We start from the raw sequence: 56349 nt of genomic DNA on the forward strand, positions 1-56349 counted from the left end.
CCTACATCCCTAGTTGCTATCCCAGCAGGTGAGCATCATGAGTAACCACGAATCCTCAAGTGAATACGTCGACCCTGTACCAAGGACGGCCGGCAAGGGGCCTCTGATCATCGCAAGCCTGCTCTTGGCCGTGCCGGTGCTGTTCGTCGTGTTTGCCGTGATCAGCGCAGCCGTTCTGAACTTCAAGGCTCCTGTGAGCCCCGAGGACCTGAAACATGCCTCGTGGTTGGTAACTCCCCCAACAATCTCGTTCATTCTGTCCGGTGTCAGCGTCTTCGCGTTCGTCATAGGCGCCTTTCGCGCATTCGTGGGCAGTGCCTTCGGCCTGGTACTGATCATGGCTGGGATTGTGAGTGGTACCACTATCTTCCCGAGCGTCTCTTTCCGTAGCGCTGTTCTGGCAGGTGAGGCGAAGGTGGGCTGCTACGACTACACGAGCAGCGCCTGCACCAAGATGCTGGGCCTTCCCGACGCCGCGACTTCTGAGCAGTCGAGCAAAGTCGAAGGCAAGACATTGGTGGCGATCGAGCTGCTGGCGTTTGCCCGGGCTCCGTTCGATGTGTTCAAAGCGGATCAGCTCAACCAGATGCTTGATGCGCAGCGAACCGAGCTGAAGAAGCAGTTGGACGCGTACGCCGAGTAGTCAGCCAAGGGGGGCCGGAGTTGGCCACCCGATTCAAACCACGGCCTTCACCGAATGAGGGTGGAGCGCTTACAGCACTTTCTGGATGCGCTGAGCACCAGACATGAGGACGAGACATGAAAACTATTGGTGGAATGATTTTGGGGTGGTTTGCCGGGATGCAGACGAGCTCATCTCGGAGATGATCGTCATGATGGCACGAGCGTCTATGTACGTGATCCCTGGTGCCATGGCGGCTCTGTACACAATCCTCGCCTACAACGGCGTACGCGATGAGCACAAGTAAAACGAGCGCACTCTCGCAGGCTGATTCGAATACTGCGGAACACGGCGACGGGTCTCACGCCCCGCGAAAGCACAGAACAAAAGGGAGTAAGTGATGCAAAAACATGAGTTGGACGCAGTGGACGGTGTTGATCGAAGCTCGGTTTATCGGGTCCTGGGCGCAATGTGTTTGGCCGTCGGGTTCTTCTGCATCGGTCCCATGGTGATCGACCACGAGTTTGCGCGTAGTGCTCTCGACATGTCGTCGGGGCGGGCCGCTGTGCTGATGCTTTCGGCGGCCGGTGTCGTTTTCTTCCTGAGGGGAATGGCCGGCTTGGCTGTGCTCCTGCTCGGGTTCTTGGTCGCCGGCGCCGTATGTGAGCAGTACTACGCCCTGGATGCGGCTACGACAATGGGGGCGATCGGCTTTCCTTTCCTCATGGTTGGGATAGGCCTGTTCATCTTCAACCCAGCTCACTGAGCCCCGCACTATCCGCAAGGCCCGCTATCAAGGCGGGCTTTTTCGTTTGTGGGGGCAGCGCTCCCTATCTGGTGGAGCACATCGCTGTCGGAGGTCCAGGGCAGCACGGCTTGGCCGCTCACGAACAGTCGCGACAGCGACTAGACCAACCACACAAACGGACTATTCGGATCTCCGCTGCCAGGGCCTGCGGCCGGCATTAACGGTCCTCCCGTATCGTACGAGCCGCTGCTGGCGCATACCAACATCTGATATCGTATAGGTACGTGTGTAGAATCAAATTTGCCATTATGATGTGGATCAAGGGCGGCCCTCGGTATCCCAGGGCCTCATGTAGCGATCCTCAGCGGATCCAGGGGAGGGTGCATGGCCAAACAAGATGAGATGACGAATCGATCCATCGCGATCCTGATCAATCTGTCTGCGGGCTTGGATGAAGCCGGCATCGAGTGCGGCGATGAGCGCGTACCGCTCACCGCACACCTGCGCCTGGCCGCCGCCGCCGGCGCCGCCTCGTTATCCCAGCGAGCCAAGCGGTCGACGCCGTTCTCGAACCAGACGAATAGTCCGCATGTGAAGTTGGTCAAGACCGCAGCTAACTGGCTTGACCAGTTGAAGGTGGTCAAAGGGTTCCACGGGGACGTCTCGGCGGCCGAGTTTCTCGGTGTCAGCCAGACCCAGTTCTCCCGCTGGCGTACCGGCAAGGACCTCCTGGACAATTACCACGCCTGGCAGATCGCAGCAGCGTTGAATGTGAACCCGATGGTGGTGATCGGCAGCGTTGGTTTCCACCACTCACGCGACACGGATCGCACCAGGTGGTTGGCCATGCTCTCAACGGTCCTTGATTCGGAACTCCCTGCGGTACCTGCGCAGACGCCGGCGGCGCCAGCTCAGGCAGCTGAGCAGGTGCAACAGGCTCAGGCTCCAGCTCCTAGCAGTGCTGGGGGAAACACTGAGTCGACCGCCCAGGGCAGCAAATGGACAGAAGAGGAAGATCAGCGGCTCGTTGCGAGCTACCGTGACGGCTCCGCGATCGACGCCCTGGCCACGGCACATAGGCGCACCCCCAAGGCCATCTTGCTGCGACTCAGCAACACCCACCGCTTGATACCGGCTGAGCAGCTCTCGAGCTTGTGTGAGCTCTACGGCGTGAACCTGAAAAGTCCTGGGAACGGGCGCAAGACCGAACAGAAAAGGGGCTCTCCGCGGCAAAGAAGGGCGAAGGCCAAGGAACATGCCCCTACGGTGTTCCTTTGAGTGATCTGGTGACTGAGATCAGCTGCTGGCGCTAGGAGTACAAATGTACTCCTGTCGTGCAAGTGGCACTTTGGCAGACGGCCTGTTTTGACTCGACCAGATGTGCCACGCGGATCGCCAGCACAACTAACGATGGCACATTTCGAATGTCGCCAGCCCAGTGTTTACAGGCTTGAAATGGCGGTTCCGCAACCAACACTAGCGATGGCACATTTCGGCGCCATCGGGACAACTTCGAACAGAGGTGGCCATGAGCACAACCCAACTTCCAGAAGCACCGCCCCGGCGAACGCTGCTGCAGCGGCTTTTCGGCGCTGGACTGGGGCAGAACCTGATCTCGGTCTGGGTGACCGAGATCGGCAACTACGCCTTTGGCCAGGTGGTAACTGAGACGAAGGTGAAACTCGGTCGGTACACGGTGCTGCAGTGGAAGACATACAGAACGCCTGATCTTGATCGAGAAGAATAGGGGCTAGCGCTACAGCCGGCCTTTGAGCGGCACTGAAGATCCCCTTCCTGTTGGGTGTGCCTTGCTGGTCTGGGCTTCGTTATCGGCGGGTGTTTCCCATATCGAGTTGACCAGTTAACGCGATGGCGATGTCGGCCTCGCACCGATTCAATCCTGCCACTGGCAGAAGTCAGCCAACGGAGATCATGGATGCGCACAGCCAACGAAGAGGCTTCACCCAAACTGATGGCCAGGTCGATCGAGCTGATCACCGACCGAGACGAGAAGTTCTCTGCAGTCGTTACTAGCATGGGCAGCTACGGCAACAAGTCCTTCCAGGAGGCCTTCAAAGCAAAGTACCCCGAGGACTGGGCGACGATCGAACGAAGCTACTCGTTGCCCGGGCTCCACTACGGCGAGGAAGGACGGTTTGTCGATGGGGAATGGACCTTGATTTCGATCGAGCCGTCTTCGTTTGCACTGCTGGACGCGCAGTACTGCGACTACCTGCGGAACCCGCCCTTTTAGCGATCGATTGGCACGCACCGCACTCTAGCCTGGCGCTGCCCTGCCCCATGAACGCAATACCCACTCCGGCCATGCTTGGCCGGAGTTTTTTTGGCCCTTCTGAAGGTAGACGGCGGCGATCGTAGCTGTCGCCCCTGGGTCAAAAATTAAATTGTCGTATAGTTTAACAATTGTTGATAAAGGTTGTCCTATAGTTTAATTTCTGTGTCCGGTAAGTAAGCACACCAGATGAGCTCTCCAACCAATCCACCTGGCGGGCACCAGACAACTTTTCTAGGACGGCTGCATGCTGATTAAAAAAATCCTCACTCACTTCCACTTCTGCTGCGGCTTGGGCGGTGGTGCCAAAGGCTTCAACGAGGCGAAGCCCATCGTCGGCAACATGCAGGCTGAATGGGAGTGTCTGGGCGGCGTCGACGTTGATCCGGCCGGCCTTGCCGACTTCAAGCGTTTGACCGGTGTGGAGGGCACGCAGTTGGATCTCTTCACCCGCGAGCAGTACATCAGGTTCCACGGCAAGGAACCGCCAGCCGGATGGAGGGAAGCAACCACAGAAGACATCCGCCGTGCAGCACAGAACCGCCGGCCCGATACCGTCTTCATCAGCTCCCCGTGCAAGGGCGCCAGCGGACTGCTGTCGGAGAAGATGAGTGCCACCCCCAAGTACCAAGCCTTGAACGAGCTCACCCTGCGTTGCATCTGGCTGATGGCGGAGACCTGGCGCGACGACCCTGTGCCGATGCTGGTATTCGAGAACGTCCCGCGCCTGGCCAACCGCGGCCGGCACTTGCTGGACCAGATCGGCGCCCTGCTAAGCCACTATGGGTACGCAGTCGCCGAAACCACCCATGACTGTGGGGTGATCGGCGGCTTGGCTCAAAGCCGTAAGCGATTCCTGTTGGTGGCTCGCCATGTCGAGAAGGTCCCGCCGTTCCTGTACGAGCCTGAGAAGAAGAGCCTGCGCTCTGTAGGCGAAATCCTCAGCCGCATGCCTCTTGCCGGCGACATCGAGCGAGCCGGACCAATGCACCGAGTGCCAGCTCTGCAATGGAAAACCTGGGTCCGCCTGGCTTTGGTCGAGGCGGGGAAAGACTGGCGCAGTCTCAACAACCTGGCGATCCAAGATGGGTATCTGCGTGACTTGGTCATCGTCCCTGGATATCGAGCTGGATACATGGGGGTGCATGGCTGGAACGAAAGTATGGGCACGGTGGCTGGACGATCGAACCCAACGAACGGGGCGTTCTCGGTGGCTGACCCGCGTGCCAGGGCCGGCGCCTTGCAGTATCAGCAGTACGGTGTTCGCCGGTGGCAAGACACCAGCGGCGCCATCATTGGCGTCAAGAGCCCAGGGCAAGGCACGTTCAGTGTCGCTGATCCCCGAGCGGCCAAGATGCGCACAAATGGCAAACCCTACCTGCCTGGCGGGCACTACGGCGTGGTGCCGTTGCAGGGCGCCGCGGGCGGTCAGTATGACGACGGCCGGTGGGACATTGCCGACACCCAGCTCCCAGGCGCTGATGAGAAGCTCACCTGCATCATCGAGTCGCTCGACGGGACCTGGCACCGGCCCTTCACAACCTTAGAGCTGGCGGCGATCCAGAGCCTTGTTGAACCAGAGGAGCAGCTGGAATTGGACGGCTTGAGCGATCAGGCCTGGCGCGAACGAATCGGTAACGCAGTTCCACCGAAGGCAGCGAAAGCCATCGGTCATGTGATGGGCACTACGTTGCTGCTGGCCGCTCAAGGGGAGACTTTCATGCTGAGCAGCATGCCCATCTGGGTGCGGCCAGTCGCGGTTGGCCTGAGCGTATCTCAGCTGGCGGCACAATGATCATGATCGGCCCACGGCTCCGGGGTGACCGCGGCTTAGGCGCCAGCTCCGCTGGCGCATACCGGCTGAAGACCCTTTACAGACAGCCGATACAGTGCTGCCACTGATCGGCAAAACCGATGCCGGGTGCGCCTGGCATCATCACCACGACGTGAAGATCACGTCATCACGATGAGATGTAGAAAATGGATGACAGAAACAACGGCCTTCTGATCGAAGGCTTGGTGCAAGGCTCCTATGACCGCATGTTCGGTGCCGGTAAGGTGGAGGCTCGCCACCACCCGCTCACCAGCTGGTCTCAGGCAACCATCTCCGGGAGTCAAAGCAACTTCCAGGACACGCACCGCGATGTGAAGCGTACCGTCGAAGCATTGCAGAACACGCTTTACAAGGAAGGCGGCAACGATGAGCTGCTGACCGAGCTGTCTGCAGTCGAGGACCGTCTGACCAGCGCTACGACCGTCGATGAGCTGGGCACCGCGATCATCGAGTCGCGGCCAGTGCTTGACCAGGTGTTTGGCCGGTAAGGCCGGCGCTTGAAGCCCTGGACAGCGTTCAGGGCTTCTCACTGATCGGCGCACGCATCAGTCACCTCACATGATGGACCGACGTCTTCCCCTGGTGCTGTCCTTGCTAGCTGAACGCTCGATACTCCAAGGCAGCTTCATGCGAAACCTCCTAAAATAGTTGTCGTATAGTTCAATTTTTATTGATTAAGATTGTCCTATAGTTTAATGTTGTGGCTCAGTCATTCATCGGACCCGCTGCCCGCCATGAGCCGCTTCAAATTCCTCGGAATCAACGACGACAAATCTCACTGTGAATGCTGCGGCAAGCAGGGCCTCAAGCGCGTGGTCTGGATTGAGGACTGCGAGACCAACGAGATTCGCCACTTCGGCACAACCTGCGCCATAGCGCCGGCGAAGGGGTTCACGCTCGATCTTGAGATCAAGGCGGAGATGCGCCGGCTGGATGAGGTGCAAAAGTCTCGGTTTGCCCGGGCGTACCAAGCTTACCGGCAAAAGGGCGGGCGTTGCGTGGTCAACCCGGACAAGCCCGGTTACTTCATTCACGCAGATCCAGATCTATGGAAGGACTGCCTGGCGGCGGCGTAGGGGAGAGATCATGACCAACACTGAACGCTTGATTGAAGGGTACAAGCAGTGCAAGGCCCAAGGGACCACTATGCGCTTCGCAACTGGCCGCTACACCGGCAATGGCACTTCTGTTGTCGAGGCGCTGCGCCGTCGCGGCTATACCGTGAACCGGCTGCGCAGCTCGTACTACGAAGTAGCAAACGGCCCAGCCTGATCACACCGGCCCAGCTCGCTGGTCAGCTACTAACGATTGCCCTAGAGGGCCACCATGATCGAAACCGTCACTGTCGCCGCCGATTGGTCGGTTCAGGGTATGGGCGCCAGCTACAAGGGCACTCACACCTTCGGCTTGAACGTTGAGCGAGACGAGTCAACCGAGGACATCGAGATCCGCGCACGAGCTCGTGCCCGGCACCAGGTTGCTGATGGCGACTGCTGGCCAGTCCGGGCTGTTCAGATAAGCAGTCTGCTGGTTACCCGCGATCAAGCTCCCCTCCCGGCCGATTAGACCGCCGACGTCCGCACCACTGTGCCCAGTCTCTGAGCTGGGTCGCGCCGATAGAAAGACAATCATCAATGACCTGCTGGCGCAGTTGCCGCCAGAGGTCGCACGCCTGCAGGAGGCAAAGCATGACCATCACAAAGATCACCGAATGCCCGGAGTGCGGTAGCAAGTCGCTGAGTTGGCAGACGCACAACAAGAACATCAGCGATGCTCAGCACGGGCGACTGCGCGCCGGCGACATTCGCTGCGAGCTGGTTCTGGGCTGTGATGCATGCTCGGAAACCCTGGCCATCATGAGCGCCGACCAGGTAGCGGCATGGCTCACAGAACAAGGACAGGAACAGGTTATTCAGCACCAGGGCAGCGATGCCATCCCAACGCCCGCCAGTGCTGGCGAGGTTGAAGAGTCGCTGCTGTGGCTTGACGACTTTGTTGCGCGCTGCAATGGAGATGACCGCGGCTCCTGCGCCGCTGTCGAGACTCTGCGCGTTGCCCTTTCCGCCAAGGTGCAGGCCAAGAAGGTCAGCGCCGTTGCCTTGCGTGAGGCGATGGAGAACCTCGCGATCAGCGCTTCTGTGGCCGACCACCCACCCGTATTCCTGCCAGCGTCCGTGCGCCAGCATCCGCTTGTGATGCTGGGCGGTGTGTGCGTGCGGGTTACATACTCCGGACTGAAGTGGTACCACGAGCAGCTGGTCAATGACCGCTGGGAGGCGCTGGCCGTGGATGAGTTCGAGGCGCTGCTGGTCGAAGCGCTGGCCAAGGCATGAGCATGCCCGCTGATCACTGATCTCTCGCGGTGCCGAATGCCCAATGTAGCCACTGGCCGCCGGTGATGGTCTCCGGACCGAACTGGGGTCAGGTGGGCATGCAAAAATAGGCACATGTGCCTACTCCTACTCTAGGCACATGTGCCTATTGGCGGATTTCTGATCACAGGCCACTCATTAAGATGGAGAGCCTCTAAATGGCTGCCACCCCGCGCAAACCTCGCAACAAACCGACTCAGCTGCAGACCGGCATTCTCCTCGCGGCTGCGGATCTCTCTCGCTACATCTACGACAGGGCCGATGCCGCAGCGCTGCTGAAGCGGCAGGGGCTAGCCGATGCAAACTGCTCGGCCCTAGACGAAATGGACAAAGAGCAGCTGCGGATCCTACGCGATGATTATGGGCTCGCCAGTCTGCGCGGTTTGGATTGAGGACCGCCTCGTTCTGTCGTAGGTACGATGATCTAAGCCGCAGGACCTCACCCGGCTATCGAGCGGCACTGAGGCGATAGAAGAGGCTCGAAAGTCAATGGATGACCAGGACAACAGTCCACCAGAGTGGGCTGATCGTCAACATGCGACCGCTGATGGTGGCGTGGCGATCACCGCAACCAGCGGGAGGCGGCACTACCAAGTAGATTGGGCTGCAGTAGGGCGTGCGCGATGGTACGACTGCAAGCTTGGAAAAATGCCTGATGCGAAGCTGGCGCGACTGATCGGCATACACCTCGATCGAATTCGTCAACAGCACGTGACCATGGCCGAGGAATCGGCCGGCTTCAGCCAGGCCGTCTACTGCCGATATCCACTTCTCCAACAGATAATTTCAAAACCGGACCTTCGCGTGCTGCTACTCATCGCCAAACTCAAACGCTCCCTGACCCCGCGCCAGTACATCCGCCTGCTCGACACTCACGATCTGGGCAAGAAGGTATCCAACCGCCTCATGGCTAAAGTGGGCATCCGCACCGAAGGCAAGGTCGTCATTCGGCCGCCGTTCTATTTCGAGCGGGGGAACCTGGAGCTGGGTGAGGGCGCCTTCATCAACAGCGGCTGCGTGTTCCTGGACCAGGCGCCCATTCGCATTGGTCGATTCGCCATGCTCGGCCCGCAGGTGCGGCTTTGCACCACCAGCCACGACGTTCATCCAGAGCGGCGCAAGAGCAACGACTTCACAGCACCGATCACGGTAAGCGACAACGCCTGGATTGGCGCCGGGTGTGTGGTGCTGCCTGGTGTCAGCATTGGGCACAACAGTGTGGTTGCCGCTAACAGTGTGGTCACCGAGGATGTTCTGCCGAATGCGCTATATGCGGGTTCGCCGGCACGCTTCAAGAAGTGGCTCGTTGTTCCAGAAGAAGCTTGAGAGGAGAGGGTTTCCCATGCTGGGCAAGCCTTCCTTTGGGCGCCCTATCGCGTCCTGATGGCTGAGCCAGGTAGTCGTCCCCCATACCCTTTACTCCCTTGCCCCTCGATCGCCCAGCTTTAAGTCCATGCCGGGCGCTATCCGCCGCCGCCGCCGTGGTTCCGCTGATTCAGCATAAAAGTTAGCGTATAGGACAACTTATGGTTGCCATAGGTTGTCCTATGGTTTAATCTTTTTCTCTGTAGTTATCTACCAGGACAAATCGAATGCGTACCTTCAAAGGGTCCATCAAGACTGACGTTCAGGGCTCCGATGTGGAGTTCGAGTTTGAGGTCGAGGACAACGCCACCCAGGCTGAAATCGAATCCGAAGCCAAGCAGGCTGCCTTCGAGCACGTGGATTGGATTTACGAGGAAGTGAAGGGCGAATAAGCCGCTTCAGGCCCACACCCAAATAGGACACGTGATAGTGATGGAACAGGTTTATCCGCGGGAGACGCTTGAGCACAAGCGTGCAGGTTTTGAGCAGGGTATCAAGAAGATCGCCGTCGAGCGCTTTGGCCACTCGGTCAATGACAACACCTTCTACATGCTGATCGAGCGCAACCGTAATGGCCGCTACGCCGTTGAGTGGGTGCGTGGGGCGTGGGAAGGCCTGCAGCTGGCTGAACAACTTCAGGCCAGCGCGCTGGAGGTCGGTATGGGCCCGAAGGCGCTGCAGATCAATTTCCCAGCGGCCGAACGTGCGAGCGTCAGCGATTCCAAGCTCTACAGTCATGCCGAAGTGCCGAGCATGGACCTGGCCGACGAGGACTACATTCTGCACCTCACCGTGCGGGCTGCCGACCCAGACCAAGAGCGTCTCCTTGCCGATACCTGTACTCGTGCCGTGACATCAGCTCCCAAAGCGCTGGCTGCCATGCAGCAGGCCTATGCCAAGCTGGACAGCATTGCCTTCGTGTCGGAGGAGGGTGACACCAACGAGGTTAAAAGCGCCTTGCTCGATGCCATGGCCGCTCTCTCTGTTCAGTGAGTCTCCTCTCTGCGCCCGGCGAGAAGCATGACCAAGGCGTGTCTTGGGTCGAGGTCTGAAATCAGCGCCAGCATACTCACAGGATCCAACATGGACCAGCAGCCGAATTGGCGAGTTACCTACCATGACAATCAGGGTAAGACCATCACCGTCGAGGTGATCGCATCCACCTACAACGACGCCATCAGCAAGGCGTCCGCCAACCTCCTCAACGTGTACTTCCAGTCTGCGGTACAGATCTAGGTCAGCTCCTAAAGCACGCATCCCCAGCCATCGAGCTGGGTCGATGCCGTGGAAGCGGCGCGGATTTCGCGTGCGCAGAAGGGGTAGGAAGATCATGCCGTTGACCTGGAACGTTGCTTATTATTCGGGGATGTCCAGCACTCAGGACCTGAGGGCTGCCGTTGATGAAGGCGTCCCAGTAGGTGTTGTTGCCACACTGCTGGACACCCTGAAACTCCTTCGGACGCTTCCACGTCATTTGGATGCAGGTGGCGCCGTGTTCATTGACTCGGGGGCCTTTTCTGCATTCCAGAAGGGCGAGCTCGTGAGCTGGGAGAAAGTGTTTTTCGCCTACGAATGCGTGCTGGAACGGACGGACTACCCCGGAGCGCTGAGCATCGTGGCACCGGATGTCATCGGTGACCAGTCGGCAACACTCGACTTGTGGGCTGTGCACGCAGAGCGAGTTCGCACATGGATCACGGCCGGCGCTCGTGTGATCATTCCGCTGCAGTGTGGGGAGCTGTCTGCCGGTGAAATGCTGGCGAATGCAAAGCGGATATTTCAGACCGACCAGTTCTGCGCGGGCATCCCATCCAACCTGGCGGCAATGAGTGCTGAGGATTGTGCAACCCTGCACCATCACGACTTTCACCTGCTGGGGCGTGTGGTGATCAACGAAGAGCTGGGCGATAAACTGCGTGCCATGCTTGCCAACAATCCCGATGCCATCTACACGGCAGATGCGAACTGGCTGCGGTCCCGCATCAAGGAAATCAGCCTCGCGGCTAAGGAAATGCGGCAAGCGCCGGCGGACAATCCGTTTGAGACGTCGCGCACTCGTGCCGTACGAGCGATTCTGCGCCAGGATCCGTATCACCAGCAACCCGGCCCCTCGGGCGCCCGCCAATCGGAGCTGACTTATGGCACATAACACTGGCACTGCTCAGTGCTCGCACTGTGGGGCTGAGTATCGACTGGTCACAGAACACAATCGCGATATGCAGCGGCTCTGCAAGGCTTGGCTCAGCCGCCACGAGCGTTCTTGTGCGACAAGAACGCCGGAGCAGCGCCGGTCTTGGGCGCAGAAGTACGTGGGGAAGGACTCCACGTAGAGCAGCCTCACTGTGGACCTGGGGCATCCAGGATTCAACGATATCCAGCACGGATTGACTCCTTGACCGCGCAGGCCCCAGCTCAATCCCTCTGTTGACAATGGCTAGCTTATGGCACATATGTCGGCTTCCGAGGTAAGGCTATCTTGGCGCCGGCGCCGCCTTAGCTAGTATTGCGAAATCCTCCCCCACCCGGTCATGCGGTCGCGTCAGCGATCCCACTCGCATTGGTAGGGCTTCGATGCCGTATCACGTGCGAACACTCAGCCGCTCTGGCACAGTGCATTCCCAATTTTTTGCGTTTAAGCATCTGGGCATCCCAGTCAATGTTCCGGTGAAAGCACCGGTCAGGTCCCAAAGGAGCTGTGCAGTGGATACATTCTTCGCGGGGAACAAGAGCAAGACGGACTCATATGATGATGTTGCCTTGAAGGCGCAGCGGGTCCGGGAGGGCCTGGAGCAGCGAAACATCAAATTGCGAGATGGCAGCGCGTTGTGGCAGCTGCTGCGTCAGGCGGACATCCTGAGCCAGGCGTGGGCTGAGGGCGTAAAGCCTGAGAATAAAGTGGTGTGGGAGACGCTGCACGTGAACCGTCTCGCGAATGCGGTCATCAACCTGCTAGATGAGCCTGGGATTCAAGAGGCTCTAACTCGAATGGCTCGCAATCCCATGCAACCTGATGATCGCAGTGTTTCCCAGGGCAAGGATGCGTTGTGGGAGCTGGATCTGATGTCTCAGTTGAAGGACAGAGGGCTACCCGTCAGGGCTGAAGAGCCTGATATTTTGGTCGACATCGGTTTTGGGGACTATCCGATAGCATGCAAAAAGAGCTGGTCAAAATGCGGGTTGGAGAAGCAGATTAGCAAGGCTGCCAAGCAGCTTGCACCTTTCAATAATGGCGGCCTCATCGCTATCAATTTGGATGATTTAGTCGTCTCTGGGGGGGGAGTGGTAGTCCCCACTAAAGAACACGCGATGGTGGGGCTCTCTCGGGCGCAGGCAGCCTTGATAGGAGGTGTGGAGTACCTTCTAGAGAAGGCGGTAATCGAGGGTAAGTGCGATGGCTTCATCATCTCGACGACCGTCTACGCCAAACTGACCGAAGAAAAGATACAACCGTATCTTGCCTCCCTGCTCTCGTTTTGGTCCAAAAAGGCACCACCGGCAGCCTGCGAGCGCTTTCTCGCGTTCTTTCACTCCGTAGCCAACTGACCGGACAATCGACGTTGTAGGGAGGCGACTGCTTCTGCGCTGCAGCGCCCCGGAAAGAAATTGTGATAAGATTTTCGTATGCGTACGCGTTATGAATTCTATTTGCGTTAGGCGGGGCCGGGAATGCCAAGTGATGTAGCTCTGAGATGTGATTACCAAGGCCGGCATTTCGGTGCGCCCTATCCCGATGCACAGTGCATCGACGGGTTTCTATGGGATGAGGACAGCTGCGACGAGCCAGGAGGTGCCCTGCGTAATGGAGGCCACATTTCCTGGCCTAAATGCAATTCAGCGGCGCATGCTACGTATCACGGTACAGAGGACGGCTCAGCCCCGGCCCAGACGGCCTGCAACGAGCCTGGCCAGATGCTCCGCAGTCACATGCGCACCTGGCGGAAGTTCAACACCCGGGTCTGTGACACCACGATGCTACCGATTAACCACGCGGATTGCCCGGGCAGAGCATCTGATCTGCCGATAGCTTGATCAGTCACGCTGGTTTGAACGTTCAAACACTCACTGGAAAAAGCATGTCACCACTTCGAAAGATCGCTGTACTTGGTTGTGTCGCTCTGTCGTTGGCAGGGTGCAATGAGAAAAAGCTCAACGTCACCATTCCAGCGGGGTCGACCCTCTACGCCAAGATGTACCACCTCGGTGATCCTGCGCTCGGCTCGGTTCTGCCGACCGAGTACCGGGCAGGAGGGTTTGGCAAGGTTGAGTATGAGATGTCTCAGGTCCTGGCCGGAAATGACTGCGCCCTGGGTATTCCCCTGGAATGGAACAACCGTCAGCTCCGGCATGTGACTACTACCGCCACACTGACCTGCGATGGAGCTGATCAGCGAGAGCTGAAAGGCTACGTGATCGGCGAAGACGGTAAACAAGGCCTGGCCGGAGTTCAGTTGGGAGGTGTGGTCCCGTTCGTGGTCACCGAGACAGCGACGGTCAAATAGGCCTGGGGGGAGAGCGTCATGCAGTTATCGAAACTGCGGCCACGGCTGTATCCAAATGGTCGGCTAGCCCTGGAGCTGCTCTACGAGGATGGTGAGCACTGGGGCGTCCTAACAACCAATCTCGTTGAGGCCGAGTTGGCCGTCGATGAGGTGTGTATCCATGCCTGGCAACTGCCCGATCAAGTAATGGATCTGCACCTGGCATCCGGGAAGTTTGAAGACACCGGCAGGTTCGAACCTGTTGCCGCTGACCGAAAACTGACCCAGTAGAGGCTGTTCTGCCGACTGAAAACTGACCCAGGTGTTCAACTGCTTCTGCTCAATTTTTGAGCAGGAGAACACAGGGTGATCAGTATGGAAATGATGGGCAAAATCCGCCGGATGTATTTCCGCGACAAGCTGTCGCTGCATGAGATAGCCAAGCGCACCGGGTTGGCGCGCAACACGATTCGCAAGTGGGTCAGAGCACCTGAGGCCAAGCCGCCGGTCTACCAACGCCGCGCGATCTTCAACAAACTCAGCCCTTTTCACACCACGCTGGAGCAGGCGCTAAAGGCCGATTCGCTGCGGCCCAAGCAACAGCGGCGCAGTGCCAAGGCGCTGTTGGCGCAAATCAAAGCCGAAGGTTATGACGGTGGCTACAGCCAGCTCACCGCGTTTATCCGTGCCTGGCGAGGGGGACAGGGCAAGGCGTCGCAGGCCTTTGTGCCGCTGACCTTTGCTCTTGGCGAGGCGTTTCAGTTTGACTGGAGCGAGGAAGGCTTGCTGGTCGGCGGCATTTACCGGCGTATGCAGGTGGCACATCTGAAGCTGTGTGCCAGCCGTGCGTTCTGGCTTGTGGCGTATCCGAGCCAGGGCCATGAGATGTTATTTGACGCCCATACACGCTCGTTCGGCGCCTTGGGCGGCGTGCCGCGCCGGGGCATCTACGACAACATGAAGACCGCCGTCGACAAGGTCAATAAGGGCAAAGGCCGGGCGGTGAATGCACGCTTTGCGGTGATGTGCGCGCATTACCTGTTCGATCCGGACTTCTGCAACGTCGCCGCTGGTTGGGAAAAGGGCATCGTTGAAAAGAACGTGCAAGACAGCCGCAGGCGTATCTGGCTAGACGCCCAGGACTGCCAGTTTCACTCCTTCGAGGAACTCAATGCCTGGCTGGGCCAGCGCTGCCGCGCGCTTTGGAACGAGCTGATGCACCCTCAATACAGCGGGCTGAGTGTAGCCGAAGTGCTGGAGTTGGAGCGCGCTGAACTGATGCCTGTGCCAGCGCCATTCGACGGTTACGTCGAGCGGCCTGCGCGGGTCTCCAGCACCTGCCTGGTCAGCGTCGGGCGCAACCGCTACTCGGTGCCATGTGAGTACGCGGGTAAGTGGGTCAGCAGCCGTTTGTATCCGACGCGAATCGAGGTGGTGGCCGATGATGCGCTGATTGCCAGCCATGTCCGCTTGCTGGATCGCGACCAGGTCAGCTATGACTGGCAGCACTACCTCCCGCTGATCGAACGCAAGCCCGGTGCCCTGCGCAACGGCGCGCCCTTTGCTGATCTGCCGGCGCCGCTGCGTCAGCTTAAGCACGGTCTGGGGCGTCATGCCGGCGGTGACCGGATCATGGCGCAAGTCCTGGCTGCCGTACCGGTCGCCGGACTCGATGCCGTGCTGGTAGCCGTTGAGCTGGTACTGGAGAGCGGCAGCCTGAGCGCCGAACACATCCTCAATGTCGTGGCACGGCTGACAGCATCCGAACCACCACCCAGCGTCGAAACCCACTTGTCGCTCAAGGAAGCCCCGGTCGCTAACACGGCGCGCTACGACCGCCTGCGTGGCCAGGCCGAGGGGGTCGGTCATGCGTGATTTGATGGCGGAACTCAAGGAGCTGCGCCTGCACGGCATGGCCACGGCCTGGGCGGAGTTAACTGCACAGGGTGAGTCGAACACAGCCTCGTCCAAGTGGCTGCTCGAACACCTGCTGGAACAAGAGCACACAGATCGCGCCATGCGCTCGGTGAGCCACCAGATGAACATGGCCAAGCTGCCGATGCACCGCGATCTGGCCGGCTTCGACTTCAGCGCCTCCAGCGCCGACGCTCGCTTGATCAGCGAGCTGGCCAACCTGAGCTTTACCGACACCGCGCAGAACGTGGTGCTGATCGGTGGCCCAGGCACCGGCAAAACCCACCTAGCCACCGCGCTGGCCGTGTCCGGCATCACCCGGCACGGTAAGCGCGTGCGCTTCTACTCCACGGTCGATCTGGTCAATCTGCTGGAGCGCGAAAAACACGACGGCAAAGCCGGGCGGATCGCCCAGGCACTGCTGCGCATGGATCTGGTCATCCTCGACGAACTGGGTTATCTGCCGTTCAGCCAGGCTGGCGGTGCGTTGCTGTTTCACCTGCTGTCCAAGCTGTACGAACACACCAGCGTGGTGATCACCACCAACCTGAGCTTCGCCGAATGGTCGAGCGTGTTCGGCGACGCCAAGATGACCACCGCCCTGCTGGATCGGCTGACCCACCACTGCCACATCGTCGAAACCGGTAACGAGTCCTATCGCCTGCAACACAGTAGCTTGGCGGCCCAGGCCAAGATCAAATCACGGGAGCGAAAGCGTAAGGGCGGCCAGGAACCGGAGGACGATGAGTCGTTCTGATTTCATGGTGACGACGGCCTGCTGCATGGCTGCATGTGGCAGGTCTTCAACAGCTGAACTGGGACAGCGAGGGAGTGGGTTCAAAAGCAGCTGCGCTGGTAGACTTATCCACAGTTGCTGGTAACAAAATCAGCAATCCGCCCTGGGTCAAATTTCAATCGGCAGGGTGGGTCAATTTTCCATCAGCGCCAACATCGAACCTGCAGTTTTGAAGACGCGCCTGTGTGGCGGGTCATCTGTCCAGAGCTGCTGGCGCATGCCCAGCGAATGCGCGCCCATTTGAGCTAAGCGAGAGGACATTATGCATCAACGCAGTCGTCGCTTTCGCAGCGCCCGAGTTGGGGCGGGGCGCTGAGAAAGTCTTCGCAAATGGCGGGGTTAAGAGGTCGCCTGAAGGCCGAAGGATTCGGCAATGCGGGCGATGATGGTCTTGAGGTCACCCCGAATCTTGAGCGCTCTGAAGTCGACCTCCTCGGCTGCCAAGCGCTCAAGGAATAGCGTCATGTCCGCGGTAATGCTTTCGGGCAACTCGATCACCTCACCTGTCAGTAGGCCGGTCAGGTTTAGGACATCGTTTCGATGTTTTTTAATGTCCCTGCTGTCAGCCCCACCCTCTCCTTTTGCTTTGCGCTGAGACAAATCAAGCCAAGCTTTGGCTTTGAAGGGGATAAGGCGATCAGCGCTGATGTAGGTCAGCTCTTCGCTTTGCTGGCGGCCGGATAGGAGAAAATTGTAGTAGTCCGGGTCCAACAATATGGCGCTCAGGCTTGAGACTGCTTCGTCAGTGGGAATGGGAGTCAGTGTCGCGTTTTCCTCGTGCTCCAGACCTTCAGGCGTACGAGAAAACAGCTCGATCATGGCCGGGTAAGCCTCATCTGCAGGATTTTGAAATCGGTAGAAGTTGGGGGCAGGACTCTCACCGCCTTTCTGCTTGATCTGATACCCGCCGGCTTTGATGAAGTCCCAGAAATGAGATACGAATGATCCGTCCAGGGCTTCGATAACCAGGACAATGTCCAGGTCCTTTGTGGCCCTGAAGCCTTCACCAGCATCTTCCATCGCTAGGGCGGAGGCAACGCCACCGATCAAGACGTAGCGATCGCGGAAATCGCGGAAGTGCTTTCCGAAGACATCTAACCCTTTTACGCTAACCAATTGACCTGCTCCTTGAGTTCATCGAGCGCAATTTGAATGCGTTCGTCGGGGTTGTCTTCCAAGCTCAGAAACAGCGACGCTGCGTCTGCTATGTAATTTTTGAGCGACGGATACCCCCAAATCTCCACCCACTCCTCGATCGTGTCCACCGACTCGACTACCTCGAATGCATTAAGCGCCAGCATGTCATTGAACACTTTCTTGCTCATCCCCCAGACGGCCTGCTTAGGCTCCGCCAGCATCGTGTACTTGGCTAGAGCAGTTTCTCCAGCGATGAAAACTTCAGGAGCCATGGGGATAGCATTTCGGGTTATACCAATTCTCTTTTTGACGGGAGATCGGAGGTGTTTCTTGGCCTTCTGGAACACCTCTGCAGGCGACCCGCTGAAGGCGTAGGTTTTCCAAGGGAGTTCGCTCTTCGCTGGAGTGATCACCCCCAGCGATAGGAGCTGATCAACTGCCTTCGAGAGGGTCACGCGACTGTAGCCCAGGTCCCCCAGCAAAGCGTTCGTGGTGAAGTAGGTTTCGTCGGGTATCCCGGCATAGAGGCACGAGAGAAGCATGGCCTGAGCCGCGGGGAGGAGGGCGGCGACCTCGCTTTGCTCTCGCCGCTGACGGAAGCTTTCACGCAGGTCCAGCGCCATCTCAGGTATGAACATCTGGAAGCTGGGCTGGATGAAATTGACCTGGTGCATGATCAGGCTGCGGCGGTCTTGAGTCGACAAGGACCAGCAGACGTACACCACTACCTGGTTGGTGACGTTGCGCACCATCTCGATGTGCTTCTGCAGCTTCACGATGCCTGGGTACTCAATATCATCACGGGAGACCAGCAGCATCATGTTGAACGCCGAACTGTTCCCCATAGATACGCTCAACTCGTAGGTCTTGTAGCTGTCCCGGATGGTATAGGGGACCCGGAGTTGCACCGGAGTCATCTGCGCTGCCACACCTAAAACGGACTCAATGTAGGCCTTAGCTTCGTCTTGTAAATTCGGCATGAACCGGCCTCGTGTTAACTACTTTTTTTCACTGTAAACTACAGTGGTTTACAAGTCAAAAATGTGGTTTACAAGACAGTGTTTACGGGGGTTAAACGGAAATGTGCCATTTTTAGTGGGTTACCAAAAGTCCCAGCCGCAGTATGCGCTGTGTACTGCACAGTGTGAAGTGCATACAAGCAGTTCAGCGCCGTTAGGTGGTCTGCTGACTTTTCCTACAGCCATAACGGAACCGTCAGATCGACGCCATTGGATCAGAGGGGGGAGGTCAGGTTTCACCGAGAAAATGGAGCAAAGAAATGGCTAGGTCAAACACCAGCGAACTGAAGCTACCTCTCAGCTTGCACTGGATCAGAGCACCCTGGACGCGATCATCCGCGTCAGGGCCGCACGTGCAGCACATTTGAAGTACGCGCACGACGATACAGCTGCCAGCGCAGAACTGTTTCTGGCGCTCCAGCAAGCTGAGGCCGACCTGGCCAGGGCGGTTGACGAGCTGGCCGGCAAAATCAGGGCACCTCAGATGATGGCGCCCACACGCGTTCTCTGGGCTATCGAGGTTAGGATTCGCCACACCCCGCTGGCGCTGGTTCGCCACTTGGCCGCCATTGCAGGATCGGTGGCGGTGGGTTTCTGAGGAACCATCGAAAAAAGCGCTGGAGCAGATGTGGGTGTAGCGATCGCCGCGGCCCTGGTGATGTTGTCTTTCGGCTGCAGCCTGAGCCATCTGCGAGACCCAGCACATAGTGCCGAAAGGGCTTTTGGCGTTCCTAGGCGTTGGAGCGCTTGCGCTCGTTACGAAGGGCGTGCTGTTCACATCCTTGGTTTTTGCAGTCATCTCGGCAGGCTTCTTCATCCGAGGCATCGCGCTGTGGTGCCGCCGTCCGAGGCCAGGCACTGCAGCTTCGCTCAACCGTGACGATGATGTGCTGTTTGGCGATGACAGCAACATTTACTCAGTTGAGTAGCTGTACGACCTTACAGGCGGGCCTGGGCCCGCACTAATCGACTATGGCCTTACCAAAGACGATGATTGAGCGTGCAGCTGGTTCGTAACGCAGGTGAGGGCGGGGAAGCCTATCCTGCTCAGCCTGGGGAGCAATAATCCACTGTGATCCACAGCTCATTCACCAAGATGTTTTTCTTGGTAATGTCATGGCCAAAGACTCTGTTTTCTTTGAGGGCGGGTCGGTTGCTGAATTCCGTGAAACGATCGTTGCTGATGATGAATGCGTTCGGTGAAGAGGCCAGTTCGATGATCATTTCATCGGCGCTGCGGTCCTTGTCGACGCGGTATGTCTCTACACCTGGGAAGGTGCTTTGAATGTCCTCCCACGAAACCTGGAGCTTTCTCGTGATGCCTGGATCGAAGACCAGAATGATCTCGCTGCCAGGCCAGTTTGACAGTAATGCCGGAACGAGTGCACTCAAGGCGGTCAAACCGATGAACTGTCGATTTTTGCCCCGGCCACGATTGCAGAGGTTGTTCCCGTCAATGATCAGACGCTCGATGACTCGACTATCGCGCTGCCGCAGCGACGCCATTCTCACCTCACACTTGGCGAGCTCACGTTCAAGGTCCATAACATCGCTGGTTTTGTGCCTGACGACCTGGGCAATGTCATCTGTTCCGAAGTAGTTACTGCAAGCCCCCTTTACTCCCGCGGCCTCGACTGAGTGTGGTGGTGCGTTTCGATGGAGATCTCGGAAATGGATCGCTTGGGCAAGCTTCTCCTTGGCCACAACCAGACGCTGACGATATTTGAGGCACTGTGCCTGCGGCTCTCGAATATGCTCTTCAAACCTAGAGATTTTGGCTGAAAGACTTTCAATGGCTGGCTGCAGTCTCGCGATTTGCGAACTGTAGGTTGCGTAGTCGGAGTCGGTTTCGAGCCAGTCCAGGGAAGAGTGGAACTGAATATCGTATCGAAGCCTCTGTACCAAATGCTGCTGGGTGGCTATCTCTCCATCCTCGCCAAGCAATGCCCCCAACCGAGCAGCTTTCTCGGCTAGCTTGGCTTCCTCTGCCTCGGACATTTTGGGTGGTTCTGGAACCCGGCCCGTCACTGCATCGAATGCTTGCCCGAGGAGCGAGCGGTTAGCGCGATAGACGGCCTTGTAGATAGTGGCACGATCAAGCAGGGGCACCACACCCAATTCGGTACGTTCCCGTTCGAGGTCCTCTAGCTTCACCTCGGCATTTCTGAGCGCCAACTTGGCCTGGCCTTCATCAAAGCGATGCAGATGGCCGTAGAGTTCGTACTGCTCCTGCAAGCCCGCTTCAGCCGCGGCCATGGCGGCGACAGCTGCTTCGTACTGCGCACTGTATGGGTTCTGATCCATTGCGTTCCCAAATGATGGAGATATGCGAGCAACCGATGCGCACCAGGGCACCTGTTTCATAGCGCAACTGAACGCCCACTTTAAGAGTAAGCGTCAGGAGAGTGAAGAGCCTGGGGCGGAAACGACGATGGGCTCTCAACAGGGCCACGCATGCGACTGAGGTGATCTGTTCGTCAAAGTCTTTCAATACTGGTTAATTATCTGTACGCGTTATGTGTTATTTTTCGTTACGGAAAGCTAGCCATGTCCGGGAGATCCTTGGTGAGTTCAGAAAAAAACACCCGCAAACGTGCGGTTTACTGGGGCGTGGCGTTGCTCGCTCTGATCGGAGGAGCGCTGGCCTACAACGGCCTAGGGCTGAGCAAGCTGAGAACTGTTTTTTCCTCTGCGACACCTGAGGAAATTGAGGCAGCAACCCGTGATTCGAGATGTGCATCTCGGCTCCTGGTGAATGCCAACCGAAGCGCGCAGGACATCCGGGTCAGAGATCTGGAATGGGTCAAGGAGCGCTGTGCGCTAGTCGAGCGCCAGGCAGAAGCATTCGAGGGGGCAGGGGCCGCAGCATTTGAGGGAGCTGCACAATGATTCCTCCTTGCCAGCAGCCCGCCAAAAATCAAATTCGGTGCAACTATATGGTTGGCGCCGTCTGCATCGCAGCTTTTTCGGCGAGCTCATTCGCATACACGTTGCCCGGGCTTACAGCTAAGGCGGCGTCGCTTGTGGTTGGGTACTGGGCAGCATTGCCGTTTGTACACCTGGCCACAGGGCATGGGTTCGGATTCAAGAAGAAGCGGACAGGAGTCACAGGCTGCCCTGGCGTAGATGGCCAGTGGTGTGATGCTGGAAGTGCAGTTGAGCAGTCATCCCAAGCGCAGAATGAGGTTGCACTAGGCATTGATGCTGTTTCTGCCTCGCGAACTCCCTCCAGCCCAAGCAATTAGTACAGGTTGAATCGAGATGAATAGAAAATTCAAGAACGGTAATTCTGGCTGGAAGACAAACTGGCTTGGCGTTTGTGAGCGCCCTCGGTTCTTCACCATTGTCACGCTAAAAGCCCTGGTAATGTTTGTTGTGCTAACGATTTTGAGCTTATTACGTTCTGCTGCGGTACTATTTGTAATTCTTTTTGTTGTGTCAGTAGTTGGCAAGATCTTCTTCACTGCTGAGCCGATCGATCTGCATAGCCTTGCCGAGTTAGAGGGTGCGCCGGATTATTTCACACTGATAATCATGGCTTTGATCTGGCATGGGATGGTGTGTGATGTTTTTGCTGCCCTTAAAAAGTGGCGGATAAGACGGAGTCGGAATCAAAGTGAGATTAAAATGAGCTAACGGAGCTGGTGTGCTCAATGGCTACCTAGGTGCCGAAATCAATAGTGAGTCTTTGCGCATTTTTCAGTCAGAATTCACCGGCAACGCCGGGTGACAGAACTCGGACCTTACGAAAGCGGCACCTAGGAGCAAAAGCACTTGAACACCCAGGAGCAACTGCGTCACTACGAGGCAACGATGATCTCAGCACCGCGGCGTGTATTGGCTGGCCATGTCGACTGGAAAAAGGACATCACACGTGACGCTGGGGTCTATGTGATATGGAAGGGTCAATCTCCTGTCTATGTGGGTGAGAGTTCGGCCCTACGAGCCAGGATGAGTGACCTTACGAACTTTGAGAATCATACATTTGCGAGGAAAACCTGCGCATTGTTTGGTCTTGGCGCCAGCGACAAATTGGCCTTGCTCAGCGCATATTCTAGCAATTATGAGCTGTCCTTCTGCGCTGTCCCGTTTGGGCGAAAGGAAGTCGAGGAATATTTGATCATGCGCTGGCGTTCAACCCTGTCGAACAAAGTGACAGCGCGGCTGCTGGCAGGGCACCAGTACAGTTGGGTTGTGCCCGCTACTAGCTTCGAGAACGAAGGCGGCATAACTGCGGATATTCAAGGGCTGCTGGTCAGTGGGATCGATGTCGAATTGGCGGAAGAGCTCTAGATCTTCCCTTGTTCTGTATTTTAGTCAGGCATGAAGACCTCCATGCTTTCACTGGAAATATAGATAGATTATTCAGTGCGTTACAGATCGTCATCCTGACCTTCGATGCCGTTTGACATTAATAGATTCTTTCAGGATTATAGTTACGCGTTATGGCCTTAGGGCGTAAACCGCGACTGCGCATGTCAGCTCAAGCGTTGTCACGACCCCAACCCTGGAGAGTTTGAATGTCGATCCCAAAACCGAGTGCCGAAACTTCAGGCCAGGCCGGCGATGATGCTGGCTTGGAGGCGGCGCTGCAGGAATTCCGCGATAAGATCCAGGCCGCTACTGGTCGATCAGTGCTCCCGCTTGAGTTGGCGGCATTCCGCGCCCAGGTCGCTACTTGCATCGCTCACCGGCAGCCGCGGCTCGTGCAACTGGGCCTTTGCGACTTTCAAACCCGCACCGGGCGGGCAACATTGATCGAAGTTACGTTCTGATCCGGCCGGCCACCCAGCGAGTGGTAGTTGCGTTCTAGGCCCTCAAACAACGAACATCGTGACCGAACCCCAGCTGTCAGCGCAGGCCAGGACCTCCAAAGGGTACTGATCGAAGCTGGCAGCCCGATCCACACCAGCATTTCGACGAGTAAGGCCTGAGGTTTGAACGACCATATCCATCTAGCGGCTGAATACGAGCAGACCCCCAGTCGGGAGCTGCCGCATTCTGTTGAAGCCGAGCAGGCCATTCTAGGCGGATTGCTGAACGAGCCACGTGCCTGGGTGCGAGTCTCGGACCTGGTGGTCGAATCTGATTTTTTCCGCGCCGACCACAGGCTCATTTTTAAGGCTATTGCCAGGCTGCTTGAAGAGGGGCGTGCGCTTGATGTTGTCACAGCCCAGGAGGCTCTGGATCGAGCAGGGGAGCTCTCGAACGCCGGTGGGCTGGCCTATCTAAAAGAGCTTTCCGATAACACCCCGTCCGTTGCCAACATCGCGTCCTTTGCACGCGTAGTCAGTGAGCGGTCGCAGTTCCGAAAGATCATTGGCGTCTGCGGGGAGATCGAGCAAAGCGCCAGCTCCCCGAACGGCCGCACCGCGGAAGATCTGGTGCATGATGCCGAATCGAAAATGTTGTCCGTGGCCGGTCAACGGCCGAAGGAAGGCGGCCCGGTTGGCATCGACACCCTGCTCAGGAAAGCCGTCGAGAAGATCGAATCCGCCCATGAGTCAGGCCTTGAGTCCCTGGGCCAATCGACAGGCTTCGTCGACCTCGATAGCAAACTGAGCCTGTTGCGTCCTGCTGACCTGGTCATCGTGGCCGGCCGGCCATCCATGGGCAAAACCACTTTTGCCATGAACATTGTGGAAGAGGCCGTTCTGCGGTCGGATAAAGTGGTCGTGGTCTATTCCATGGAGATGCCTGGCGATGCCCTGCTAACGCGCATGCTTTCCTCGATGGGTAGCATTGACCAGTCGCGAGTCCGATCCGGGAAGCTGTTGAATGAGGACTGGACCAAGCTGACCAAGGCTGCCAACGCACTCAACAAGAACGATCGCTTCTTCATTGATGACACGCCGGCGCTGAGCCCTTCGGAGATGCGTAGCCGTACGCGGAGGCTTCGGCGCGTGCACGGCGAGATTGGCCTGATCATGGTGGACTACCTGCAGCTGATGCAAATCCCCGGATATGGCGGCCTCAACCGAACCAACGAAATTTCGGCCATCTCCCGGTCACTCAAGGCTTTGGCCAAGGAATTTGATTGCCCTGTGATTGCACTTTCGCAGCTCAATCGCTCGGTGGAACAACGCAAGGACAAGCGCCCGGTGAACTCCGATCTGCGCGAATCCGGGGCAATCGAGCAGGACGCGGATGTGATCCTGTTCGTGTACAGGGATGAGGTGTACAACCCTGACTCCCGCTTCGCTGGTACGGCCGAGATCATCATCGGCAAGCAGCGTGAAGGTCCGACCGGTTTTGTGCGGCTTGGCTTTGAGGGGCGATTCACACGCTTCGTAAACCTGCTGCCAGGCACGCACGACTTCACCGATCAAGAGATGGGGGTAGAGATGATTGACCCCCATCCTCGCCTTGGTCGGATGCCCGTCCAGAAGCTCGCAGAAGGGGCTTCAAAGAAGGTTGAGGGCAAGGGCAGGGGGCGGCGCCGGAAAGGCGCGAAAAAGCCGCCATGAAGCCCGCTAACACATCGCCAACCGGTAGCGCTCCCCACTCACTGAACAAGATGCCAACATGAACGAAGATTATGCTTCTGAGCAGCTCGACCTACAGACCTCCTCGCTGAAGGTGCCACCGCACTCGATCGAGGCTGAGCAGTCCGTGCTCGGTGGTCTCATGCTCGATAACAACGCCTGGGAGCGTGTTCTCGATCAGGTCTCTGATGGCGACTTCTACCGACACGATCACCGGCTGATTTTCCGCGCCATTCAAAAGCTGGCGGACCTGAACGAGCCTTTTGACATCGTGACGCTGCATGAGCGTCTGGACAAGGAGGGGCTGAGCAGCCAGGTCGGCGGGCTGGCCTATCTGGCGGAGCTGGCCAAAAACACCCCATCCGTGGCCAACATCAAGGCCTACGCTGCGATCATCCGCGAGCGGGCGACCCTGCGTCAGCTGATCAGCATCAGTACCGACATCGCGGACAGTGCCTTCAACCCAGAGGGGCGGAATGCCGCGGAGATCCTCGACGAGGCCGAACGGCAGATTTTCCAGATCGCTGAAGCCCGGCCGAAAACCGGCGGCCCGGTGGGTGTCAAAGACCTACTGACCATGGCCATCGACCGCATCGACACGCTCTTCAACTCCGACAGCGACATTACCGGTGTGTCGACGGGCTTTACCGACCTGGACGAGAAGACCAGCGGCCTGCAGGCGGCAGACCTGATCATCGTGGCCGGCCGGCCGTCGATGGGCAAGACGACCTTCGCCATGAACCTGGTGGAGAACGCTGTGCTGCGGTCCGAGAAGGCGGTGCTGGTGTTCTCGCTCGAAATGCCAGGTGAGTCGCTGATCATGCGTATGCTGTCGTCACTTGGCCGCATCGACCAGACCAAGGTGCGATCTGGCCAGCTGGACGACGATGACTGGCCGCGACTGACTTCGGCGGTGAACCTTCTAAATAACCGCAAGCTGTTCATCGACGACACCGCCGGCATCAGCCCCTCGGAAATGCGAGCACGCACTCGGCGCCTGGCCCGTGAGCACGGCGAGATTGGCATGATCATGGTGGACTACCTGCAGCTGATGCAGATCCCGGGCTCTGCCGGCGATAACCGGACCAATGAGATTTCCGAGATCTCGCGGTCCCTTAAGGCCCTGGCTAAGGAGTTCAACTGCCCAGTGATCGCACTGTCGCAGCTGAACCGCTCCTTGGAGCAGCGTCCGAACAAGCGCCCAGTGAACTCTGACTTGCGTGAGTCCGGGGCGATCGAGCAGGACGCCGACGTGATCATGTTCGTATACCGCGATGAGGTCTACCACCCAGAGACCGAGCACAAGGGCGTGGCTGAGATCATCATCGGCAAGCAGCGTAACGGCCCTATCGGCTTTGTTCGGCTGGCGTTCATCGGCAAGTACACCCGCTTCGAGAACCTGGCGCCGGGCATGTACAACTTCGACGATGATGAGTGATGACTCCTTGATCGGTGAGTGCTCCGGCTACCCCCCAAGTCCTGCCGTCAAACCGCGAGGCCGAGGACGTAGGGAGGGAGCCTTTGGTTTCCCTGGCCGAGCAGGGAGCCTGGTCGCTGCTGACTAGCGAGGATAACCAGTCTCACTCCCTGGAACTCGCGTCATGCCCCGCTTCTTTAATGCTCAATGTTGACCATCTCCCGGGTACGAAGCCTACATCTTCCTGGAGATACTGCATGCACAGCCTGAATTTATCCGAGCTGACCTGGCCCGAACAGGTAGCTCTCGACGACTATGTGATCTTCACCGAGCGTCTGACTTTCGAATCTGTCGCTGCAGAGCAGTGGCTGGAGCGGAAGCGAAATGACTTTATCGCGCACGTCATGCACATCAACGAGCAAGCAAGTTACACCGCTTTCCTTGCCCGCCTGATCAACGAAACTCCTTCGCCCGCTGCCCGCCGTGCTGAATTGGCGTCACACCTATGAGGCCGCGACTGCAGGTTCTGGTCTTGATCAAAGGAAAACCCCGGCTTACTGATGTCCAGGGTCTTTTCCGCTTAGCCATCACCGCACGCAGCCCTGACGAGTACCCCTGTTGCGTGGTCAGCTTTCAGTAAACACCTCACCCACCCCGGCCAAGGCTGGGGTTTTTTATTGGTGGCTCAATCTGGCTACATGACCCGGAGCCCGGGCGGTCAACGATTTGAGAGAATAAGTATTCTGCGAGTACCCATCAGACGGCGCCCGAGATGCGTTTGCAGCATTTATAATTAATTTACCAGTATTACGCGTACGTGTTACGATTCAATATGAAGCATCGTGCAGAGCATTCTCAGCAGATGCTGATGCCCTTTGGGACTGGATCTGGCTTGCGAAGCCTAGCTCTGTGCTTAGCCCGGATCCGGACCCGGACCTTGGGTGTACTTGTTGGAGCTTTCCTACATAGCCGCCCTGTTTCACGACCCCGACCGTCAGCGGAAAGGAGCTGTGTCGATGAGTACCCTGAACAACTATTCCGAAGCGGACCTTGACACGGAAGTCTCGGTGAAGCTGTCCCTCCGCGATTTGCTAATTTTGAGCAGGGGGCACGACAGGCACTCCTTCGTGCCTGGTGAAGCGACCGACAAAGAATTCATTGCTGCTGAACAGAAAATCGACAGTGCCCTCGCGCAGCTTCGTGTACAGATCACGCGGGCTGAGCGGCCAAAGCTCATGGTTGATGAAGGGCACATGGCGCCGCAATTCAGTGCGGCTGCCATCCAATCCGTGTTGGAAACGAACACCCGAAACTGATCACGGTCAGGCCCTGCTAAGAAATCTGAGCCGGGTCAGTAGGAAGATGACGAGCGCGCGTCCGTAAGATTGATAAGGAATTAGGCTCAATGACGAGAAAAATACTTGCATTTTTTCTAGTGGCATCAACGACAGCGTTTATTTCGGGCTGTGGCGATCATGGCCAGCAGAAGTTTGACCACATCAAGAGTTCCGCGCTTCAAATGAATACCCCATTTGATGCTTACAGCTTCTTGATGCGGGAAAAGATTCGTCTTTGGACTGCGTGCAATGGTATCTGCTCCGAAGAGCGGTATACGGTACTCAAGTCGGCGGATGGCGAGCTACTCGACCTCTATCGAAAAGCGCTTGATGAAGCTGATCCGAGAGCTTATTACGAGCTGTATGTCGCTCATGATCTCGCGCTGAACGCGGGCTATGACTGGGAGGAAACTGACATCCTGAGGCAGGCTTATGCATCGAAACTGATCTCCTTTGCAACCAGCGCCAGTACAACCCCAATCAATGCGAATTTGCTACTAGCAGCGGGGATTGTTTTGTCTGAAGGGATGATCGTTCAGCGAGACTATTCAGAATCAATGACGTTTCTATATCGAGCATGGAAGGCAGGTTCATCATCAGCGGCGAAGATCGCAAGCAAGACTGCGGAAGAAAATAAGCAACCCATCGACGCATACTTATGGGGGCTGCGTTGTGTGGGCTCATGTTCAAGCTATTCAGGACGACTGGACACGCTCGCCCGAGGCTTGGACGGTAATGTAATCTTGAAGGCTCAACAAGCCGCAGCGGATGATTCGATACGAACTATTAGCGATATATTGTAAACCACTGCGCGTAGAAGCTCGCCAAGCGCGGGCTTCTCCAGTAGGGAAATGGCGCTCCGGCCCGAAAACGCCGGCTTATTCCAAGCCTCGGCCTAAAAACCGGGGTTCAGGTCGTAGATGCAGGTGCGATTCTCGCGCCCTCGATAGCAGAAAGGACATTGTATGAGTAGAGAAATGGATTCAAACCGTCCAGTGACAAGAAATCGCGTTCTTTCGTTTGTCGGTGCGGTCGTGATCTGGTTGATCCTGATAGCACTTGACAGCGGTTCTGAGTACATCAGCGGGTTACTATTTTTCTTATTGGCGTCATATATCGCCCGCAGTTTATCGGGAATCAGCCCCACCAGTGCTGTATGTGACACTGACGCAGAAATCCGAGCCAAGCTAGATGCGAACAACCTGCGTAGGAAGTCGGATTAAGTATGAAATACGGCTCAAGAATCATTATGCCCAGGAGGCGGAGCGAATGAGGCTCAGTAACATTTTCCTTTTCCTTGCATGTTTCATCGGATTACCTGTCTTCTTTTTCGATGACCCCGTTCAGGCTATGGGAAAAACACTTTTATATGTCGTGGCAATGGTTAGCTTCATGTCATTCATCACAGGCTTGGCCTTTTGGGCCATCGAACACTCCCGAGGAGAGTAGCGGAAAACGCACCTGTCACCTCTAAGCCCTGGCTTAACCATGGGCTGTGGCCGTAGGCAACTTTGCCCAGGATCTGCAGGAAAATCGAAACCATGACCGAAAAGACCTACCGCATTTTTCATAACTACGACCGGGGCGACCAGTCGGAGTATTTGACGTCATCGACCGACCCAACACGGGCAGCAATCTACTGCCAGTTTTTGGCTGAGGACCAGCTGGACGAATCGGCTTCGGTGCGGAACAGTGGTATTGCAAAAGCCCTGGTGCAGTTCTACGGTTGTACTCAAGTCGAGAAGACGCTTTCAGCCATTGACATTGATCTGTATTTCGCGAGGGAAGGCCTGTGCGGTGACTATGAGCAGCTGATGGCCGACCAGTCGTTGCAACGTGAAGGCATCATTGATCTGATTCGACCTTATACGGACTGGGTCGAAGATGATGTAAAAAGCATTGTTGCGGCCGCTGCCGATATCAAAGACTTGCAGGGTATGTCACCCGCGATAGCAGAATCAATTCTCTCCAATCGCGTACAGGTCGAGCTTGCACCCAAGAGCGAACAGCAGCGGGAAGCTGATCAACTCAAGCAGAATCGGGCGTACTTCGATGGGGGATGCGCCTGTATTCACCAGTCGAAAACTCTTCAGCTGTGCCGTTCCAACATCACCGACAACCAGGCCGTCGAATTCTACGAGCAGAATTGCAGGTGCTCGCGTAACTACCGGCAGGGTTGAGACAAAAATCGCGCTACCGGCCAAGCCCACCACCCGCTGGGCCGAGTCCGTAGAGGACAGCGCATAGGTGTTCAATTAAACAGGAGTTCGTTTGTGCGGACCAAGATAATGTCAGCAACCCAAGTCTATCGAAAGGTAGCAAAAATTCTCAGTAACGACTTAATTAATTTGGCTATCCCTTCAATTTTATCCGGAATTACTGCGAAAATTATAGGGGAGCGATTCGGTCCGATATTGCTAGATGGACACCCGCTGCTTGCCAGTTTTGCTATCTTCGTTTTGCTGCAGCTAATCCTTGTCCCTTTGGTTTGTATGTTAAATGGATGGCGGATTCTTATTGCAGTAGAAAAAGACTATGGACCTAAAACGCGACAGCATGTTTATGAGGCTTTCGAACATGTTAAGAATGGTGAATTATTAAAGCTAAACATCCCAGCTATCGCCCGGAATTACGGTGAGGCCGACTAGAATGCCTGATAATGGTGCTGACCATGTTCACGGCGTAACGCTGTCCTTAAGCGCGACTAACGGAAAATTACACAATGCGCAGATCCACGACAAACCCCATTGAAGGCGAGGTATGCGCCGCACTGGCAGCTTACAAATGGGCGTTGGTTCAGACGAGCTACAGAAGCCTATGGCATCGCCTGTTGTGTAGCGCGGGTGTCAAGGCTGCTATCAGCCATTCTGCCGCTCTTGATCGAGCAGAAAAACACGCTCGGCAGGTTGTCAGCAAAACGCCTGAGCATCGTTCGGCACTGGAGCAAATCGTTAGGCAGCAGCCAGAAGACGTCGCCAAGAAGGATCGCTTTTTCGACCTGCTCAACACAACGTTCGAACCATAGGGAAGCCATGAAATTGACAGCAATGCAATTTAGGGGCTCTCGGGCATAAGATAGGCAGCTTTTTCCCCTATTTTACCCATTTCAGTGAGGTAGCAGGATGCGGGCGTTAGAAGAGATCGTTACCGAGTTTTTTCAAGACTGGGACGGCAAATACATCAGCGAGCCAGCTTTTGGAGCCCTACACGAGCTGGCGAAAGATGGGCGCTTTGATGAAATGACTGCCCTGCTGGAGGCTTGCGTTAAGCGGCACGGGCGCTTTGCGATGGGCTATGTGTTGAATCATGTACCAGGGGTCCTTCTCAATAATTACGTCTACGGGCAGGCCGAAGCATCTGCGACGATTGTTGAGAACTATTGGCGCGACGAAGATGTTGCCACCACGATCAGAGACGCTGCACTGAAGCCTGGCAAATTATCTTTGGTCGTTCCGAAGATTCTCAGTGACCTTCGTGAAATGGCCGAATCGAGCCGCTAACCTCGCTAAACCCGCTGCTCCTGCCTTGCTCGGCCGTTGGCAGGGCAAGCAGTGTGTAAAGGCGCGGTTAGCGCGCCTCAACATTTGACCGCAACAGGAGGCATGCCATGACAGTATCCCCGCAAGCCGATTCTTCGAAGCGCTCGCCAACCGCCGATGAGGCGGCGGGTATGGCATGGTGGAACTGCATGCCCGACGTCGAACGTAGCCAATGGCTAGCTGCTTCTGGTACCGGTTCGGTGGCCGACGCCTGGGAAGCGCGAAAAGCTGCCCAAGCGCATGAAACCGCCGACGCTGCGGTCTATCACAACAATCTGTTTTGGTTCGATCAGCTCGCCCAGCGGCGCCTGGCTGTCGACGCAGCCCCTGATGATGCGGAAGCCGCTGCCGCGCTGCAGAACGTTGAAGAACTGCTGCGGTTGGAAGAGTTGGAGCGCCACTTGCCTCTGCGCGCTTGGTTCATCGGCGACGACTATGTGGTCGTCGCCCGTTCAGTGGAGCAGGCGTTGGCCGTGGTCGAGGCCGAAGGGGGCGAGTTCCCAGGCGGATGGGCCGACCCCGGGCTAGTGGAAGAACACATTCCCGACCCTGCGAGCTCGCGGCGCGTAAGCTTTGAGGATGCGCCGGACGTCAAGTTGACGTTCGCTGAAATGCTTCCGCGATTTCGGTTCCCGAGGATTATTTGGGTATGCCCCTTTGGCAACAAATGGACCTATCCCGAGTACGATGAATGATCGGTACCGCACACGGTAAAAGCTCCCGAATCACAGTGGCAGGCGTGGCCGCCGAGACATGAAGGTGAGGCATGAAGCTGGATCGCATCACAGGAAATACTGAGAACTACGGGCATCACCTGCAAGGGTTCTGTACCAATCCGGCGTGTGAACCCGGTGCGCTTGGCCGGCAGGTAGCTGAGAACCCAGCAGGCAGCCAGCAGCTGCCAAAGGGTGTGCACCTATTTGAGTGCTGTAGTTGTAAGCATCGCTTTGAGGTTCAAGAACAGTCACCAGCGCCGGCAGAAGTAGCACCTGTGATTACGTCTGGGCTTTCGAGCCTTACCGTGCCATGTCCATGGTGTGGTCACCGCAACGAATACAAAGCTGAGGTGTGGCCCTTGCTGAATAGCGGCGGCGTATTCGCTATTACACCCATCACCGCGTATGCGGTGGATTGCAGCGAGTGCCATGCCGTCTACACGCTTCGGCCGCAAGCCGAGTAGCGATGGATAACGCCATGTTGAATCTTGTAACTGACCAGCGCCCAGGTGAGCCAGACGTGCTTTCTGCGGTGAAGCATGCAGTTTTTGAAATCCGTTCTCTCGCCGGCGATGTGCTCCTAGCCATTGCCGCACCCCCAACGGGCTGGACGCATCAGCAGCTGATATCCGTTGCGTACGAGCATGTGGCAATAACCCGCGACGGGGCCGATGGCTACCTCGGCGGCGAGTGGATTGGCAGTAGCGAAATCTGACCAGAAAGTCGTTCAATTGAGCAGGAGATCACCATGCAGTCCAATAACCACCCCGCGGCGCCTGACAGCTTTGAGCGTTCCCGTTTGACGGATCTGGTAGCGCTGCATCAAGCAATCGCATCGCTTGGCCAGGCGCCTGATTATATGTCGATGATTGAGCAGCGTTCGGCGCTGTATGACCGTGTGCGCGCTCTTCACCCTACTCTGGTAAGTGCTGAGGAGGTTTCTGCCCTGAACTTGCTAATTGGATCAATGGCCGAAACGCGCAAGGAAACGCTCGGCCTCTAAAATTTCCGCGGGCGCAAGGGCTCGGGCCTACGCTCGACCACGTTGGATGACCCGCCCACCAGGTTACGCCGCCCCCGGCCCAAAGATTGACCCGACCCCCACCCATTTTTGATATCGAGGATCCCGCACCGCTTACGCGGCTGCGCCCGACAGGAGAAACTCAACATGGCCAACCTGACCACGCCGCAGATTCACGCCATCGGCGATTGGTGCGCCGAGCGCGGAATGCTGCCGCAGCGGATCGATGCCGCTGATATCAAGGCCGCGTGTGCCAGCCTGGGCATTTTCTTGGTCGGTGCGCTGAGCCAGTACGAGGTCGAGACTATCAGTGACGTTTGCGAGAATGCCGCCGGCTGACGGCATGCGTTACTCACGTGCGCGCAAGAAATTTTCTGTCGAATCGAGGGGATGCATGGCCACAAAAACTAATGTGAGCGAGCGGATCAGTCGGGCTGAAAAGCACGTCAATGAGCAGTTGAGCTACGGAGGGATTTTCCCTGGCACTGGGCCTTTCGGCGGCACGCTTGAGTATCGCTATCGGGATGGGGATTTGGCAGACGAAATTGGCCAGATGCGGCGCCTTGCTGATGCGTTCAGCCAGCTCGCTGATGCACTGGAGTCGGACTCCAAATTGACTCCATAGCGTCCTCAACCTCGCGCCCGCCAAAGGTGTCACAAAAACTAGTGCTGGAAAGGAGAAATACCGATGCCCACGAATGAAATGCGCAGGCGTGAATGGATTGCAGCTGGCTACAATTCAGACATGGGCAGTTCAATTGCATGTAGTCCTCCCGCGGACAGCACCGCTATCCGCCTGTACAATCTCACGAGCGCCAAACACGCTCTAAGCAACATCGAGAAGCGTCGACTCAAGGTTTCCCGTTTCGCGGATTTGAATGACCCATTTGAGCTGCTCGCGGCGAATTTCAAAGAACACAAGACGCGACAGGTTGTGCGGGATTGGAAAGACAAAAGCCATTCACAGCATGGCTTACTGTGCTTCGCCGGGGACTGGTCAGAACCTGTAATGTGGAGCCACTACGCAGAGAAGCACACCGGTATCTGCTTAGGGTTTGACGTCTGCCGAAGCCTCGTACAGCAGGTCAACTACCAGGACGATCGCATTCTTGCCGCTCTCAGCCCGGCCGGCACCCCAGATGAGTTGAGTGACGAGCTACAACAACAGTTGCTCCGCACCAAATCGTCGGGTTGGCGCTATGAGCAGGAGTACCGTCGCTTTGTGAGGTTGGACACTGCGCTTGCAGACGGTCCGCTTCATTTCTGGCCAGTTGGGGATGAAATTCAACTGACAGAAGTCATCCTAGGGCCATTATGCGAGGTGCCGATCGAATCGGTACGACGCAGGGTTGAACAGCACTTCCCCAATGCCGTTGTCTTCAAAGCCAGGCTAGCCTTTCAGTCCTTCAAGGTTGTCCCCGATGCGCGTACGGTCCTTTAGCCCGCATGAACGCCATAGTGTTATTTAGGTAATAACCCGGGCGAACGAGTGCTGATACCAGTCGTGCGGTTGGGACCGTAGTTAGCATGAGGCAGTTGGCTCGGGCGGTCGATGACGTCATTCATGCTTGGTGTTGAGCATCCCCAGGATACGAAGCCTACTTCCTCCTGGAGATGCCAACATGAATCAGATGCTCGTACCTGAACTGATCCCCCTAACCGGCAACACCCACGCAGTTCCTGCCCAGGGCAGTGCTGGTCGCTTTGCCCGGATCGTTGCCCGGGCGGAAGCCTGCATTGCGCGCATCGACCAGATTATCGATCAAGGCTTCACATGTAGCTCAGCGACCTCGTTCGGTAAGGACAGCACGGTTGTGCTAGTACTGATGCTGGAGGCTATCCGGCGTCGGGTCGAGGCCGGGTTGTACGTGCCGGTAGCTTTTGTAACGAACGCCCAGACAGGTACCGAAAATCCAGCTATGGAGACTTATGCCGAGGCAATGATCACTGAGCTGGAAGCGTACTGCACCCAGCTCGGACTGCCAATCACAGTAGTCAAAGTGCAGCCCTCGATGACCTCGACGTTTGCCTACGCCACCCTGGGCCGCGGCAAACTTCCGGTTTTCGCCGGCGCCTCTCGAAGCTGCTCGGTCGACTGGAAGCTGCGCCCGCAGCAAAAAGCGCTCAAGCAACTGCTTTCGACCCTGCAGTCTCCAGGTGAACTGGTGACTTTCGTGGGCACTCGTTTATCAGAGTCGGCAACCCGTGCTGCCAATATGCGCGAACGGGGTGAGGAGGAGGCCGGGCGATTGGTGCTCAATGATCATGGCTCGTACAACTGCTCGATCATCGCCGACTGGGAGATGGAGGAGGTGTGGGAGTTCCTCATGGCGTGCGAGGCGAAGCGCGGTGGTCCTTATCGGACCTTCGTCGACAGTTTCGACTGGTGCCTGGAGCTCTACAAGGAAGCCAATGAAGGCACGTGCGCAATCATCACCGGCGATGGTGGTAACAAGGCGGCGTGCGGCTCCCGTTTTGGCTGTGCCTGGTGCACGGTCACCGGTGAGCGTGACAAATCCATGGAAGCAATGATTGCGTCTGCGCCTGAGAAGCATGGACACATGTCGGGAATTAACCGCTTCAGGAATCATCTCATCAACACCCGCTGGGACATGGAGCGTCGAGACTGGATCGGGCGCACAACCTCGGACGCCGGCTACATCAACGTCACAGGAACAGCCTACAACGCAGAGATGCGCCGTGAGCTGTTGCGGTACCTGCTTACTTTAGATGTGCTGGAGGAAGAGCGGGCTGAGGAGCACGATGCGCGGATGTTCCGCGGCGAGCTGGAAAGGACGGAGTCCAACGAAATCCTTCGTGGGAGTACCTTCCAATTCATCACGCCGAAAAACCTGCTTGCGATCGACTTCGCCTGGTCACTGAGCTACGGCTTCGACCATGCCTTCCCCGCTTTGTCGGAGTGGTACGAGATCCGTGTCCTAGGGAAGCGCTACCTGATCGATGACGTCACTCCCGCTGAGAAGGGCATCATTCCAGAGCAGCGCTGGTTCAAGTTTGAAGACTGGCAAAGCCCCGCGCAGGAGATGGGCTTGCAGGACGCCTACCTCGAAGCCACCAACAAGGAACGCTACCCTGGCCGGCCAGCGATGCGAATGATCCGAGACCGTTTTGATGGCAAGGAACGCAACATCGTCTACTACGCAGAAACCGACGAGATGGAGATCGATCCGGGAGATGCAATGTGCTTTGTAGATGAGTTCGATGAGGCGTTCTATACGTTGGCGAAAAGCCTGGCTCCGACTGACAGCGCCAAGTTCTACTTGAACAACGGCATGGTCAAATTGGCCAAGGGCAAGGCTGCTGATTACGATGCAATGGCTCGCCGAGCGCAATTCTGGCAACGCATGGAGCGCGATCTAGCTGGTACCGATCTACGCTCCTACATACGGCATCATTCGATCAGCAACGCCGAGCACGAACAGATCCTGGAGTCGATGAAGGTTGAATCTACCATTCATAATTCGGCGGTCCCGGATCTATTTGCTTAACCCAACGAAGGCTACCTCTCACGAGGTGGCCTTTTTTTTCGGCGTCGCTGACGTTGCTCGTATGTGGGCACCCAGCAGTGGAGGTCGGAGGGGGCTGTAATTCTCCCAGAACACCACGGCACGCGGGCCTGTAAGCCATGCAGGAGACCCGCTGCAAATTCACTCAAGACCGCGATTCTTCACTCATTTTGGCAGAGAACCCATGGCTGCAACCACCACCACCACTCAGTGCGGTTCTGCGGTCAAGTCTGCACAGATCCCAACTGATTCTGATGGATGATAATTCTAAATTTTCTGTATTATACTGACGTGTAAATTATTCGGGCGCCTAAAGGAACCCATGCCGGACCTTCCGTACAAGACGCCGAGCACCCCAAGCCCCGGCCCTAAAAAGCCGGGGGCGAGGACGTAGAAAGGGATGCATTCGCTCCCCAGTATTGAGCAGGAAAAACACATATGATGAAAGCAGTGATGTTCGTCGCCATTTCGTTCAGTGGCGTTAGCGAGAGCACCTATACAATTCCGGGTTATGAGTCCCTAGATGCATGCAAGCAATCCCAGCCGACCGTTACCAAACAGATATGACTGAGCCTTTTATGGGCTCAACTGGGAAGCTCTATCCGAAAAACTCATTGCCGGAGCGAGTAAAAACCAAGTGCGTTGAGTTATAGGAAGCCCTGAAATATCCGATGAATCACGAAAAGTTGGCCTGCTGGATTTGAGGGCGAGCCTGGGTGGGGCATCACCGACTGCAGGACCTCGGAATCCGCCAGAAACGCCTAGGCCTGTCCACTGGGCTGAGGCCGTAGAGGGGGCCGGTATGCGTGCCCAGGATCGAACAGGAATAAGTCTGGAGTGAAATGACGCATGAACTCAAAAGTTTTGTTCGGTGGCGCGGTTCTCGTGTCGCTCGGCGGTTTGTCCTTGTGGTTTCTAAGGGGGGCCTCCCCAGATCCTTATTTTGCTGCCAGTTGGGCGCTCGCAGTGATGGGTTTAGCATCTCGCCGGGGGACGAGCTTTCGTCGGCCACACTGAGCAGCGGCGTTGGCCAAGATTGTCCAGTTTTCGTAAGGTCCTCACCGGGTTAAATGAAAGGAAATCGATTATGGCCACGCTTACGTCGTCCAGTACGACCGGGTGTTAGGCTGGCCGATGCCTGACGCTCGGGCGGTTTCACCGCGACATCCGGGATCATCGTGCATCACCTGGAAGCCCGGAAACTCACTCTCATTCATCAAATTTGATTGACACAGGCGTCACCTTGTATATCCTTGTACTTGAGGACTGCAACTGCGCATTCGTCGGGACTGGGTACCAGCAAAGGCCCCCCCGCAATTTTGGCAGCAGAGAAAGCTGGTTTCTCTGAAGTAGTGACGACGGGCCTAGCCTGTCGGATTCTGAACCCAAGGTCGCCAGACTGGGAGCTAAAGGATCGCTGCGACTACTCCTCATAAATTACTTAAAAGGCACCCACTGGGTGCTTTTTTTTTACTTGGAATTGGTCTCAGCTGTGGTCGCCGGTTGGGTCGTAAGGGCCGGGCGCTGACGTGGAATACTCCCCACCAAGGTGCCATGGGCGCGGCGCTGCGGATACCAGGTGATAACGTGGTAGGCAAAGCCCAGGACCCTGTCATCGCGAGGTTCTAGAATCAAGGTACCGGTGGAGGTCCGCAGTACAGCAATGCGGTGATCGCCACGTTGTTCCTTGAACTCGCAGTAGATCTCCGCGCCCGGTACGATCATCTTGGCAATGAGCGCGGCCACCCCCTCGATCGAGGTGCAGCCGTGCTTGAGCAGGTCGGGCTGATGCGCTTCCCATACATGCCTCACACCGAAGCCGCTGCCGGGGCGCAGATGCACGCCCACGCGCAAATACACTTCACCCCCTGGCAGGCCGAATTTAGGCATCTCAGGAATCGTGCCGAAGCTGTACCCGCCGTTGGGATGAGCCACCAGCGCGTTTTTTTTCAGTTTGAGCAATTCAGACAAGGGCGATCCAGAACCAGGCGGGTGACGGAGTGCCAGTATTGTGACACACGCCGTGGCCTAACCGTATGCCCTGGATACACAGTTGTGCACTCACGGCATACTGTCCATGGCAAGGCCACCCCGGCAGTTAACCAAAGGATCGAACCATGAGCAAAGCCGCACCCTCCAACGCACTGCCTACCGTTATTTTCCCCCAAAAGATGTCCACTGCGTGGTGCATGGTCGCCTTTGAGGAACTGGAAGAAGCATTGCAGCTCATCGAACCCGGGGTCGGTGAGCTGAACCCCAAGCAGCGCTACCTGTGGGAGCGCTACAAGGCAATGACTCGCCAGTTTGCCCATGACATGCTATTGGCTGAAGGCAATTCCGAGGAAATCGACCGTCGCTTGGGCATTCAGCGCAGTGACTATAGACCGCTGGCTGACTGAAGCCCCCGATCTCGCTGCACTTCAGTGGTTGAGTGGGCAAGTCTTCAGCGCGCTGCCCGCCGATCGTATAGGCGGTTGGTGCTGATGTTGGCATGGCCAAGCCAGGTCTGGACCCTTTACAACGTCGTCATCTCCTCAAGGTCGTTGGTGGCGGCCGTAGCGCGCAGCGTGTGCACCTTAGGCCTGACGGCGATTCCGGCAGCCTTGGCCCAGTAACGCACCAGCTGGTACGCGCCGTTGGCGGTAATGCCTGCGCCTGCGCTGCGACCTCGCAGCGAGCGGAACAATTGGCCAGGCCCTGGCTCGGGGGACCGGTCTCCTGGTAGGCATGCAGATGTGCCGTCGCTACCGGATGCAGCGGCAACCCAGCGGATCTTGCCGTCCTTGCCCTTCACGCGCAGGATATGAAGGCCCCCGTGTTGCTGCAGGTCGCTCAACTGCCGCGGGGTGCAGGCCCGGCCGCTGGCCCGGTGTAGGCTCACAAAAAAGCTGACATCTACGTTCCAGTGTTTTCAGCTAAAGCTGCATCTTTTCTGTGACTCACCAGTAGAAATTTCACAGAAAAAATGAGAGTTGCCTACCGCATTCACAAATAAGCTGGTGCATCCAAAACGACGGATCGTCATCTGCAACCTCAGCGTCGATTCTACCTAGCTTGGTACTGATAGCCCGGCAACAACGAGCGAAAAAAAAGACACCCACGGTGCCTTTTCAATATGTCGGAGGAGTAGTCGCAGCGATCCTTTAGCTCCCAGTTTAATGACCTTGGGTTCAGAATCCGACAGGCTAGGCCTGTCGTCACTACTTCAGAGAAACCAGCTTTCTCTGCTTGGGGATTCCATGCGCACTTGGACACCCAGTCCACGCTGACTTGGACACTCATTCCACGGCCACTTGGACACTCATTCCACGGCCACTTGGACACTGATTCCACAAGCACTTGGACAGTGATGTTCCACTGATCCGATCCATGCTCAGGCAGGCAGCAACGCAGGATTATTCACTACCATCGACCTCTTTTCTCGAAGCGAAGAGGTCATCGTGGAGCGTATATCCATGCGTAAAATCCGAGAGGTACTACGTCTAAAGTTCGACGCTGGCCTGTCCGTGCGCAAGATCGCCGCCAGCCTGCGCATCAGTAGCGGCAGTGCGGGCAATTACTTGCACCGTTTCAACGCTTGCGGGCTGAGTTGGCCGACATTGTTATCGGATGCCGAACTGGAGCGATGCCTGTTCCCTCCAGCACCAACAGTTCCCAGCGATCAACGTCCGATGCCTGACTGGTCTTGGGCGCATGCCGAGTTACGCCGCCCCGGCGTCACTTTGGCCCTACTCTGGCAGGAATATCGACTCGCTCACCCGCAAGGCTTCCAATACAGCTGGTTCTGCGAGCACTACCGCCTCTGGGCCGCCAAGGTCGACGTTGTCATGCGCCAGGAGCACCGTGCCGGCGAAAAGCTGTTCGTCGATTACGCCGGACAGACCGCGCCCATCATCGACCGACAGACCGGTGAAATCCGTCAGGCCCAGATCTTCGTCGCCGTCCTCGGCGCGTCCAGCTACACCTTTGCCGAGGCCACCTGGTCGCAGAAACTGCCCGACTGGCTGGGCTCGCACGCCCGCTGTTTTGCTTTTTTCGGCGGCACATCGCAGATCCTGGTGCCCGATAATCTGCGCAGTGGCGTCACCAAGGCGCATCGCTACGAGCCGGACATCAACCCCAGTTACCGCGATCTCGCCGAGCATTACGGCGTAGCCGTACTGCCCGCGCGTTCGCGTAAACCCAAGGACAAAGCCAAGGTTGAAGTGGGTGTGCAAGTGGTCGAGCGCTGGATCCTGGCAGTGCTGCGCAACCGCCAGTTCTTCTCGCTCGGAGAACTCAACACGGCAATCAGCCTGCTGCTCGAACGCCTCAATCAAAAGCCCTTCAAGAAGCTGCCCGGCTCACGCCGCTCGGCCTTCGAGACCATCGACCAACCCGCACTGCAACCGCTACCAGAACATCCGTATGTCTACGCCGAATGGAAAAAGGCGCGGGTGCACATCGACTATCACGTCGAGGTCGAGGGCCATTACTACTCGGTGCCGTACCAGCTGGTGAAGCACCAACTCGAAGTGCGGCTAACCGCTAAGACCGTCGAGTGCTTCCACGCCAACCAGCGGGTGGCCAGTCACCTGCGCTCGCTGCACAAAGGCCGCCACACCACCCAAACCGAGCACATGCCCAAGAGCCACCGGGAGCACGCCGAATGGACACCGCAACGGCTGATCCGCTGGGCCGAGCAGACCGGGCCTAACACCGCTGGCGTTATCGCCTACATCCTTGAGCGCCGAATCCATCCTCAGCACGGCTTCCGCGCCTGCCTGGGCATCCTGCGCCTGAGCAAGCAGCACGGCGAAGAGCGGCTGGAAGCCGCTTGCCAGCGAGCGCTGGCACTGGGCGCGTGCAGCTACAAAAGCCTTGAATCGATCCTGCGCCAAGGGCTGGAAAAGCTACCGCTGTCCCAGCAAAACCTGCCGCTACTGCCCGACGAACACATCAACCTGCGCGGCCCTGGCTACTACCACTGACCTGAAAAAGGAGCACCAAAATGCTGCCCAACCCGACACTCGACAAGCTGCAAACCCTGCGCCTGCACGGCATGATCAAGGCGCTGAGCGAGCAACACGCCACGCCCGATATCAATGATCTGAGCTTCGACGAACGCCTCGGCCTGATGGTCGACCGCGAGCTGACCGAACGTGAAAACACGCGTCTGAGCAGCCGCCTGAAACTGGCACGACTGCGCCATAACGCCTGCCTGGAAGACATCGATTACCGCAGCCCACGCGGCCTGGACAAGTCCCTGATCCTGCAACTGGGCAGCGGCCAATGGCTGCGCGACGGCCTGAACCTGATCATCGGCGGCCCAACGGGCGTAGGCAAAACCTGGCTCGCCTGCGCGCTGGCTCACAAGGCCTGCCGCGACGGTTACAGCGTGCGCTACCTGCGCTTGCCGCGCTTGATGGAGGAGCTGGGCCTGGCTCACGGCGACGGCCGTTTCGCCAAACTCATGGCCGGCTATGCCAAGACCGACCTGCTGATCCTGGACGACTGGGGCTTGGCGCCGTTTACCGCTGCGCAGCGGCGCGACATGCTTGAACTGCTGGACGACCGCTACGGCAACCGCTCGACGCTGGTCACCAGCCAGATGCCGGTGGACAAATGGCATGCGCTGATCGGCGACCCGACCTTGGGCGATGCGATCCTCGACCGGCTGGTGCACAACGCTTATCGGATCGAACTGAAGGGCGAATCGATGCGCAGACGCGCAACGAAATTGACGGCGACAGAGACTTCAGACTAACAATGCAAACCTGCGTCGCTGCGCTCCGACTGCCTGTCCAAGTGGACGTGGATCAGGTGTCCAAGTGAGCATGGAACGAGTGTCCAAATGATCGTGGGCTGAGTGTCCAAGTGTCGTGGAATCCGCACTCTGCTGCCAAAATGCCGGGGGGCCTTTGCTGGTACCCAGTCACGACGAATGCGCAGTTGCAGTCCTCCGCTACGACGTTACCCGAGGAGGTAAGCTCGTTCAATCACATGCGATGAAAGGCTCAGAGTCCTCACAACAGCCGGGGGTCTAGGGTCGAAAGCGGTCGGTCGTTAATGACCGCTTTCGACCCGAAGCTGCCGTTCACGAAGGGCAAAAATCGGCCAAAAGTGGACGCTCGCGGTTTGTCGTACAAAAATCTCCGGATACTGTGGATTCCCGGTTACAAAATCAAATAAATCGGACATTCGCGGACGACTGTAGAAATAGCTGCTAATTTTAATTGCCTACTCTGTTCAAGATTAAGGGGGTCGCATGGCTAACTACACAGTTACCGTACTCAACTGCAACAGTATTGACCGCGCAGATGTAGTTATTTCTGAAGGAGCGCTAAACATCAAATATGGGCCAAACGGCCTTGGGAAAAGCACCATTGCGAAAGCTATTATCAGCCATATTCGTGCTGACGGCTCTCTCCACGAGTTGATCCCATTCAAGCACCGCGGCAAGCCTGATATGCCAGCCCCGGAGGTTCGGGGAGTGGACAAACTCAGGAAAGTCCTCGTATTTGACGACAGCTATGTGCAGCAATTCGTGTTCCAGAAAGATGAGATTGTGAAAAATAGTTTTGAGATTTTCATCAGAACTCCGGAATATCTGGCGGAGATGGCTGATATCGATTCGCTGCTTTCGGGTATCCGAAAAGCGTTCTCCGACAATGCTGAAATCGGACAAGTCGTAACCGATCTGAAGGAATTACGGGAGGCCTTCGGAAAGTCTAAGACAGGTGCCATCCCCAAGACAAGCAAGATCCACAAGGCATTCGGATCTGGCAATAAGTTGGAAAACATTCCTGATGTCCTGCAACCATTTTCGACGTTTATTAAAAGTCAGGAACCTGCCAAATGGATCGCATGGCAGGTAAAAGGCAATGAATTTCTACAATTAGCAGATAGCTGCCCCTACTGTTCAATAGCGCTGACTAGCGTAGAACAGAAGGACACAGCCTTAGCCGTCGAAAGAGAGTATGACTCCAACGCCGTCGGGCACATTAACCTCCTTCGCGGAATCATTGACAGGCTAGGAAAATATTTCAGCGAGAAGTGCCGGGAGAATTTGGAGAATGTGACAAAGGCAAAGGTTGAATTGCAGGCGGAGGAGCAAAGCTTCCTGACGGGCCTCAAAGCGGACATTGATGCATTGATCAACAAGCTGGAGGGGTTGCGAACTATATCTTTTTTCTCTCTACGCGATTTCGAAGAAATTGGCGACCAACTGACACCTTTGAAAATTGAGCTCAATTTAATCGACAAGCTTGATTCTGAGGAGACGCGCAAGACCGTCGACCCTATCAACCTTCAGCTGGATGACTTGATTGGTAAAGTTGGTAGCCTCAAAGGGAAAATCAATCGACACAAAGCGAAAATTAAAAAAAACATCGAAGACAACCAGAACAGCATCAATGGCTTCCTGAAGTCTGCAGGCTACAAATACGTTGTTGAAATCGTAGCCGAACCAGAATCCTACAAAATGAAGCTAATCCACAAAGACCAGGAGAATTACATAGAGACGGCCTCACGTCATCTGAGCTACGGGGAAAAAAACGCATTTGCGCTTGTGCTATTCATGCATCAAGTCCTCAGTGAAAAACCGGATTTAGTCGTATTGGATGATCCTATCTCATCTTTCGACAAGAACAAGAAGTTTGCGATCCTCCAGGAGCTATTCCGGGGTAAGGCCAGTCTGCGCGGCATAACCACGCTGATGCTCACCCACGACATCGAACCCGCGATTGATGTCATAAAAAGTACCAACGCCATATTCAAAGCCGCCGAACCATCTGCTTGCTTCTTATCTTCGCGCGCCGGGGTTGTAACGGAAGTTCCGATCGAGAGGAACGATATCCAGACCTTCGCCAAAATCTGCAAAGATAATATCGAGGCACTTACCGACACCGTCCTGAAGACAATCTACCTGCGACGACACTTCGAGCTGCTGGACGACGCAGGCCTGGAATACAACCTACTTGCTAGCCTTTTCAAGGGGCGGGATACCCCGACGATTCAGTCAGGATCTTCTATTCGGGACATGACGACTGCCGAACAGGCAGATGCCGAGTCACAAATCCGCAACAACCATATCGCTGACTTTAATTACATTGCCCTGGTGGCTGAGGTGAAGGATGTGGTGGCCATCAAGGCTAAGTTTTACGCTACCGCTGTGGGTTATGAAAAAATCCAGCTGTTCCGGCTCATCAATGATGAGCACGACGACAGCGTCATCCGCAAATTCATCAACGAGTCCTATCACATCGAGAATGAGTACGTGATGCAGCTCAACCCGCATAAATTCGAGAGCATTCCGGAATATGTCATCGAGGAGTGTGTCGCGCTGCTTACGCCCGCTCCCACCGTTGCGTAAGTCAGTACCACGGATCTGATCCCTACTGACGCTTGGGGGGCTTTCTGACCTAGAAGGGAATCCCACAGAATTCGGAGATCTTACCGTTCGACTTTTTCCGAATTCTGTAGCCTCCCCCTCATTGCTTACATTGAAGCTGAAACCGTACCCAAAGCCATAAAGGCCACCGTCTCCTTCGGGTCGAAAGCGGGCATTCGTGACCGGCTGCTTTCGACCCATTGCAGTCAGTGAGTCCTACGCTTCTCCGAAGACCAGCGATAGCCAAGGGCCGAAAGCAAGCACCAAAAAAATACACTACGATCCACAGGCGATTATAAACAATGTCTTTAATAGTCTCAGGAGCTCGGGAGTCTTTTGAAAAAATACGTACCCAGTGACAATGGTCAGCACAAATGAGAGCACGATAAGCGAGCGAGCCATTTTGAGATTTAAACTACAATCTGACTTCAAGCTGGAAAAAATACTCACTACCTCATCAAATAGTTTGGGCAACTCCTGGCGAAAGCGCTTTTCCTTTTGAAGGATTTCGTATTCTATTGCCTTTATTGCTATCATCTGGCTTTTTATAAGCCAAACTATAATCAACAAGAAGAATAACGAAGACACCATAACTGTAGTATTTATTGTTAAATGGCTGGGATCCGATGCATCCTTTAGCTGAGTCGTTGCTAAAATCGTTGATACGGGAATCGCCAATAGCTTGCCCTGTATGCCTATCAGCAGGCCATTAAGCTTTACGCTAAACTCACGCTTTTGCTCATTAAGTTTATCGAGATCGTTGTTGAACGAAAAATTGGATACGAAAAGCTCGTAATTATGCTGCGCATTTTCAAGCATTTCATCACAATGGCTCAATAGATGAGCCAATCGATTATTTTCATCACAAGACTTCAAGCCGGAAATCAGCGCATTACGTATTAGCCGTTTCTTCTCAGAAGAGTGTAGTGCGTCAGAGAATATCTCATCCAACCTACGTAAACCATTCGCCACTGTGGTGGCGGTACGCTGCACCACTTTCGGGGGTAGGCCAAAACTCAGATAAATTTTCTGGTCATAGGTCATCAGGGTAAAACGGCTTCCTGTAACTTCCAACACTCCATTAACCTCCAACTTTCTAATGAAGCTGGATGCTTGCATTATTGGAGAGGATTGTTGTTTTGTCTCATCTGCCCAAGTCTTATAGCCCGTTTCAAGCAGCGCAAAATTTTCAGGTAGACAATGCAGATTAAAAAATCCAAGCAAGTCATCTTCATCTTTTGCTAAGCAATAGTTTGCTCCCCGGGGGGGAGTAATAGAGATCTCAACAAGCCTATCAGCGACCGCGCTAAGCGTAATCAATCGCCCATCTTGCCGAACCTCAATTTCAACGTTTTCACATTCATTCAACCTAGCTAGTATTGCTCGCGCCGGTTGCTGTAACCGGGAAGTAGCCACGAGCTTATGACCCGACCAACGTAGGGGGCAAATGCAGTTTAACTGCAAAATTTCCTCTATTTCTTCAATGGGAGTCATCGGGGCCATAATCAAGCTTTAGGAATGTTCTGCTTTATGCTTTCAGGGACTTTAGTAATCACTAAATGCCCCTCTGCATTCAGGTAAATAGTTTTATTCTCCAAGGCAGCTTGCTCAAACGATAGTGTGTACTCCTTATTAGGGCCAGACACTCTATATTTAAGCAGGGATTTCATATGCTTAGCGACCGGCTCGAATTCAGAGGGAATTTCAATTTTACTTTGAATGACAAAATTGATGAAATTATTGGGGTCGCCGGGCTCCAATTGGTTAGCTACTTCACGCAAAGTGATTGGTTCGCCTTTAGCAATTTTCCCATCAGCCCACTCCCGAATTGCGCGGCGACTATTTAACGCCTCGTCCTCGCTCTTAAACTCCTCACAGTAGTTCTTGATCAGTGCCACAAGCTGTTGAGTATGTTTTGACGGATCGAGATAGGCGTCTTCGTCAATCCCCAAAAGTGACTTGAAATAACCCACCACCGTATCTTTACGGCTTTTACCTTTCAAGAATGAAACATGCGGTGCCTCTAAATCTTTTTCAGCTTCCATCCAGCGATTTATATCAATATTGGCAGCGAAATGCAGCTTATCGATATCGAGGGTGTCAATTTCCTCAAGATTTAGGTTCTCATCAATTCCAATGCCTTTTGCATTCTTTATAAGGACAATCATGAGGTTGGGCTGACCATCAATAAGATAGTCTATAATGGTTAGAAATCCGCCCGTTGCCAGTGGGGCTTTCTCTAGCTCGATTTTAAGCTGAGTCAAGGTATCTCTGGAAAATTGATAAAATCCAAGTTCTTTCGAGAAATAACGTTTGGTTTTAATATCAAACCAACTGTCCGGCAAAATTCTGGCATATGCCATATTCCCCTCGCCTTCGTAGCTTGAAAGAATGGTGCTAACCAAGCTATCCGCCTTCGGTTCTGGAAGATCAATCTGACGGTCCCGGGGAATCAGAACAACGCTTTTGTCTCGCTGATTGGTGATTACTTTATGAAAAACGAAGCCTTGCAGCTGAAATTCCATGATGATCCTTATCGACGGTAGGCAACCCCGGAGGACGGGATTCAGCCAATACTGGCATTAAGCCACGCTTCCGCCAACATCCACGAAACCCTTGAGATGGCTCTTTTCAAGAACTACTGTATGCATACACAGTATTTGGTTTCTTGGCGGATGACAATGCTCCACGTTAGACCGCTCGTCGGTGTAGCAGCATGGAGTCGCGCTAGGTCCAATACAAAGCTCAGCGGCATCCGTATTTAAGACGATGCTACGGAAGGCGGCCAATCGCGGGGCGGAATCCCGTCTCTACGGAGTGGTGAGTCGGCCACCCAGTGACACAATTCTGCCGCTGCAGTCATAACGGCGGTAAACCTTTGGTTTATAGGACGGCTGAGTCCAAGCGGCGAATAGGCCCGCAGGGATCTCACTCGCATCCTCGTTAACACTGCAAACCCCACACGGCCGGCCACCCAGCATCCTCAGAAATACCTCGAAGATCCGTTTCTTGGTATTGCCTCGCGAGGTTGGGTAATGTCGACAATTTTTTCTACAGCGATCTTCAGAATGCCGGGCTAGGGCACCAGCAGGAGTATGGTGGCACCCTGATACAATGGGGTCCCGAGACTAGAGAGGCCGAAATGAAAAGGATCGCCGCACTCGCTATCGCCTTATCCCTCGCAGGATGCGCCACTGAGCAGCAGACCTGGAAGGCAACGGCCACAACCGACGAATTCACCGACAAGACTACTATGATGGTCACCACGGGTGATCACGGCGCGCCCAGTTGGATCGTCACCCAGCCGCTGCACTTCTATCCAGTAGTTCGAAAGGAAGGCAGCGAAATCTACGTCGGCCTAATGTCCGGCGGCCGATTCAAAGTACCGGTCGGTACCGTTCAACTGCGCATCGATCAGAACGATGCATGGACGATCACTCCGCAGGAGACCCCGGTAGGCATGGCCCCATCTATCCCGATGGCGCCGCTCGTTACACTTCAGGGCGAGCAGGCCGCACTGGTCAAAAATGCCCAAGAACAGGCGATCAAGTCCACCTCGCAGCTGATGAGTCCGTACACCGTGACCGGCGGCGACAAGGCAAAGCAGATTCTGAAGCAGATGGTCTCCGGTCACCTACTCAAATACCGGACCGTTGGCATCAACCAGGCCGCATCTTCCACCGGAGAGGCCGTAATCGACCCATCCCTGGTTAAGTCACTTCGGGAGATTGGTATCGAGCCGAGCAGCCTGTAAGGCTATGCGCCAGCAAAAAGAAGCCCGGCTCCCTCCGGGCTTCACATATTCCCCCCTCGCATGTCCAACCGCACCTGAGCCTCAAGCACGAAGCAATCGGTCTAGCTCAGCCTTTTGATCCAGGCGCGCCAAGTCATCAAATCCGCCTACATGCATATCATTTACGAAAATCTGCGGGACGGTTCTGCGACCGGAGCGCTGGAGCATCTGCGCCAACGCTTCGGCAGACTGCTCAACATCGATCTCGATCGGAACAACGCCTTTGCTTAAGGGCAATCGCTTGGCACTTACACAGTAAGGGCAGTGCCGGGTGGTGTAGATAGTCACTGGGTTCATGGCGCTTCTCTCCTAGCGGGCCGACGGCGGAAAGTCGATATCGGTCGTGGCGACATTGTTGAGGTAGTTAGTCAGGTTCAACAGTGTGACCTGTGCTATCACTTCGACTATCTTGCTGTCGGTGAGACCAGCTTCGCGTGCCGCCGCGATCTGTGCATCGCTCAACTGGCCGCGGCTTTCGGTGATCTGATGCGCCAGCGTGGCAACCGCGCTGAGTGTGCCTTCGCGGGCTTGGCTCCCTTCACGACCGACGCGTGCGTTTTCGGTAAGGGATGAGGAGTAGTCGCAGCGATCCTTTAGCTCCCAGTCTGGCGACCTTGGGTTCAGAATCCGACCGGCAATGCCCGCCGTCACTACTTCAGAGGAACCAGCTTCCTCTGCTGCCAAAATTGCGGGGGGGCTCATGCTGGTGCCCAGGACCGACAAATGCGCAGTTACAGACCTCAATTGCAAGGCTATCCAAGGCGGCACGCGTGTCAATCAAGATCTGATGCATGGCGGTGACCGGCCTCACGGAGGTGAAACCGGAGATTCAGAATGACTAAACCGGCCCCGTAGACACCAACCTCCACGAAGGCCGCTATCCACCCAAAGCTGTCCTTCAAGAAAGGCAGCTAACGGCAAGAAGCGGTCATAAAGTATCTACAGTTTCCGGGGCGATTGAGACTACCGCAGGGTCCAAATTGTCAACGACGCACGACGTGGTATCGATTGACGAAGAGCCGATGCAGGGCTGCCCGACGATCCAGCCGGTACCTGCAGCCGAGGACTGCACCGCTTCGATGGGCGACCTCACGCTCGCCGATATCCTACTAGCCGGGCACTACTGAGTGTGTGTCGAGGAAAGAAGAACTTTTCGAAGCCGTGCGAGAGCGACAAGAGACACGATCGGTCAGGGATCAGTGACGGCAACTGCTCCGCCTGGGATATCAGTCCAGCAGCTGCTGATGTTTTTCTGGTCACAGGTTTTTGCTGTTTTGGGCCCCATTAGCTTACGCGTCTTTTCGAGATTCTCGGGTGTAACCCGCTCGCCTCGTACCTTGTTGTCTCTCCAGCCACAGAAGAATCGCTTGTCCGCATCCTCGACATTTCGGCGGACTTGGGCAACGTCGTGAGGCCCAGCTTTTTGGCTCGGTACAGCGGTTGCTGGGATGTGAGAGTTGAAGCCGGCAAGAAAGCCTCCCGGTGAAAAAGAGTTGTTGGGATCCCACTTCAGGCCGAGCAGGTTGCAGAGCATCGCGTAGTCAGCCTTGTCCAACTGTGGATGCACCACACGGAAGCCGGACTGCACCTGGAACTCGAAAGATAGGTTGTGCCCTTGGGCGCCGAACAGGAGCGCGTAGGGGGTTTCGTCTATCAGGAACATGACGTCAAAGGTCAAGGGACCTCGCGTATAGCTGAATCGATACCGGCTAATACTTTGCGCACGCATGCTGTTGAAGAGGTCGCGTAGCCTGTCGAGTACTACCACTGCCATATGTCTGTTCCAAGAGTGTTCGAAAGTACCACTCACCTTGTCAGCTTTTTACTTGTTATGAAAGCGAGGCAAAGCGCCGCAACGTCACGAATGTAAATAATTGCGCAGCGACTTTCTAAACGACTCCCATGGCCAACCATTGAACCGCCCCGGCTACGCCTACAGCAAAGCGGAGGTGCTGCTGACGGATTTGCGCCCGCGTGGGGAGTTCATAGGCGAAGCGGCCCCGGATACAGATGTCTGCATTGGGTCGTAAGCGGGCGCTGATGGCGGGCGCTTCCACCCATCAGTGTATGGCCGAGCTGAGGGACGGCTCCCCGCCTGGCTTGCGCTGACACCCCAGCATTGTCGTTACGATGACCAAGCGCACATGTACATCCGAAACGGATGAAGGGCATCCGTGTAGGTGTTCTGCTCGCCCCTTGTAAACTACTTTTTTCACTGTTAACCACAGTAGTTAACAGTGAAAAAAAGTGGTTTACAGAGACGTCCTGAATGTCTCGAACTGGGCCCTCTTGAGGCTCCCTCACAGGTACTGAAAATTAGCGACTGTGACATCACGTCTGGTAAATTCAGTACAAATTCCTCTGCAGCCCACGAGAATCGGCGCTTCTCAGAAACCGCGAATTTAGCTGCTGCGGACGAAAGGATTGTAATATTAATAGCGCAGTGTGACATGGAGCACCGATGACCAGCGTCTATGACCGCCTTGAGGAGAATGGTCCCTGCCTTTCCAGTGAGCTCGTCGCTGCAATGGTGGAGGAGGAGGGAATCACTGCCGTTGCCGCGAGGAAACGAGTCAGTCGCGCTGACGAACGTATTGGCCGGGTCTATAACCTTTTCCCGCGTAACACCGTATTCCTGTACATAAAGGCTCATTTCGGCTCTGACGACTACTGGCTGAAACTCACGGATGCGTTGCTTAAAGCCAATGCTGCGTATGGAAAAGCCCTTGCAGCACTGATGGAAAGGGGCGGCATTGTGGCCGAGCCATTTTTTCACATTGCCTGTGGCGCACCAGATCGGCTGAAAAAACACATCTCCAGCTCCACGATGATTGAGCAATTGCTCCGCGCCCAGCTTTTAGAGAGGCAGTACCTCCCCGGCTCAGGTAACTGTATTGCTCTGGCAAAAGGGGCCGGCATGTACGATGGAGCGACTTCCACGCTCAGAGCGAGAACCGCCGCGGAGGATATCTTCCTAGCCGGCTTTGAAACCTGGTGTAAAAATCTGGGATTGATCAGCTACGGGCTGGCCCAGCTGAGGAACCTCGAAGGGAAATCCCAACCCCAGGTGGGCACCTTCTATTGGGATATGACTGCTCCCTGCTACCTGTCTGGAATAAACCAGAGGAGATCTGATGGCGGGCAAAAGCAGGGTTTCGTAGTAGCAGACATCCTCTTTGACGTGGAAGTAACCGAAGCTGGCGTCCTGGCTTTTCTGACGAAGGTTGAGACCGTAAAGAGTCTCAACGTGGGGTCCTGCATCTGCTTCTTCATCGCTGAGAGCTATTCGAACGAGGCTTTCAATCTGCTAAAAACCAAGGGCATCGTCCCGGCTACACCAACTACCCTTTTCGGCAGAGATGTGGCGACAGCGCTGCGACTCTTGATTCAGACCCTCACGGAAGCCGGGCAGCAAGCCATTGATGCTGAAACCCTGGAAAAGCTATTTGCTGGCCTTCAAAAATTTGAAGGCGCTACAGGGAATCTCCGTGGGACCTTATTTGAATATTTCGTAGCGGATGTTGTTGGTCGGACCCGACACTGCCACCGGGTACGTCTGAACGAAAAAATCCGCAATCCCAGTGGGCAGGAAAGCGAGACGGATGTTCTTGTAGAAGGATTTGGCGAAACCATCTTTATCGAGTGTAAAGGTTACGCGCCATACGCCGTGCTATCAGAGGATGAGATCACTCGGTGGCTTACCGTCCGTATACCCAATACCTATAAGTACTGCCTAACCCACCATGACTGGAGAAATACTGCCATTCACTTCGAGCTCTGGACCACGGGAAAGATCTCTGAAAAATCCAAGCTGGAAATAGAGAAAATCGCGGGTTCTGTCAAGAAATATAGTGTATCAGTCAAATTTGTGAGTGACATTCAAGCCGAAGTGAAGACGACTGATGATAAAAAGCTGCAGCAAATTTTCAACCAGTATTTCGTTAACCACCCTCTGAGACAGTCAGAGCGAATGCACGTTGGCGCAGCAAAAAGCCTGTCCAAGCTTCCGGTTTGCGAATAGCTTGCTCGTCGTTATTTGGGAGAGGGAAGTAAAATGACTACAGTAGTAGCTTGGGCTGCTTACGACAACCGAGGTCCTACCTCAGTTTACATGGCATCGGACAGCCGAATTAGCTGGAATGGTAACACTGCATGGGACTACGCCAGAAAGGTTTTCTCATGCAGCAATTTCCCAGACCTGATCGCATACGTTGGTGAGGTTTTATTTACCGTTCAAGTTATTTCACAATGGGTGTCACTTTCAGATTCTGGTGAAGTATTTGAAAGGGATTCATCACCAGAGCAACGTTTTGAATCCCTATGCACCCTGGTCAAAAGGTCATTTGCCAGCTATCCGAAGCCACTTGCCCAAGATAATTTCTCGATAGTTTTTTGTTCACTAAACCAAACAAGAAATATATTCGTCGGAAAGCTTAATAGGAAAGATAGTCAGTGGTCCATCGAGCACCCGAAAATCCCAAATAAATCTGATTTAATTTTAGTCGAGGGAAGTGGCAAGTCCTCATTCACAGGCATTTATTCGAAATTCGAAAAAAGTGAGATCGGTAGAACAAGCCGCGCAGTATATAGCGCCTTTTGCATACATGTGGAAAAAGGCTTGGACAAAAGTACTGGCGCCCCACCACAACTGGCTGCCATATATAAAAAAGGCATTTCCAAGCCACTAGGAGTAGTATGGAAAGGGAAGTCTTACATTTTCGGAATTGAGGTGAGCGATTCCGAGAGACTAGGAATATCAGACTGGAGAAATTATTGCTTTGAACTGTGTGATGCCAGAACCTTGAAAATCAAGGTCGGCGCACAGCGTCAACCTATCCCTAAAGGACTTGAACTGGAGAAATTCGGCCTGGTAAAAGACTCTCTATGAAAGTCCTTTACCAGGCGGGATTCGCACCCACGACCTCTCATTCGTATACAATGAGCGCTCTACTAACTGAGCTACTGGTTCAGTGATAAAGCTATAAGAAAAACCAGGGCCTGTCAAGTAGACCATTAGCTGGGAATGGCTCGATCCTCTCTCGCAATTTTTATTAAGGTTATCCTATAGTTAATGGCAGGTGAAAAGTGCATATTTCATTTCAGATTCAATTTCAAGATCTGCATGCGTTCTTGGATCACTGGTCTTCAAAGTACAAATATAAAAATGATGAAAAATACACAAACAACATTGGGAATCCATTGACCGATGAGTCACTGAGAATACTTTTTGAGTGGAAAAATGGAATCGAAAATATCGCTAATTTGAAAGCTCAAAGCATCGCAAATAATTACACCACGTCCTTCAGGGGCGACCCGTCGGCCCGCTACCTAAGTCATCAGAAAAGTGGCAGCGCGATATGGAATATCTTTTACCTCCATTGCTTATCACCAAGTACATGGCCAATTTTCGATCAACATGTCTTCAGGGCTATGCGCTTTATGAAAACAGGGAGAATTCAAGAAATCCCAAAAACAAATAAGCAAAAGTACGAGGTCTATACACAAGAGTACATACCGTTCCTCAAAGTCTTTGATGGGATAGAACAAAGGAAAATTGACAAGGCACTTTTTGCGTTTGGCAGATTTCTGAAAACGGCAGCGAAGTACGCCTAACTTTTCAGCAGCTTAATATACTGAAGGCAGCGAGTTGGCATGCCTTTTGAGCAGAGGGCAGGCGTAGACCGTGGACCTGTTCTCCAATCCAGCTGTAGTAACCGGCAACGCTGTCTTTATCTCTGCGTAAGACCCCCGCGCCTTGGCCAGATCCTGGTGATCTTTACTGCGCACCAGAGGTTAGTTTTTCCAGCTCAAGCCTCCCCGAGCGCATGCCCTCATCGACCTCACTGCTTTGCCCAGGTAAGAAGGGCAAAGGTGTAAACATATTCTTTGCACTGTAAACTAGAATGGACTAGGTCAACTCGCGAGTAGCCATTAAAAATCAGACAGCCTGGAGTTCCAAAATATGCAGCCTCAGAAATCGATTCCAGTAGACCTTCCGGAACCTGAAATGGTAGAACCCTTCCTGAAACTGAGAGGGATCATGGAACAAAAATCATGTGATGGCGGCGATAGTTGAGTATGGTCGTGATGGCTGCGTAGACAAACTCCGTTGCGCTGTTGTTTTCGCGCACAATTCACGGGCATGCGAGCTGCAAGGGTTAGCTAAAGTGGCAGATCACCACCTTGCACGATAGGCGCTTTTGGCTACTCTGGAAGCCCCCGTCAAAAGAAGCGCAACTAGATACATGCCAAAATTTACGATACTGGCTAAACGGTCCCGTATACGAGCGTGACACAATTGAATGACTGCGCTACTGTCATAAATTAGGAGCAATTGTTATGAAAAAATGCACCATATTTGGGGACATGCAATCCGAGAGAACCGCTGATCAATACCCGACCGTGACCTTATGCAATGACTGCGTCAAGCAGGACAGATCGTCTAATGAAGACAGTAAAATTGTCACCCTTGGAGAGTATGATAAATCCTATGGCGACAGTTGTGAGTGGTGCGGGGTCACTGCCGAGGATGAAGACGCAGCGGTCACGGATAACCGCCTCTATCCTGATGCAATTTAGCTGCCATATTGATTTATGCTATCACTGCTAATGGGCAACTACTGACCAAGTCAAAGCTGAGATCCAGTCTAAATCAGAGTTTATTGGAAAAATACTCCTCAAAAGCGAAAGTATAGAGTCCGTGAGCAGAGTTCACATTTGGGTAGTCATAGACAAGCGCACGTTTTTTCCAACTCAGCAAACTGAGCAACTAGACCCGCATTGGTGGTGTACCTATAGCCTTCGGCTATATCGCTGGAAGCACTCTGTCCTAGTGCAATCTTCACTTTTACTCGCTGCAATAGGAAGCTGCTGCGGTATTTCTCATTTTCTTCGATAGCCCCGTCAACACACTCATTGGCGAGATCAAGAGCTTGGTCTAACTTACCAAGCCCGAGCTTCACCTGTGACAGATTATGGGCCAGCCAGATCCTGCCGCTGGTATCACTAATTGCCTCCAAGATGGTCTCAGACTCTGCATAGCGACCAAGTTTGTAAAGAGCCTCGCCCCATTTGCGCTTCTGATAAATGTTCGGAAACTTCAATGTCTCGAAAGCTTCCAGGGCTCTATTCAGGTAATCTACTTCGTTGTCGATGCCGGCTGCGAGCATCATGATTTCAGCATAGCTGCCGCGGCTTTGGTCATCATCCAGCATCAAAGGCGTTGGTTCGGGTAAGCGCTCCAATAAACTTTCGACGCGGTACGGTGCATGCCATACCAGTGCTCGAACAAAGCTCGCAACAGAATGATAGCCTTGCGGAATGCCCAAGGAGGCACTGTGCAGTGCCTCCTTAAGAAACAGCTCCTCATGCTGTTCAATGAGGTCGCCTGCCCAGTTTTGACGAGCTCCGTTGAGTGCATCTCCTAGTGCCATCATTATTGATGGAGAAACGCTGCCGCCCTCCAACTTCGTAGCAATTATTTCGGACGCATATCGTTTGGCTGCTTCGAAGCCTTGCGGCCTGCGGCCGACAGATCGCACGAGTTGAAGTTTGGAGTCGTTTAG

Annotated in this window: 63 protein-coding genes and 1 pseudogene (2 of these 64 running past the window's edge); 52 read left to right on the top strand and 12 right to left on the bottom strand. The window is 55.3% G+C overall.

What is annotated here, in order from left to right; translation table 11 throughout:
• The 23 genes from PRJ_RS27850 to istB (PRJ_RS27960) all read left to right on the top strand — a co-directional run.
• Nucleotides 1–45: the end of a hypothetical protein gene (locus PRJ_RS27850; RefSeq protein WP_177429926.1), read on the top strand. 621 nt of this gene lie to the left of the window's left edge; only the last 45 of its 666 coding nucleotides appear in the window; its start codon lies beyond the left edge, outside the window; the stop codon is at nt 43–45.
• Entirely contained in the window at nt 38–643 is a 606-nt protein-coding gene (locus PRJ_RS27855; RefSeq protein WP_104962970.1) for a hypothetical protein, read from the top strand. Before PRJ_RS27850 ends, PRJ_RS27855 begins: the two co-directional genes overlap by 8 nt.
• Nucleotides 644–1022: 379 nt before the next feature.
• Nucleotides 1023–1388: a hypothetical protein gene (locus PRJ_RS27860; protein WP_104962971.1), complete on the top strand. Its 366-nt coding sequence runs from the start codon at nt 1023–1025 to the stop codon at nt 1386–1388.
• A 366-nt stretch (nt 1389–1754) separates the two neighbouring features.
• Nucleotides 1755–2648 (top strand): hypothetical protein, encoded by an 894-nt coding sequence (locus tag PRJ_RS27865; protein ID WP_177429927.1) that lies wholly within the window; start codon nt 1755–1757, stop codon nt 2646–2648.
• 250 nt (nt 2649–2898) lie between these two features.
• Complete coding sequence (locus tag PRJ_RS27870) at nt 2899–3117, top strand: hypothetical protein (protein ID WP_104962973.1); 219 nt, start codon at nt 2899–2901, stop codon at nt 3115–3117.
• 189 nt (nt 3118–3306) lie between these two features.
• The gene (locus PRJ_RS27875) at nt 3307–3624 is read left to right on the top strand and encodes a hypothetical protein (protein ID WP_104962974.1); all 318 of its coding nucleotides are present in this window, start codon (nt 3307–3309) and stop codon (nt 3622–3624) included.
• 286 nt (nt 3625–3910) lie between these two features.
• The gene (locus PRJ_RS27880) at nt 3911–5458 is read left to right on the top strand and encodes a DNA cytosine methyltransferase (protein WP_104962975.1); all 1548 of its coding nucleotides are present in this window, start codon (nt 3911–3913) and stop codon (nt 5456–5458) included.
• 185 nt (nt 5459–5643) lie between these two features.
• On the top strand, nt 5644–5985 hold the full coding sequence (locus PRJ_RS27885) for a hypothetical protein (protein WP_104962976.1): 342 nt from the start codon (nt 5644–5646) through the stop codon (nt 5983–5985).
• 246 nt (nt 5986–6231) lie between these two features.
• Nucleotides 6232–6573, top strand: coding sequence for a hypothetical protein (locus PRJ_RS27890; protein ID WP_104963130.1), 342 nt, complete (start codon nt 6232–6234; stop codon nt 6571–6573).
• Between the two features lie 10 nt (nt 6574–6583).
• The gene (locus tag PRJ_RS27895) at nt 6584–6769 is read left to right on the top strand and encodes a hypothetical protein (protein ID WP_104962977.1); all 186 of its coding nucleotides are present in this window, start codon (nt 6584–6586) and stop codon (nt 6767–6769) included.
• Nucleotides 6770–6823: 54 nt separating this feature from the next.
• Nucleotides 6824–7063 carry a hypothetical protein gene (locus tag PRJ_RS27900; RefSeq protein WP_104962978.1) on the top strand — a complete coding sequence of 80 codons (240 nt, stop codon included), beginning with the start codon at nt 6824–6826 and terminating at the stop codon, nt 7061–7063.
• Between the two features lie 122 nt (nt 7064–7185).
• Complete coding sequence (locus PRJ_RS27905) at nt 7186–7830, top strand: hypothetical protein (protein WP_104962979.1); 645 nt, start codon at nt 7186–7188, stop codon at nt 7828–7830.
• 197 nt (nt 7831–8027) lie between these two features.
• Nucleotides 8028–8261: a hypothetical protein gene (locus PRJ_RS27910; RefSeq protein WP_104962980.1), complete on the top strand. Its 234-nt coding sequence runs from the start codon at nt 8028–8030 to the stop codon at nt 8259–8261.
• A 97-nt stretch (nt 8262–8358) separates the two neighbouring features.
• Nucleotides 8359–9195 carry a DapH/DapD/GlmU-related protein gene (locus PRJ_RS30485; RefSeq protein ID WP_256597985.1) on the top strand — a complete coding sequence of 279 codons (837 nt, stop codon included), beginning with the start codon at nt 8359–8361 and terminating at the stop codon, nt 9193–9195.
• A gap of 266 nt (nt 9196–9461) precedes the next feature.
• Nucleotides 9462–9626 (top strand): hypothetical protein, encoded by a 165-nt coding sequence (locus tag PRJ_RS29920; RefSeq protein WP_158682585.1) that lies wholly within the window; start codon nt 9462–9464, stop codon nt 9624–9626.
• Nucleotides 9627–9666: 40 nt separating this feature from the next.
• Nucleotides 9667–10227, top strand: a complete 561-nt coding sequence (locus PRJ_RS30490; protein ID WP_256597986.1) for a hypothetical protein — start codon at nt 9667–9669, stop codon at nt 10225–10227.
• A 90-nt stretch (nt 10228–10317) separates the two neighbouring features.
• On the top strand, nt 10318–10470 hold the full coding sequence (locus tag PRJ_RS29925; RefSeq protein WP_158682586.1) for a hypothetical protein: 153 nt from the start codon (nt 10318–10320) through the stop codon (nt 10468–10470).
• Between the two features lie 94 nt (nt 10471–10564).
• Nucleotides 10565–11383, top strand: coding sequence for a hypothetical protein (locus PRJ_RS27925; protein ID WP_256597987.1), 819 nt, complete (start codon nt 10565–10567; stop codon nt 11381–11383).
• A 551-nt stretch (nt 11384–11934) separates the two neighbouring features.
• The gene (locus tag PRJ_RS27935; protein WP_104962982.1) at nt 11935–12777 is read left to right on the top strand and encodes a hypothetical protein; all 843 of its coding nucleotides are present in this window, start codon (nt 11935–11937) and stop codon (nt 12775–12777) included.
• Between the two features lie 530 nt (nt 12778–13307).
• The gene (locus tag PRJ_RS27945; protein WP_104962984.1) at nt 13308–13733 is read left to right on the top strand and encodes a hypothetical protein; all 426 of its coding nucleotides are present in this window, start codon (nt 13308–13310) and stop codon (nt 13731–13733) included.
• Nucleotides 13734–13751: 18 nt separating this feature from the next.
• The gene (locus tag PRJ_RS29930; RefSeq protein WP_158682587.1) at nt 13752–14003 is read left to right on the top strand and encodes a hypothetical protein; all 252 of its coding nucleotides are present in this window, start codon (nt 13752–13754) and stop codon (nt 14001–14003) included.
• 84 nt (nt 14004–14087) lie between these two features.
• Nucleotides 14088–15587, top strand: coding sequence for an IS21-like element ISPst3 family transposase (istA, locus tag PRJ_RS27955; protein ID WP_104963134.1), 1500 nt, complete (start codon nt 14088–14090; stop codon nt 15585–15587).
• Complete coding sequence (istB, locus tag PRJ_RS27960; protein ID WP_013983152.1) at nt 15580–16383, top strand: IS21-like element ISPst3 family helper ATPase IstB; 804 nt, start codon at nt 15580–15582, stop codon at nt 16381–16383. Before istA (PRJ_RS27955) ends, istB (PRJ_RS27960) begins: the two co-directional genes overlap by 8 nt.
• Nucleotides 16384–16761: 378 nt before the next feature.
• Here the strand turns inward: istB (PRJ_RS27960) and PRJ_RS27965 are convergent, their stop codons facing one another.
• From PRJ_RS27965 to PRJ_RS27980, 4 genes are all read right to left on the bottom strand, one after another.
• On the bottom strand, nt 16762–17538 hold the full coding sequence (locus PRJ_RS27965) for a hypothetical protein (RefSeq protein WP_104962986.1): 777 nt from the start codon (nt 17536–17538) through the stop codon (nt 16762–16764).
• On the bottom strand, nt 17526–18539 hold the full coding sequence (locus tag PRJ_RS27970; protein WP_104962987.1) for a hypothetical protein: 1014 nt from the start codon (nt 18537–18539) through the stop codon (nt 17526–17528). Before PRJ_RS27970 ends, PRJ_RS27965 begins: the two co-directional genes overlap by 13 nt.
• Nucleotides 18540–18807: 268 nt before the next feature.
• Nucleotides 18808–19395 (bottom strand): hypothetical protein, encoded by a 588-nt coding sequence (locus PRJ_RS29935; protein WP_158682588.1) that lies wholly within the window; start codon nt 19393–19395, stop codon nt 18808–18810.
• Nucleotides 19396–19625: 230 nt separating this feature from the next.
• Nucleotides 19626–20882, bottom strand: a complete 1257-nt coding sequence (locus PRJ_RS27980; protein WP_104962988.1) for a hypothetical protein — start codon at nt 20880–20882, stop codon at nt 19626–19628.
• A gap of 261 nt (nt 20883–21143) precedes the next feature.
• On the opposite strand from PRJ_RS27980, the gene PRJ_RS27985 reads away from it, so the two are divergent.
• The 20 genes from PRJ_RS27985 (at nt 21144) to PRJ_RS28090 (ending at nt 36602) form a co-directional block, all read left to right on the top strand.
• On the top strand, nt 21144–21467 hold the full coding sequence (locus PRJ_RS27985) for a hypothetical protein (protein ID WP_177429928.1): 324 nt from the start codon (nt 21144–21146) through the stop codon (nt 21465–21467).
• A gap of 372 nt (nt 21468–21839) precedes the next feature.
• Nucleotides 21840–22214, top strand: a complete 375-nt coding sequence (locus PRJ_RS27995; RefSeq protein WP_104962989.1) for a hypothetical protein — start codon at nt 21840–21842, stop codon at nt 22212–22214.
• A gap of 138 nt (nt 22215–22352) precedes the next feature.
• Nucleotides 22353–22871 carry a GIY-YIG nuclease family protein gene (locus PRJ_RS28000; RefSeq protein ID WP_104962990.1) on the top strand — a complete coding sequence of 173 codons (519 nt, stop codon included), beginning with the start codon at nt 22353–22355 and terminating at the stop codon, nt 22869–22871.
• A 227-nt stretch (nt 22872–23098) separates the two neighbouring features.
• Nucleotides 23099–23353, top strand: a complete 255-nt coding sequence (locus PRJ_RS28005) for a hypothetical protein (protein ID WP_104962991.1) — start codon at nt 23099–23101, stop codon at nt 23351–23353.
• Nucleotides 23354–23515: 162 nt separating this feature from the next.
• Entirely contained in the window at nt 23516–25045 is a 1530-nt protein-coding gene (dnaB, locus tag PRJ_RS28010; RefSeq protein ID WP_104962992.1) for a replicative DNA helicase, read from the top strand.
• Nucleotides 25046–25103: 58 nt separating this feature from the next.
• Nucleotides 25104–26501 (top strand): replicative DNA helicase, encoded by a 1398-nt coding sequence (gene dnaB / locus PRJ_RS28015; protein WP_104962993.1) that lies wholly within the window; start codon nt 25104–25106, stop codon nt 26499–26501.
• Between the two features lie 236 nt (nt 26502–26737).
• Nucleotides 26738–26989 (top strand): hypothetical protein, encoded by a 252-nt coding sequence (locus PRJ_RS28020; protein ID WP_104962994.1) that lies wholly within the window; start codon nt 26738–26740, stop codon nt 26987–26989.
• A gap of 507 nt (nt 26990–27496) precedes the next feature.
• Nucleotides 27497–27796, top strand: a complete 300-nt coding sequence (locus PRJ_RS28025; RefSeq protein ID WP_104962995.1) for a hypothetical protein — start codon at nt 27497–27499, stop codon at nt 27794–27796.
• Nucleotides 27797–27885: 89 nt separating this feature from the next.
• Nucleotides 27886–28620 carry a hypothetical protein gene (locus PRJ_RS28030; RefSeq protein ID WP_104962996.1) on the top strand — a complete coding sequence of 245 codons (735 nt, stop codon included), beginning with the start codon at nt 27886–27888 and terminating at the stop codon, nt 28618–28620.
• A gap of 738 nt (nt 28621–29358) precedes the next feature.
• Nucleotides 29359–29997: a hypothetical protein gene (locus tag PRJ_RS28040; protein WP_104962998.1), complete on the top strand. Its 639-nt coding sequence runs from the start codon at nt 29359–29361 to the stop codon at nt 29995–29997.
• A gap of 108 nt (nt 29998–30105) precedes the next feature.
• A complete protein-coding gene (locus PRJ_RS28045) occupies nt 30106–30465 on the top strand; it encodes a hypothetical protein (RefSeq protein WP_158682589.1) in 360 nt (119 codons plus the stop codon).
• Nucleotides 30466–30539: 74 nt separating this feature from the next.
• Nucleotides 30540–30842 (top strand): hypothetical protein, encoded by a 303-nt coding sequence (locus tag PRJ_RS29940; RefSeq protein WP_158682590.1) that lies wholly within the window; start codon nt 30540–30542, stop codon nt 30840–30842.
• 97 nt (nt 30843–30939) lie between these two features.
• On the top strand, nt 30940–31317 hold the full coding sequence (locus tag PRJ_RS28055) for a hypothetical protein (protein WP_104963001.1): 378 nt from the start codon (nt 30940–30942) through the stop codon (nt 31315–31317).
• A 107-nt stretch (nt 31318–31424) separates the two neighbouring features.
• Nucleotides 31425–32051 carry a hypothetical protein gene (locus PRJ_RS28060; protein ID WP_104963002.1) on the top strand — a complete coding sequence of 209 codons (627 nt, stop codon included), beginning with the start codon at nt 31425–31427 and terminating at the stop codon, nt 32049–32051.
• A gap of 499 nt (nt 32052–32550) precedes the next feature.
• Nucleotides 32551–32787: a hypothetical protein gene (locus PRJ_RS28065; protein WP_104963003.1), complete on the top strand. Its 237-nt coding sequence runs from the start codon at nt 32551–32553 to the stop codon at nt 32785–32787.
• A 33-nt stretch (nt 32788–32820) separates the two neighbouring features.
• Nucleotides 32821–33075 (top strand): hypothetical protein, encoded by a 255-nt coding sequence (locus PRJ_RS28070; protein ID WP_104963004.1) that lies wholly within the window; start codon nt 32821–32823, stop codon nt 33073–33075.
• Nucleotides 33076–33240: 165 nt separating this feature from the next.
• Complete coding sequence (locus PRJ_RS28075) at nt 33241–33432, top strand: hypothetical protein (protein WP_104963005.1); 192 nt, start codon at nt 33241–33243, stop codon at nt 33430–33432.
• Between the two features lie 55 nt (nt 33433–33487).
• Nucleotides 33488–33718 (top strand): hypothetical protein, encoded by a 231-nt coding sequence (locus tag PRJ_RS28080; RefSeq protein WP_104963006.1) that lies wholly within the window; start codon nt 33488–33490, stop codon nt 33716–33718.
• Nucleotides 33719–33781: 63 nt separating this feature from the next.
• Complete coding sequence (locus PRJ_RS28085) at nt 33782–34534, top strand: DUF2971 domain-containing protein (RefSeq protein WP_104963007.1); 753 nt, start codon at nt 33782–33784, stop codon at nt 34532–34534.
• 181 nt (nt 34535–34715) lie between these two features.
• Nucleotides 34716–36602: a phosphoadenosine phosphosulfate reductase family protein gene (locus PRJ_RS28090; RefSeq protein WP_104963008.1), complete on the top strand. Its 1887-nt coding sequence runs from the start codon at nt 34716–34718 to the stop codon at nt 36600–36602.
• Nucleotides 36603–38090: 1488 nt separating this feature from the next.
• On the opposite strand, the gene PRJ_RS28095 is transcribed toward PRJ_RS28090, so the two are convergent.
• Nucleotides 38091–38591 (bottom strand): hypothetical protein, encoded by a 501-nt coding sequence (locus tag PRJ_RS28095; protein ID WP_104963009.1) that lies wholly within the window; start codon nt 38589–38591, stop codon nt 38091–38093.
• 146 nt (nt 38592–38737) lie between these two features.
• Here PRJ_RS28095 and PRJ_RS28100 point away from each other — a divergent pair, with 146 nt between their 5' ends.
• A complete protein-coding gene (locus PRJ_RS28100; RefSeq protein ID WP_104963010.1) occupies nt 38738–39019 on the top strand; it encodes a hypothetical protein in 282 nt (93 codons plus the stop codon).
• Nucleotides 39020–39135: 116 nt separating this feature from the next.
• Here the strand turns inward: PRJ_RS28100 and PRJ_RS29945 are convergent, their stop codons facing one another.
• Nucleotides 39136–39501, bottom strand: coding sequence for a hypothetical protein (locus PRJ_RS29945; protein ID WP_158682591.1), 366 nt, complete (start codon nt 39499–39501; stop codon nt 39136–39138).
• Between the two features lie 574 nt (nt 39502–40075).
• Here PRJ_RS29945 and istA (PRJ_RS28105) point away from each other — a divergent pair.
• The 3 genes from istA (PRJ_RS28105) (at nt 40076) to PRJ_RS28115 (ending at nt 44973) form a co-directional block, all read left to right on the top strand.
• Nucleotides 40076–41590 carry an IS21 family transposase gene (gene istA, locus PRJ_RS28105; protein WP_034000381.1) on the top strand — a complete coding sequence of 505 codons (1515 nt, stop codon included), beginning with the start codon at nt 40076–40078 and terminating at the stop codon, nt 41588–41590.
• Between the two features lie 20 nt (nt 41591–41610).
• On the top strand, nt 41611–42366 hold the full coding sequence (gene istB / locus PRJ_RS28110; protein ID WP_034000379.1) for an IS21-like element ISPre4 family helper ATPase IstB: 756 nt from the start codon (nt 41611–41613) through the stop codon (nt 42364–42366).
• A gap of 501 nt (nt 42367–42867) precedes the next feature.
• Entirely contained in the window at nt 42868–44973 is a 2106-nt protein-coding gene (locus tag PRJ_RS28115; RefSeq protein ID WP_104963011.1) for an AAA family ATPase, read from the top strand.
• 294 nt (nt 44974–45267) lie between these two features.
• Here PRJ_RS28115 and PRJ_RS29950 read toward each other — a convergent pair whose 3' ends face one another.
• A complete protein-coding gene (locus tag PRJ_RS29950) occupies nt 45268–46485 on the bottom strand; it encodes a hypothetical protein (RefSeq protein ID WP_158682592.1) in 1218 nt (405 codons plus the stop codon).
• An 11-nt stretch (nt 46486–46496) separates the two neighbouring features.
• A complete protein-coding gene (locus tag PRJ_RS28125) occupies nt 46497–47516 on the bottom strand; it encodes a nucleoid-associated protein (protein ID WP_104963013.1) in 1020 nt (339 codons plus the stop codon).
• A 617-nt stretch (nt 47517–48133) separates the two neighbouring features.
• On the opposite strand from PRJ_RS28125, the gene PRJ_RS28130 reads away from it, so the two are divergent.
• Complete coding sequence (locus PRJ_RS28130; protein WP_104963136.1) at nt 48134–48745, top strand: hypothetical protein; 612 nt, start codon at nt 48134–48136, stop codon at nt 48743–48745.
• Between the two features lie 81 nt (nt 48746–48826).
• Here the strand turns inward: PRJ_RS28130 and grxC are convergent, their stop codons facing one another.
• From grxC to PRJ_RS28145, 3 genes and pseudogenes are all read right to left on the bottom strand, one after another.
• Nucleotides 48827–49081 carry a glutaredoxin 3 gene (grxC, locus tag PRJ_RS28135; protein WP_104963014.1) on the bottom strand — a complete coding sequence of 85 codons (255 nt, stop codon included), beginning with the start codon at nt 49079–49081 and terminating at the stop codon, nt 48827–48829.
• 12 nt (nt 49082–49093) lie between these two features.
• Nucleotides 49094–49318 (bottom strand): annotated as a pseudogene (locus PRJ_RS28140) (carboxymuconolactone decarboxylase family protein); the annotation flags it as partial.
• Nucleotides 49319–49973: 655 nt separating this feature from the next.
• A complete protein-coding gene (locus PRJ_RS28145) occupies nt 49974–50558 on the bottom strand; it encodes a DUF6037 family protein (protein WP_104963015.1) in 585 nt (194 codons plus the stop codon).
• Nucleotides 50559–51245: 687 nt separating this feature from the next.
• Here PRJ_RS28145 and PRJ_RS28155 point away from each other — a divergent pair.
• The 4 genes from PRJ_RS28155 (at nt 51246) to PRJ_RS28170 (ending at nt 55363) form a co-directional block, all read left to right on the top strand.
• Nucleotides 51246–52805, top strand: coding sequence for a hypothetical protein (locus PRJ_RS28155; RefSeq protein ID WP_104963016.1), 1560 nt, complete (start codon nt 51246–51248; stop codon nt 52803–52805).
• 33 nt (nt 52806–52838) lie between these two features.
• Entirely contained in the window at nt 52839–53672 is an 834-nt protein-coding gene (locus PRJ_RS29955) for a hypothetical protein (protein WP_153670604.1), read from the top strand.
• A 197-nt stretch (nt 53673–53869) separates the two neighbouring features.
• Complete coding sequence (locus PRJ_RS28165; protein ID WP_104963017.1) at nt 53870–54397, top strand: hypothetical protein; 528 nt, start codon at nt 53870–53872, stop codon at nt 54395–54397.
• Nucleotides 54398–55123: 726 nt separating this feature from the next.
• Nucleotides 55124–55363: a hypothetical protein gene (locus tag PRJ_RS28170; protein WP_104963018.1), complete on the top strand. Its 240-nt coding sequence runs from the start codon at nt 55124–55126 to the stop codon at nt 55361–55363.
• Between the two features lie 146 nt (nt 55364–55509).
• On the opposite strand, the gene PRJ_RS28175 is transcribed toward PRJ_RS28170, so the two are convergent.
• Nucleotides 55510–56349, bottom strand: the 3' portion of a protein-coding gene (locus PRJ_RS28175; protein ID WP_104963019.1) for a tetratricopeptide repeat protein. 1884 nt of this gene lie beyond the right edge of the window; only the last 840 of its 2724 coding nucleotides appear in the window; the start codon falls outside the window, past its right edge; it ends in the stop codon at nt 55510–55512.

The organism is Pseudomonas sp. XWY-1, from assembly GCF_002953115.1.
Classification (GTDB): Bacteria; Pseudomonadota; Gammaproteobacteria; order Pseudomonadales; family Pseudomonadaceae; genus Aquipseudomonas; species Aquipseudomonas alloputida.

Bases quoted from the DNA above. Each gene is read 5' to 3' on its own strand.
- PRJ_RS29940 (WP_158682590.1), top strand. From the start codon at position 30,540: ATGCGCAGATCCACGACAAACCCCATTGAAGGCGAGGTATGCGCCGCA.
- PRJ_RS28055 (WP_104963001.1), top strand. From the start codon at position 30,940: ATGCGGGCGTTAGAAGAGATCGTTACCGAGTTTTTTCAAGACTGGGAC.
- PRJ_RS28060 (WP_104963002.1), top strand. From the start codon at position 31,425: ATGACAGTATCCCCGCAAGCCGATTCTTCGAAGCGCTCGCCAACCGCC.
- istB (WP_034000379.1), top strand. From the start codon at position 41,611: ATGCTGCCCAACCCGACACTCGACAAGCTGCAAACCCTGCGCCTGCAC.
- PRJ_RS27870 (WP_104962973.1), top strand. From the start codon at position 2,899: ATGAGCACAACCCAACTTCCAGAAGCACCGCCCCGGCGAACGCTGCTG.
- PRJ_RS29930 (WP_158682587.1), top strand. From the start codon at position 13,752: ATGCAGTTATCGAAACTGCGGCCACGGCTGTATCCAAATGGTCGGCTA.
- PRJ_RS28090 (WP_104963008.1), top strand. From the start codon at position 34,716: ATGAATCAGATGCTCGTACCTGAACTGATCCCCCTAACCGGCAACACC.
- PRJ_RS27980 (WP_104962988.1), bottom strand. From the start codon at position 20,882: ATGGATCAGAACCCATACAGTGCGCAGTACGAAGCAGCTGTCGCCGCC.
- PRJ_RS30490 (WP_256597986.1), top strand. From the start codon at position 9,667: ATGGAACAGGTTTATCCGCGGGAGACGCTTGAGCACAAGCGTGCAGGT.
- PRJ_RS28125 (WP_104963013.1), bottom strand. From the start codon at position 47,516: ATGGAATTTCAGCTGCAAGGCTTCGTTTTTCATAAAGTAATCACCAAT.
- istA (WP_104963134.1), top strand. From the start codon at position 14,088: ATGGAAATGATGGGCAAAATCCGCCGGATGTATTTCCGCGACAAGCTG.
- PRJ_RS28070 (WP_104963004.1), top strand. From the start codon at position 32,821: ATGCAGTCCAATAACCACCCCGCGGCGCCTGACAGCTTTGAGCGTTCC.
- PRJ_RS28065 (WP_104963003.1), top strand. From the start codon at position 32,551: ATGTTGAATCTTGTAACTGACCAGCGCCCAGGTGAGCCAGACGTGCTT.
- PRJ_RS28025 (WP_104962995.1), top strand. From the start codon at position 27,497: ATGAGTACCCTGAACAACTATTCCGAAGCGGACCTTGACACGGAAGTC.
- PRJ_RS27910 (WP_104962980.1), top strand. From the start codon at position 8,028: ATGGCTGCCACCCCGCGCAAACCTCGCAACAAACCGACTCAGCTGCAG.
- PRJ_RS27970 (WP_104962987.1), bottom strand. From the start codon at position 18,539: ATGCCGAATTTACAAGACGAAGCTAAGGCCTACATTGAGTCCGTTTTA.
- PRJ_RS27875 (WP_104962974.1), top strand. From the start codon at position 3,307: ATGCGCACAGCCAACGAAGAGGCTTCACCCAAACTGATGGCCAGGTCG.
- PRJ_RS27855 (WP_104962970.1), top strand. From the start codon at position 38: ATGAGTAACCACGAATCCTCAAGTGAATACGTCGACCCTGTACCAAGG.
- PRJ_RS30485 (WP_256597985.1), top strand. From the start codon at position 8,359: ATGGATGACCAGGACAACAGTCCACCAGAGTGGGCTGATCGTCAACAT.
- istB (WP_013983152.1), top strand. From the start codon at position 15,580: ATGCGTGATTTGATGGCGGAACTCAAGGAGCTGCGCCTGCACGGCATG.
- PRJ_RS27895 (WP_104962977.1), top strand. From the start codon at position 6,584: ATGACCAACACTGAACGCTTGATTGAAGGGTACAAGCAGTGCAAGGCC.
- PRJ_RS27995 (WP_104962989.1), top strand. From the start codon at position 21,840: ATGAATAGAAAATTCAAGAACGGTAATTCTGGCTGGAAGACAAACTGG.
- PRJ_RS27900 (WP_104962978.1), top strand. From the start codon at position 6,824: ATGATCGAAACCGTCACTGTCGCCGCCGATTGGTCGGTTCAGGGTATG.
- PRJ_RS28075 (WP_104963005.1), top strand. From the start codon at position 33,241: ATGGCCAACCTGACCACGCCGCAGATTCACGCCATCGGCGATTGGTGC.
- PRJ_RS28085 (WP_104963007.1), top strand. From the start codon at position 33,782: ATGCCCACGAATGAAATGCGCAGGCGTGAATGGATTGCAGCTGGCTAC.
- PRJ_RS28080 (WP_104963006.1), top strand. From the start codon at position 33,488: ATGGCCACAAAAACTAATGTGAGCGAGCGGATCAGTCGGGCTGAAAAG.
- grxC (WP_104963014.1), bottom strand. From the start codon at position 49,081: ATGAACCCAGTGACTATCTACACCACCCGGCACTGCCCTTACTGTGTA.
- PRJ_RS28115 (WP_104963011.1), top strand. From the start codon at position 42,868: ATGGCTAACTACACAGTTACCGTACTCAACTGCAACAGTATTGACCGC.
- PRJ_RS28130 (WP_104963136.1), top strand. From the start codon at position 48,134: ATGAAAAGGATCGCCGCACTCGCTATCGCCTTATCCCTCGCAGGATGC.
- PRJ_RS28100 (WP_104963010.1), top strand. From the start codon at position 38,738: ATGAGCAAAGCCGCACCCTCCAACGCACTGCCTACCGTTATTTTCCCC.
- PRJ_RS28155 (WP_104963016.1), top strand. From the start codon at position 51,246: ATGACCAGCGTCTATGACCGCCTTGAGGAGAATGGTCCCTGCCTTTCC.
- PRJ_RS27905 (WP_104962979.1), top strand. From the start codon at position 7,186: ATGACCATCACAAAGATCACCGAATGCCCGGAGTGCGGTAGCAAGTCG.
- PRJ_RS27865 (WP_177429927.1), top strand. From the start codon at position 1,755: ATGGCCAAACAAGATGAGATGACGAATCGATCCATCGCGATCCTGATC.
- PRJ_RS28005 (WP_104962991.1), top strand. From the start codon at position 23,099: ATGTCGATCCCAAAACCGAGTGCCGAAACTTCAGGCCAGGCCGGCGAT.
- PRJ_RS27885 (WP_104962976.1), top strand. From the start codon at position 5,644: ATGGATGACAGAAACAACGGCCTTCTGATCGAAGGCTTGGTGCAAGGC.
- PRJ_RS29950 (WP_158682592.1), bottom strand. From the start codon at position 46,485: ATGACTCCCATTGAAGAAATAGAGGAAATTTTGCAGTTAAACTGCATT.
- PRJ_RS27890 (WP_104963130.1), top strand. From the start codon at position 6,232: ATGAGCCGCTTCAAATTCCTCGGAATCAACGACGACAAATCTCACTGT.
- PRJ_RS27880 (WP_104962975.1), top strand. From the start codon at position 3,911: ATGCTGATTAAAAAAATCCTCACTCACTTCCACTTCTGCTGCGGCTTG.
- PRJ_RS28145 (WP_104963015.1), bottom strand. From the start codon at position 50,558: ATGGCAGTGGTAGTACTCGACAGGCTACGCGACCTCTTCAACAGCATG.
- PRJ_RS28045 (WP_158682589.1), top strand. From the start codon at position 30,106: ATGTCAGCAACCCAAGTCTATCGAAAGGTAGCAAAAATTCTCAGTAAC.
- PRJ_RS27860 (WP_104962971.1), top strand. From the start codon at position 1,023: ATGCAAAAACATGAGTTGGACGCAGTGGACGGTGTTGATCGAAGCTCG.
- PRJ_RS27945 (WP_104962984.1), top strand. From the start codon at position 13,308: ATGTCACCACTTCGAAAGATCGCTGTACTTGGTTGTGTCGCTCTGTCG.
- PRJ_RS29925 (WP_158682586.1), top strand. From the start codon at position 10,318: ATGGACCAGCAGCCGAATTGGCGAGTTACCTACCATGACAATCAGGGT.
- PRJ_RS28040 (WP_104962998.1), top strand. From the start codon at position 29,359: ATGACCGAAAAGACCTACCGCATTTTTCATAACTACGACCGGGGCGAC.
- dnaB (WP_104962993.1), top strand. From the start codon at position 25,104: ATGAACGAAGATTATGCTTCTGAGCAGCTCGACCTACAGACCTCCTCG.
- PRJ_RS29935 (WP_158682588.1), bottom strand. From the start codon at position 19,395: ATGAAGAAGCCTGCCGAGATGACTGCAAAAACCAAGGATGTGAACAGC.
- PRJ_RS28030 (WP_104962996.1), top strand. From the start codon at position 27,886: ATGACGAGAAAAATACTTGCATTTTTTCTAGTGGCATCAACGACAGCG.
- PRJ_RS29920 (WP_158682585.1), top strand. From the start codon at position 9,462: ATGCGTACCTTCAAAGGGTCCATCAAGACTGACGTTCAGGGCTCCGAT.
- istA (WP_034000381.1), top strand. From the start codon at position 40,076: ATGCGTAAAATCCGAGAGGTACTACGTCTAAAGTTCGACGCTGGCCTG.
- PRJ_RS28170 (WP_104963018.1), top strand. From the start codon at position 55,124: ATGAAAAAATGCACCATATTTGGGGACATGCAATCCGAGAGAACCGCT.
- PRJ_RS29955 (WP_153670604.1), top strand. From the start codon at position 52,839: ATGACTACAGTAGTAGCTTGGGCTGCTTACGACAACCGAGGTCCTACC.
- PRJ_RS27925 (WP_256597987.1), top strand. From the start codon at position 10,565: ATGCCGTTGACCTGGAACGTTGCTTATTATTCGGGGATGTCCAGCACT.
- PRJ_RS28020 (WP_104962994.1), top strand. From the start codon at position 26,738: ATGCACAGCCTGAATTTATCCGAGCTGACCTGGCCCGAACAGGTAGCT.